51 protein-coding genes and 1 pseudogene (1 of these 52 only partly in view) are annotated in these 57,671 nt (G+C 39.2%); 36 read left to right on the top strand and 16 right to left on the bottom strand.

Features of this window, described 5'->3' with window-relative positions; all coding sequences use genetic code 11:
- Window positions 1-16: 16 nt before the first annotated feature.
- The gene (gene rapA, locus AC1M9I_RS05690; protein ID WP_481610798.1) at window positions 17-2,854 is read left to right on the top strand and encodes an RNA polymerase-associated protein RapA; all 2,838 of its coding nucleotides are present in this window, start codon (window positions 17-19) and stop codon (window positions 2,852-2,854) included.
- A gap of 29 nt (window positions 2,855-2,883) precedes the next feature.
- Here the strand turns inward: rapA and AC1M9I_RS05685 are convergent, their stop codons facing one another.
- The gene (locus AC1M9I_RS05685) at window positions 2,884-3,687 is read right to left on the bottom strand and encodes an enoyl-CoA hydratase-related protein (protein ID WP_481608817.1); all 804 of its coding nucleotides are present in this window, start codon (window positions 3,685-3,687) and stop codon (window positions 2,884-2,886) included.
- Between the two features lie 79 nt (window positions 3,688-3,766).
- Complete coding sequence (locus tag AC1M9I_RS05680; RefSeq protein ID WP_481610797.1) at window positions 3,767-4,969, bottom strand: iron-containing alcohol dehydrogenase; 1,203 nt, start codon at window positions 4,967-4,969, stop codon at window positions 3,767-3,769.
- Window positions 4,970-5,130: 161 nt separating this feature from the next.
- Here AC1M9I_RS05680 and AC1M9I_RS05675 point away from each other — a divergent pair, with 161 nt between their 5' ends.
- A complete protein-coding gene (locus AC1M9I_RS05675; protein ID WP_481610796.1) occupies window positions 5,131-5,319 on the top strand; it encodes a hypothetical protein in 189 nt (62 codons plus the stop codon).
- Window positions 5,288-6,994 carry an AMP-binding protein gene (locus AC1M9I_RS05670; protein ID WP_481594713.1) on the top strand — a complete coding sequence of 569 codons (1,707 nt, stop codon included), beginning with the start codon at window positions 5,288-5,290 and terminating at the stop codon, window positions 6,992-6,994. Before AC1M9I_RS05675 ends, AC1M9I_RS05670 begins: the two co-directional genes overlap by 32 nt.
- 43 nt (window positions 6,995-7,037) lie before the next feature.
- On the opposite strand, the gene fabR is transcribed toward AC1M9I_RS05670, so the two are convergent.
- The gene (gene fabR, locus AC1M9I_RS05665) at window positions 7,038-7,718 is read right to left on the bottom strand and encodes an HTH-type transcriptional repressor FabR (RefSeq protein WP_092767102.1); all 681 of its coding nucleotides are present in this window, start codon (window positions 7,716-7,718) and stop codon (window positions 7,038-7,040) included.
- Window positions 7,719-7,857: 139 nt separating this feature from the next.
- Here fabR and AC1M9I_RS05660 point away from each other — a divergent pair, with 139 nt between their 5' ends.
- Both AC1M9I_RS05660 and AC1M9I_RS05655 read left to right on the top strand, forming a co-directional pair.
- Window positions 7,858-8,928 carry a flavin reductase family protein gene (locus AC1M9I_RS05660; protein WP_481590284.1) on the top strand — a complete coding sequence of 357 codons (1,071 nt, stop codon included), beginning with the start codon at window positions 7,858-7,860 and terminating at the stop codon, window positions 8,926-8,928.
- A gap of 12 nt (window positions 8,929-8,940) precedes the next feature.
- On the top strand, window positions 8,941-10,035 hold the full coding sequence (locus AC1M9I_RS05655; RefSeq protein WP_035267144.1) for a fatty acid desaturase family protein: 1,095 nt from the start codon (window positions 8,941-8,943) through the stop codon (window positions 10,033-10,035).
- 50 nt (window positions 10,036-10,085) lie between these two features.
- Here AC1M9I_RS05655 and AC1M9I_RS05650 read toward each other — a convergent pair whose 3' ends face one another.
- Complete coding sequence (locus tag AC1M9I_RS05650; protein WP_092767100.1) at window positions 10,086-10,787, bottom strand: SIMPL domain-containing protein; 702 nt, start codon at window positions 10,785-10,787, stop codon at window positions 10,086-10,088.
- Between the two features lie 543 nt (window positions 10,788-11,330).
- Here AC1M9I_RS05650 and AC1M9I_RS05645 point away from each other — a divergent pair.
- From AC1M9I_RS05645 to AC1M9I_RS05625, 5 genes are all read left to right on the top strand, one after another.
- Window positions 11,331-12,128 carry a fumarylacetoacetate hydrolase family protein gene (locus AC1M9I_RS05645; protein WP_035267140.1) on the top strand — a complete coding sequence of 266 codons (798 nt, stop codon included), beginning with the start codon at window positions 11,331-11,333 and terminating at the stop codon, window positions 12,126-12,128.
- A gap of 25 nt (window positions 12,129-12,153) precedes the next feature.
- The gene (locus tag AC1M9I_RS05640; RefSeq protein WP_035267137.1) at window positions 12,154-13,050 is read left to right on the top strand and encodes an acetaldehyde dehydrogenase (acetylating); all 897 of its coding nucleotides are present in this window, start codon (window positions 12,154-12,156) and stop codon (window positions 13,048-13,050) included.
- Window positions 13,051-13,061: 11 nt separating this feature from the next.
- Complete coding sequence (dmpG, locus tag AC1M9I_RS05635) at window positions 13,062-14,081, top strand: 4-hydroxy-2-oxovalerate aldolase (protein ID WP_035267135.1); 1,020 nt, start codon at window positions 13,062-13,064, stop codon at window positions 14,079-14,081.
- A gap of 397 nt (window positions 14,082-14,478) precedes the next feature.
- Entirely contained in the window at window positions 14,479-15,771 is a 1,293-nt protein-coding gene (locus tag AC1M9I_RS05630; protein ID WP_481593471.1) for an OprD family outer membrane porin, read from the top strand.
- Window positions 15,772-16,032: 261 nt separating this feature from the next.
- Window positions 16,033-16,893 (top strand): alpha/beta fold hydrolase, encoded by an 861-nt coding sequence (locus AC1M9I_RS05625; protein WP_035267132.1) that lies wholly within the window; start codon window positions 16,033-16,035, stop codon window positions 16,891-16,893.
- A gap of 335 nt (window positions 16,894-17,228) precedes the next feature.
- Here the strand turns inward: AC1M9I_RS05625 and hcaR are convergent, their stop codons facing one another.
- Window positions 17,229-18,128, bottom strand: a complete 900-nt coding sequence (gene hcaR / locus AC1M9I_RS05620; protein WP_481593470.1) for a DNA-binding transcriptional regulator HcaR — start codon at window positions 18,126-18,128, stop codon at window positions 17,229-17,231.
- 281 nt (window positions 18,129-18,409) lie between these two features.
- Between hcaR and hcaE the strand changes: the two genes are divergently transcribed.
- The 18 genes from hcaE (at window position 18,410) to AC1M9I_RS05530 (ending at window position 39,899) form a co-directional block, all read left to right on the top strand.
- On the top strand, window positions 18,410-19,777 hold the full coding sequence (hcaE, locus tag AC1M9I_RS05615; RefSeq protein WP_035267128.1) for a 3-phenylpropionate/cinnamic acid dioxygenase subunit alpha: 1,368 nt from the start codon (window positions 18,410-18,412) through the stop codon (window positions 19,775-19,777).
- A complete protein-coding gene (gene hcaF / locus AC1M9I_RS05610) occupies window positions 19,774-20,292 on the top strand; it encodes a 3-phenylpropionate/cinnamic acid dioxygenase subunit beta (protein WP_035267127.1) in 519 nt (172 codons plus the stop codon). Before hcaE ends, hcaF begins: the two co-directional genes overlap by 4 nt.
- Entirely contained in the window at window positions 20,292-20,618 is a 327-nt protein-coding gene (hcaC, locus tag AC1M9I_RS05605; RefSeq protein WP_005181999.1) for a 3-phenylpropionate/cinnamic acid dioxygenase ferredoxin subunit, read from the top strand. The genes hcaF and hcaC overlap by 1 nt, the downstream gene beginning before the upstream one ends.
- 2 nt (window positions 20,619-20,620) lie before the next feature.
- A complete protein-coding gene (hcaB, locus tag AC1M9I_RS05600) occupies window positions 20,621-21,436 on the top strand; it encodes a 3-phenylpropionate-dihydrodiol/cinnamic acid-dihydrodiol dehydrogenase (protein WP_035267124.1) in 816 nt (271 codons plus the stop codon).
- 68 nt (window positions 21,437-21,504) lie between these two features.
- Entirely contained in the window at window positions 21,505-22,470 is a 966-nt protein-coding gene (locus AC1M9I_RS05595; RefSeq protein WP_481593469.1) for a 3-carboxyethylcatechol 2,3-dioxygenase, read from the top strand.
- Between the two features lie 4 nt (window positions 22,471-22,474).
- Window positions 22,475-23,704 carry a 3-phenylpropionate/cinnamic acid dioxygenase ferredoxin--NAD(+) reductase subunit gene (hcaD, locus tag AC1M9I_RS05590; protein WP_092767094.1) on the top strand — a complete coding sequence of 410 codons (1,230 nt, stop codon included), beginning with the start codon at window positions 22,475-22,477 and terminating at the stop codon, window positions 23,702-23,704.
- Between the two features lie 88 nt (window positions 23,705-23,792).
- On the top strand, window positions 23,793-24,698 hold the full coding sequence (locus AC1M9I_RS05585) for a DMT family transporter (protein ID WP_481610795.1): 906 nt from the start codon (window positions 23,793-23,795) through the stop codon (window positions 24,696-24,698).
- Between the two features lie 433 nt (window positions 24,699-25,131).
- Window positions 25,132-26,505, top strand: a complete 1,374-nt coding sequence (locus AC1M9I_RS05580; protein WP_035267118.1) for a diaminobutyrate--2-oxoglutarate transaminase — start codon at window positions 25,132-25,134, stop codon at window positions 26,503-26,505.
- 3 nt (window positions 26,506-26,508) lie between these two features.
- The gene (locus AC1M9I_RS05575) at window positions 26,509-28,041 is read left to right on the top strand and encodes a pyridoxal phosphate-dependent decarboxylase family protein (RefSeq protein WP_481594706.1); all 1,533 of its coding nucleotides are present in this window, start codon (window positions 26,509-26,511) and stop codon (window positions 28,039-28,041) included.
- 353 nt (window positions 28,042-28,394) lie between these two features.
- Window positions 28,395-29,420: a substrate-binding domain-containing protein gene (locus tag AC1M9I_RS05570; RefSeq protein ID WP_035267165.1), complete on the top strand. Its 1,026-nt coding sequence runs from the start codon at window positions 28,395-28,397 to the stop codon at window positions 29,418-29,420.
- A gap of 99 nt (window positions 29,421-29,519) precedes the next feature.
- Window positions 29,520-30,899 carry a phosphate ABC transporter permease subunit PstC gene (pstC, locus tag AC1M9I_RS05565; RefSeq protein ID WP_481594705.1) on the top strand — a complete coding sequence of 460 codons (1,380 nt, stop codon included), beginning with the start codon at window positions 29,520-29,522 and terminating at the stop codon, window positions 30,897-30,899.
- On the top strand, window positions 30,899-32,287 hold the full coding sequence (pstA, locus tag AC1M9I_RS05560; protein WP_481594704.1) for a phosphate ABC transporter permease PstA: 1,389 nt from the start codon (window positions 30,899-30,901) through the stop codon (window positions 32,285-32,287). Before pstC ends, pstA begins: the two co-directional genes overlap by 1 nt.
- Window positions 32,288-32,299: 12 nt before the next feature.
- On the top strand, window positions 32,300-33,223 hold the full coding sequence (pstB, locus tag AC1M9I_RS05555) for a phosphate ABC transporter ATP-binding protein PstB (RefSeq protein ID WP_481594703.1): 924 nt from the start codon (window positions 32,300-32,302) through the stop codon (window positions 33,221-33,223).
- 115 nt (window positions 33,224-33,338) lie between these two features.
- Window positions 33,339-34,385, top strand: coding sequence for a M20/M25/M40 family metallo-hydrolase (locus tag AC1M9I_RS05550; protein WP_481610794.1), 1,047 nt, complete (start codon window positions 33,339-33,341; stop codon window positions 34,383-34,385).
- A 230-nt stretch (window positions 34,386-34,615) separates the two neighbouring features.
- Window positions 34,616-38,449 (top strand): phosphoribosylformylglycinamidine synthase, encoded by a 3,834-nt coding sequence (gene purL, locus AC1M9I_RS05545; RefSeq protein WP_481610793.1) that lies wholly within the window; start codon window positions 34,616-34,618, stop codon window positions 38,447-38,449.
- Between the two features lie 78 nt (window positions 38,450-38,527).
- A complete protein-coding gene (locus AC1M9I_RS05540; RefSeq protein ID WP_481594700.1) occupies window positions 38,528-38,947 on the top strand; it encodes a hypothetical protein in 420 nt (139 codons plus the stop codon).
- 154 nt (window positions 38,948-39,101) lie between these two features.
- Window positions 39,102-39,227 (top strand): KGW motif small protein, encoded by a 126-nt coding sequence (locus tag AC1M9I_RS05535; protein WP_481594699.1) that lies wholly within the window; start codon window positions 39,102-39,104, stop codon window positions 39,225-39,227.
- Between the two features lie 249 nt (window positions 39,228-39,476).
- On the top strand, window positions 39,477-39,899 hold the full coding sequence (locus tag AC1M9I_RS05530) for a hypothetical protein (RefSeq protein WP_481594698.1): 423 nt from the start codon (window positions 39,477-39,479) through the stop codon (window positions 39,897-39,899).
- An 82-nt stretch (window positions 39,900-39,981) separates the two neighbouring features.
- Here the strand turns inward: AC1M9I_RS05530 and AC1M9I_RS05525 are convergent, their stop codons facing one another.
- Complete coding sequence (locus AC1M9I_RS05525) at window positions 39,982-41,724, bottom strand: FAD-dependent oxidoreductase (protein ID WP_481594697.1); 1,743 nt, start codon at window positions 41,722-41,724, stop codon at window positions 39,982-39,984.
- A gap of 159 nt (window positions 41,725-41,883) precedes the next feature.
- Between AC1M9I_RS05525 and AC1M9I_RS05520 the strand changes: the two genes are divergently transcribed.
- Both AC1M9I_RS05520 and AC1M9I_RS05515 read left to right on the top strand, forming a co-directional pair.
- Entirely contained in the window at window positions 41,884-42,792 is a 909-nt protein-coding gene (locus AC1M9I_RS05520) for a LysR family transcriptional regulator (RefSeq protein WP_481594696.1), read from the top strand.
- A complete protein-coding gene (locus AC1M9I_RS05515; RefSeq protein WP_481594695.1) occupies window positions 42,785-43,102 on the top strand; it encodes an NGG1p interacting factor NIF3 in 318 nt (105 codons plus the stop codon). The genes AC1M9I_RS05520 and AC1M9I_RS05515 overlap by 8 nt, the downstream gene beginning before the upstream one ends.
- Here the strand turns inward: AC1M9I_RS05515 and AC1M9I_RS05510 are convergent.
- From AC1M9I_RS05510 to AC1M9I_RS05495, 4 genes and pseudogenes are all read right to left on the bottom strand, one after another.
- Window positions 43,051-44,133, bottom strand: coding sequence for a helix-turn-helix domain-containing protein (locus AC1M9I_RS05510; RefSeq protein ID WP_481610792.1), 1,083 nt, complete (start codon window positions 44,131-44,133; stop codon window positions 43,051-43,053). The two genes, AC1M9I_RS05515 and AC1M9I_RS05510, sit on opposite strands and share 52 nt — an antisense overlap.
- A gap of 168 nt (window positions 44,134-44,301) precedes the next feature.
- Window positions 44,302-45,147: pseudogene (locus tag AC1M9I_RS05505) on the bottom strand (DUF6670 family protein).
- A 330-nt stretch (window positions 45,148-45,477) separates the two neighbouring features.
- Window positions 45,478-46,227: a nitroreductase family protein gene (locus AC1M9I_RS05500; protein WP_481610791.1), complete on the bottom strand. Its 750-nt coding sequence runs from the start codon at window positions 46,225-46,227 to the stop codon at window positions 45,478-45,480.
- Window positions 46,228-46,283: 56 nt separating this feature from the next.
- Complete coding sequence (locus AC1M9I_RS05495; RefSeq protein ID WP_180028453.1) at window positions 46,284-47,084, bottom strand: enoyl-CoA hydratase-related protein; 801 nt, start codon at window positions 47,082-47,084, stop codon at window positions 46,284-46,286.
- A gap of 103 nt (window positions 47,085-47,187) precedes the next feature.
- Here AC1M9I_RS05495 and AC1M9I_RS05490 point away from each other — a divergent pair, with 103 nt between their 5' ends.
- Window positions 47,188-47,769 carry a nicotinate-nicotinamide nucleotide adenylyltransferase gene (locus AC1M9I_RS05490; protein ID WP_481610790.1) on the top strand — a complete coding sequence of 194 codons (582 nt, stop codon included), beginning with the start codon at window positions 47,188-47,190 and terminating at the stop codon, window positions 47,767-47,769.
- Window positions 47,770-47,801: 32 nt separating this feature from the next.
- Window positions 47,802-48,359 (top strand): YceI family protein, encoded by a 558-nt coding sequence (locus tag AC1M9I_RS05485; protein ID WP_481610789.1) that lies wholly within the window; start codon window positions 47,802-47,804, stop codon window positions 48,357-48,359.
- A 27-nt stretch (window positions 48,360-48,386) separates the two neighbouring features.
- Here the strand turns inward: AC1M9I_RS05485 and AC1M9I_RS05480 are convergent, their stop codons facing one another.
- Complete coding sequence (locus AC1M9I_RS05480) at window positions 48,387-49,268, bottom strand: LysR family transcriptional regulator ArgP (RefSeq protein WP_481594746.1); 882 nt, start codon at window positions 49,266-49,268, stop codon at window positions 48,387-48,389.
- Between the two features lie 101 nt (window positions 49,269-49,369).
- Here AC1M9I_RS05480 and AC1M9I_RS05475 point away from each other — a divergent pair, with 101 nt between their 5' ends.
- Window positions 49,370-49,972: a LysE/ArgO family amino acid transporter gene (locus AC1M9I_RS05475; RefSeq protein ID WP_481593459.1), complete on the top strand. Its 603-nt coding sequence runs from the start codon at window positions 49,370-49,372 to the stop codon at window positions 49,970-49,972.
- A 392-nt stretch (window positions 49,973-50,364) separates the two neighbouring features.
- Window positions 50,365-52,485, top strand: coding sequence for a TonB-dependent receptor (locus AC1M9I_RS05470; RefSeq protein WP_481594691.1), 2,121 nt, complete (start codon window positions 50,365-50,367; stop codon window positions 52,483-52,485).
- Between the two features lie 58 nt (window positions 52,486-52,543).
- Here the strand turns inward: AC1M9I_RS05470 and AC1M9I_RS05465 are convergent, their stop codons facing one another.
- The 3 genes from AC1M9I_RS05465 to queC all read right to left on the bottom strand — a co-directional run bounded on the left by AC1M9I_RS05465 (window position 52,544) and on the right by queC (window position 54,197).
- Window positions 52,544-53,005: a peroxiredoxin gene (locus tag AC1M9I_RS05465; protein WP_481610788.1), complete on the bottom strand. Its 462-nt coding sequence runs from the start codon at window positions 53,003-53,005 to the stop codon at window positions 52,544-52,546.
- A gap of 93 nt (window positions 53,006-53,098) precedes the next feature.
- The gene (locus AC1M9I_RS05460; protein WP_179997886.1) at window positions 53,099-53,512 is read right to left on the bottom strand and encodes a hypothetical protein; all 414 of its coding nucleotides are present in this window, start codon (window positions 53,510-53,512) and stop codon (window positions 53,099-53,101) included.
- Between the two features lie 16 nt (window positions 53,513-53,528).
- Window positions 53,529-54,197, bottom strand: coding sequence for a 7-cyano-7-deazaguanine synthase QueC (queC, locus tag AC1M9I_RS05455; protein WP_481594690.1), 669 nt, complete (start codon window positions 54,195-54,197; stop codon window positions 53,529-53,531).
- 289 nt (window positions 54,198-54,486) lie between these two features.
- On the opposite strand from queC, the gene filA reads away from it, so the two are divergent.
- Window positions 54,487-55,362 carry a putative pilus system protein FilA gene (gene filA / locus AC1M9I_RS05450; protein ID WP_481587782.1) on the top strand — a complete coding sequence of 292 codons (876 nt, stop codon included), beginning with the start codon at window positions 54,487-54,489 and terminating at the stop codon, window positions 55,360-55,362.
- A gap of 73 nt (window positions 55,363-55,435) precedes the next feature.
- Here the strand turns inward: filA and queE are convergent, their stop codons facing one another.
- Together queE and dapD are read right to left on the bottom strand one after the other, a co-directional pair.
- The gene (queE, locus tag AC1M9I_RS05445) at window positions 55,436-56,146 is read right to left on the bottom strand and encodes a 7-carboxy-7-deazaguanine synthase QueE (protein WP_481610787.1); all 711 of its coding nucleotides are present in this window, start codon (window positions 56,144-56,146) and stop codon (window positions 55,436-55,438) included.
- Between the two features lie 109 nt (window positions 56,147-56,255).
- Complete coding sequence (gene dapD / locus AC1M9I_RS05440) at window positions 56,256-57,077, bottom strand: 2,3,4,5-tetrahydropyridine-2,6-dicarboxylate N-succinyltransferase (protein WP_179997889.1); 822 nt, start codon at window positions 57,075-57,077, stop codon at window positions 56,256-56,258.
- Window positions 57,078-57,375: 298 nt separating this feature from the next.
- Between dapD and carO the strand changes: the two genes are divergently transcribed.
- Window positions 57,376-57,671 carry the start of an ornithine uptake porin CarO gene (gene carO, locus AC1M9I_RS05435; protein WP_035267210.1) on the top strand. The gene runs 451 nt beyond the window's last position, so only the first 296 of its 747 coding nucleotides appear in the window; it begins with the start codon at window positions 57,376-57,378; its stop codon lies off the right edge, out of view.

Raw genomic sequence — 57,671 nt, 5'->3', positions numbered from 1 at the left:
CCTAACTTGAGATAAGGTGGAAAAATTGCAGCAGTTTGCTATTGGTCAACGTTGGTTATCAGACACAGAGACAGAGTTAGGTTTAGGGGTTTTGATTGATGTAAATGAACGATCAATTAGTATCCTCTTTCCTAAAAGTGACGAAACCCGTGTCTATGCACGTAGTAACGCACCTTTATCTCGAATTGTGTTCAATGTGAATGATGAGCTTCAAGACCAAGAGGGCATCGTCTGGAAAGTCGAATCATTAGAAGAGCGTGGTGGCGTTATTCGTTACAACGTCATTCGTCAGTTACAAGATGGTACTGATGAACGCAAATCATTAAATGAAACCCGTGTTGGCGCGACGATTCAATTGTCTAAACCACTTGATCGTTTATTGGCAAGCCAAATTGATTATAAAGAATGGTATGACCTGCGTATTGAAGCATTACAAATGCAAGCTAATATGCAAAATAGTCCATTACGTGGCATGGTGGGTGCTCGTGTTGGATTGATTCCTCACCAATTTTATATCGCGCATGAAGTAGGTAAGCGCTTTGCTCCACGTGTCTTATTGGCGGATGAAGTTGGTCTAGGTAAAACCATTGAAGCAGGTTTAATCATACACCAGCAACTTAAAACAGGACGTTCTGAACGCATCCTCGTTTTAGTACCTGATTCGCTGCAATATCAGTGGATGATTGAAATGCGTCGCCGTTTCAATTTGAATTTCTCGTTATTTGATTTAACGCGTACTGCTTCGATCAAAGAACATGATCCAGAATTGAATCCGTTCTTAACTGAACAGTGCATCATTGCATCTGTTGATCTCATGATCGACCATGAAGATTTACGTGAGCAAGCGCTCGAAGCAGGTTTTGATTTGCTTGTGGTGGATGAAGCACATCACTTGATGTGGTCAGAAGAAGAAGGTGGTAATGACCGCTATGACCTTGTTGAAGAATTTGCTGAAAAAACAGCAGGGGTACTTTTGCTGACTGCAACGCCGGAACAGTTAGGTGTTGAGTCCCATTTTGCTCGTTTACGTTTACTCGATCCGCAACGTTTTAGTTCACTTGATCGTTTCTTAGATGAAGAAGAAAAATATCAGCAAACTGCTCAAATTGCGGAAGTGCTGATGTCGGATCAACCCCTTGAAGCTGATCATTTCCAAGCAATTGAGCAGTTACTGGGTCACAAGATTGAAGATGAGCCAGAACAGCGTTTCCGTGCAATTCATGAATTGTTAGATCGTCACGGTACGGGACGTGTACTATTCCGTAATACACGTGAAGCGATTCAAGGCTTCCCTGGTCGTGATTGTCAGCCTGCACCATTACCTGCGCCAGAAGGATGGTCGATGGATGGTAAACTTCGTGAACAAATGTGGCCAGAAGAAGCGCAATTGGACGGGGCTTGGATGGAAACTGATCCGCGTGTAACGTGGATTATGGAAATGCTCCGTACTCAGTTAAAGCATAAAAAAGTCTTACTCATTGCGCGTAGTGGGCCTGTAGTTGAAGCTTTAGAAAATGCATTACGTATCCATGCAGGGATCCGTACAGCAATGTTCCATGAAGGCATGAGTCTATTAGAGCGTGACCAAGCAGCTGCTTATTTTGCGGAAGATTCGTATGGTGCTCAGATTTTATTGTGTTCAGAAATTGGTTCAGAAGGTCGTAACTTCCAGTTTGCTTCAGATTTAATCCTATTTGATTTGCCAGCGAACCCTGATGTGCTTGAACAGCGTATCGGTCGACTTGATCGTATTGGTCAAGAAAACCGTATTCAGATTCATGTGCCATATTTAGTGGGCACTGCACAAGAGCGCATGTTCCGTTGGTACAATGAAGCATTAAATATTTTCAGCAATATTTCTCCAACTGCGCAAACCTTACAAGAGAACTTTATTGTTGATCTTAAAGATTGCTTGTTGGCTGATAAAGGTCAAGCGTTTGAAGATCTTCTTGAAGCTGTAAGTGTGCAACGTGAAGCCTTAGAGCAAGAGCTACAAGCAGGACGTGATCGTTTATTGGAATACAATTCTTGTCGTCCAATGGTTGCGCAAGAAATTGTGCAAGCACTTGAAGAGTATGATGATAATACGACTTTGCCAATGTTTATGAAACGCTTCATGGCATCAACCAATATTGATTTTGATGAGCAAAGTAATGGCACGGTGATTATCAAGCCTACTGATCAAATGCAAGTCCAAGGTCTGACTTTGGATGAGGAAGGCATGACCGTGACGTTCTATCGTGATCAGGCTCAGATCCGTGAAGATGCGCAATACATAACGCTTGAGCATCCTTTCACTGAAAGTGTCATGGAAATGATCAATACGCAATCGTTTGGTAGTACCAATGTGGCGTTATTGAAGTCTGCAGCTTTACCACAAGGTTCAGTTTTAGTTGAGGTGTGGTTCAAAGTGGATGTGATTGCACCGAAAGCATTGAACTTGCCAGCGAGTTTACCAACACAATTGATTCGTGTGTTATTAAGTGAAAAGGGCCAAGATTTATCAGCTAAAATTGCACCAGATATTTTGAAACCCTACTTACATCATCTTGACGGTAATAGTTGTCGCCAAGTGGTGAAAGCACGTCGTGATGTCGTTGAACAACGTTATGCACAAGCTTTAGACATTGCAAAAGGTGCTTTGCCTGAATTAAAACAGCAAGCGAAAGAAATCTATAGCAATAAATGGCAATATGAAATTGATCGTTTAAGTTATTTGAAACAATTTAACCCAAGTATTCGCGAAGATGAAATTACACGTTTGCAGAAGCTTCAAAAAGAAGGCTTAAGCCTTTTAGAAGGTTTAGCTGTAACGCCTGAAGCGATTCGAGTCTTGGTGGTGGTAAAGCCATAAAATAAAAAAAGCACCCTAGGGTGCTTTTTTTAGGACTGCAGAAATTGATTGAAGTCAGGTTTTCTTTTTTGTAAGAAAGCCATCACGGCTTCAATCATTTCAGGTGATGTTAAACGTTCTGCAACAACCTCAGCTTCCTGAACAATACAATTCAGAATTTGATCTTGCTCGGGTCGAATTTGTTTTTTAATAATTTTTAGCGTGGTCATTGGCAGTTGACTCATCTGTTGAGCTCGCTGCAAAGCTAATTGTTCAGGTTGCTCGCAAATCTGATTGATGATTCGACATTTTAGCGCTTCTTCCGCTGAAAATTTTCGACCTGTGAGCAATAATTCGGCAGCCATATGATAACCAGCCAACTCAGTGAAAAGAAGGCTGGTGCCACCCTCTACAGATAATCCCAAACTTACAAATGGAATTTGAAATTCTGTATCGGGGTGGGCGTATACCATGTCACAGTGAAATAGCATAGTGACGCCAACGCCTATAGTGCAGCCACGTACCGCAGCAATAATAGGTTTAGAAAATCTTGCGATCGCTTTTAGGAAGACAAAGGGTGGTGTAGCATCAGCGGCTAAACCAACATATTTTTGAGCGGCAGACATAAAATCTTTCAGATCATTTCCTGCGGTAAAATCCTGTTCGTTACCCTGTAAAATCACAACATTCACTTGTTGAGATTGATCTGCCGCATCCAATATTTTTGCAATGTCATTGTACATTTCCCCATTTAAAGCATTTTTTTGCTCGGGGTGATCAATTTTGATGGTCAGGATTCTATTCTCAATCGTGACATGAATAAAAGGGTTTAGTGAATCTAAATTTTTTAACATGGCGGCATTCCTTGTCGCAAATTAAAAAAGCTCAGTAGACACGATTGTATACTGAGCTTTTATTCGTGCCTTATTGGCATTAAAGTCGATTTAAAATTTGCTCAGCATCTGAATAATTCATGTATTTTGGTACGGCATAAATTCCATGGGCTTCAGTAAAAGCAGATTTAATCATCTCTGGGAAATCTTGCTTTTTTAAATTCGGAATCTCAGTATTGATTTTCAAATCTTTAAGTAATTGCTTTACGCTTTGAATGAAAATATTTGCGGCTTGTTCATCCGAAGTGTGTGACGAGCTTAAACCAATTTTCTTCGCTGCTAGTGCTAAGCGTTTTTCTGATGCTTTATGATTAAATTCTAGAACATGAGGCAAGATAATAGCATTAGCGCGTCCGTGTGGGATTTGATATTGAGTCCCTAATTGATGCGCCAAAGCATGTACATAGCCAATTCCAGCACTATTCATTGCCAAACCAGCATAATGAGAACCGAGCGCCATTGCTTCACGTGCTGCAATATTCTGACCATCTTCAAATGCAGTTTTTAAATTTTCCATGATCAATTTCATGGCTGCACTGGCGTAATAATCTGATTGTTTGTTGGCGAATCCGCTTACCCACGATTCAATTGCATGAGTAAGGGCATCAATACCAGTGTCAGCAGTGATAGCAGGTGGCATGCCTTTCATGATGACGGGATCTAAAGCAGTTGCTAATGGAACGACTTTGGGATCAATAACTAAGCCTTTGATATGAGTTTCACTGTCTGAAATAACTGCGGCAATGGTAACTTCAGAACCTGTACCGGCGGTGGTCGGAATCACGAACAATGGATATGCAGGTTTACGGCTTTTTAAAATTCCAAAAAGTTGTTTAGGTGATTTATGGTTTGCGGCTGCGAGCGCTAATACTTTTGCTGTATCAATCGTCGAACCACCCCCTATACCCAATACGCTATCGCATCCGGTATTTTTAAACAGTGCTAGAGATTTTTCGACAATTTCACAAGTTGGATCAGGTTTTACATCAGAGAAAATAACAACTTCAATCCCATTGTGCTTTAATTGATCTTGAATGGGTTGTATGACACCTAATTTGACTAATACTGCATCAGTCACAATCATCACTTTTTTCATGCCGAGCTGAGCAATATTGCCACACAATTGCATTGATGAATCTTCACCCGCAAATACGAGAGGATGTGATACTGGGATTGCAAGGGTGAGGGCTTTGACAGCCATGAGTTGAGTTTTTGCACGTAAAATAGTGGCAATCTGAGCCATAATGATCAATCTCTATCCATGAGTTTGATTTAGTTATAGGATAATCATTGTCCAAGTACATTGGCGATAATCATCAACACATTGGTCTTAAATTACAATTTTATCAAAAATATAGCGCAATTAAACTGAGCAAAATAATGGTTGGATTTTGATCAGAATTCATGATAGAAAATAGAAAACAATTCGAAAATTTAAATCGTAAAGCTGTAGTTTTTACTCGGCAATCAGGAACTCAGGACGAGTTTAAAACGATTAAATCAGCTTTCGGTTATGAGTCATTACATAACAACAATGATGCGTTATTGGGAGTCATTACACATGGAAGTAAATCAGAACAACAACCAATTTGAGTTTTTACCGACTCATATTCACTATTTAATGTATTGGGAAAAGAAATCGCCAAACCAAGATTTCTTGGTTCAGCCTTTACCAAATGGTCAGGTGATTAAATACACTTGGGGAGAAGTGGCCAGTCAAGTCAAAAAAATGGCTGCTTATTTACAATCTTTGAATTTGCCTGGTCGTTCTCAGATTGCAATTTTTGGTAAAAATAGTGCGCATTGGATTATGGCAGATCTTGCAATTTGGATGGCAGGTCATGTGTCGGTTCCTTTATATACGACTCTCAATGGTGAAGGAACCAAATATGTTCTAGATCATAGTGAAACTAAGGCTTTGTTTATCGGTAAATTGGATGGTATTGGAGACAGTTGGAACGATGTGAAACAAATCATCCCTCAAGATATGCATTGTATTAAATTGCCATTGGCACCTGACTATAATGCGCCAACATGGGATGAAATCACTGCGAAAACAGCACCAACCAGTGAGCCTTATTTTCCAAACGAGGATGAGCTTGCGACAATTATTTATACCTCGGGCAGTACAGGTCTACCTAAGGGCGTTATGCAAAGTTATAAGACCTTGCTCTCACCTGCGAGTGAGCTGAAATCTACGTTTGGTGTTTCAGAAAAAGATCGTGCTTTATCTTACTTGCCGCTAGCTCATGTTGCAGAGCGTGTATTTATTCAATCATCCGTGATGATTTGTGGTTTTACCGTTTATTTTGCCAATTCATTAGATACATTTATTGAAGATCTTAATCGTGCAAAACCAACGATCTTCTTTTCTGTGCCACGTTTATGGACTAAATTTTATTTGGGGATTAATGAAAAAATTCCACTTAATGTACAAAACGTGTTGTTTAAAATCCCATTCTTGGGCAATAAGATTAAGCAAAAACTCTTGGCAAAATTGGGTTTGAATCATGTTCGTTATGCTTTAACGGGTTCTGCACCTTTACCCGTAGATATTATTAAATGGTATCGTAATTTGGGCTTAGAGTTGCTTGAAGTTTATGGAATGACAGAAAACTGTGGATACTCGCATATCACACGTATGGGTGAATATATGAGTGGATATGTCGGACATGTTCAAGCACGAGTAGACTGCAAGATTGATGAGAATGGTGAGATTTTAGTCAGAAGCCCAGGAACAATGTTGGGTTATTACAAGAACCCAGAAAAAACAGCTGAAGATTTGACTGAGGATGGTTATTTAAGAACAGGAGACATGGGTGAAATTGATGCGACTGGCCGTCTAAAAATTACTGGACGTGTAAAGGACATCTTTAAAACTCAGAAAGGTAAGTATGTGATGCCTGTACCAATTGAACAAAAGATTGGTAATAACCAAATGATTGAATCTGTCTGTGTTGGTGGTGCAAGCCATAAACAGCCGATCGGCTTTGTGATGTTGGCAGAAGAAATTCGCAATAAATTGCAACAAGATAATAAACGTGATGATATCGAAGCAAAATTAATTGAGTTGAAGAATGAAATTAATGAAAAGCTTGAGCCACATGAAAAAATTGCATTCTTTGTGGTCATTATGGATTTGTGGACGATGGATAACGATATGTTGACGCCGACTATGAAGATTAAGCGTAATAAAATTGAGGCGAAGTACGAAGCCCTTATTCCAACTTGGGTTGCTCAAAATAAAGAAGTTATTTGGGAAAAGTAATAAAAAAGCCCTTCAACTGAAGGGCTTTTTTTACACTCAGTATTTATTCTTTCAGATGACGTGCGCCTTCTAAAATCATTCGGATCATCGTCATCGTTTGTTCAGCTACAACTTTTCTTTCATCGTGTGGCATGTTGATTAATTTAGCACCCATAGTGAATACCAATTGAGTAATCGCTTTTGCAGCCAATTCTGGATGCTTGATTTTATGAGAGTTATTTTGCTCGAGACGAACAAGATCATCCATGAGTTCTTGCTGAAAGTAATTGAGCTGTTTTTCAACCGCCTCTTTATAAGAGGCAGAACCAGTATAACCTTCACGTAACAACAGGCTCAGATTACCTTCGTCAGCATCTAACTGTTCAATAAATACTTCAACTGAACTACGCACAATACTTGAATTGCGAACTGCTTTTAAGCGAGCTTGATGCAAGATTTGACGTAAAACAATACCTGAGCGATCAATCAATTCAATGGCAAGTTCGTCGATATCTTTAAAATGTCTATAAAAACTGTTTGGCGCAATTCCTGCTTCACGGGCAACTTCGCGCAAGCTTAAAGATGCGATGCTTTTTTGAGGTCCGATAAGGTTGAGAGCAGCTTGGAATAATTCTTCTTTCGTGATTGTGGCTTTTCTTCCGACTGTACGTGCAGTTGGATGCTCCAAAATGGATGCGGATTCACTGGCATGTAGAGGAGAAAGAGTAATCGTAGAGCTGCTCATAAATATCAGAAGTTTACAGTTAGAGTTGCATTATATCGCTCTGTGTCAGGATATGGAAATCAATAGATGATATACAAGTGTCTATACAAATATATATACATGTGTATAATAATTCTAAACCCACTGTGATGAGCCCATAATGCAAGCAGTTAAGCAACCTAAAAATTTGATTAGATCCGCAGTAAATGCTGTATTTGATCCGAATGCTGCCAATTTTTGGTTGCAAAAGATCGATCCAATTTGGTCGGTGAATCAATCATTAGGCAAAATTGTTGAACGTACACAAGTTGCAAATGATACGGTCAGCTTAAAAATTGCGGTTAATCGAAAATTTCAGTTTGGTGAAGCAGGGCAACATCATCCAGTTATTGTCACGACACGAGGTCGTTGTTTTGAACGTACCTATAGTTTGACCAAAATCGACACTCAACATGTATTGTTGACTGCTAAGAAAGTCGATCAGGGTGTAGTCAGTTCTTGGATTAACGATATTGCTGAGGTAGGCGATATTGTTGAGTTTGGTGCACCCTATGGAGATATGACACTTGGAAGTGTAAATACACCTCTATTAATGCTGGCCGCAGGGAGTGGTATTACTCCAATGTACAGCTTGATCAAGGCATTATTGCAGCAACAAAAAAAATTAGTTCAGCCAGTTAAATTGATGTACTGGGCAAAAAAAACAGAAGATTTAGCATTTCAAACAGAGTTGATTGCTTTGGCGAATCAACACTCAAATTTTAATGTTGAATTTTTTACCACTCAAGATGAAGTGGCTGATTCCCGTTTAGAAGATTCTCATTTAACTGCTATCGAATCCTTAGATCAATATACGGTTTATGCATGCGGTCCAGCAGGATTTGTGCAAGTTGCTGAACAACTAACTGATACTCGTGTTCATAAATTTAAAGGTGAAGCATTCAGTGTTGAACCATTCATTAGTGATGAAACTGGTTTTGTTCAGGTCACACTTACGAAATCAAATAAGGTCGTCACGATTCCAAAGGGACAATCAATACTTGCAAGTTTAGAGCAACAAAATATTCGCCCACAGCACGGTTGCCGCATGGGGGTATGTAATAAATGTGCATGCCATAAAGCGCAAGGTGCAACTAAAAACCTCGTCAATGGTGCAGAAAATACTGAGCCTGGAAATCTGCTCAAAATCTGTATCAATTCAGCTCAGTCTGATCTCACTATCGACCTATAAACGAGAATAATCATGAATATGCCAGTTCAAGCACAATATTTCAAAAACCCAAAAAATCGTGAACTCACTGATGCACAACTTGATGAACTCGCACGTGAACTTGATGCAATTAAGCAGGAAGTTCTTGATGATTTAGGTGAAAAAGACGAAAAGTATATTAAGCGAGTGTATGCAGCGATTCGCTACAGTTCAATCCTTGGACGTGCATGCTTATTTGCTGGCTGGTTTCCTCCAGCATGGCTTTTAGGCACAGGCTTGCTTGGTTTTGCCAAAATCATGGAAAACATGGAGTTGGGCCATAATGTGATGCATGGTCAATATGATTGGATGAACGACCCTAAATTTAAAGGGACAACTTACGAATGGGATATCGTCGGCACATCTGATGATTGGCGCCAAACCCACAACTACAAACACCATACCTATACCAATATTAAAGGTATGGATGATGATATTGGTTATGGAATTCTTCGTTTGTTCCCAGAGCAACGCTGGAAAAAAGGATATTTATTACAACCACTTTACAGTATTCCATTCTGTTTGTTATTCCAGTGGGGTGTAGCGATTCAGAACTTAGAAATTGGTAAGCGCTTAAAAGGGCGCATGACCAAAGAAGAATTTCAACAACGTTTGAACCCGATGAAAAAGAAAATGGGGAAACAGTTATTTAAAGATTATGTTTTCTTCCCACTCATTGCAGGTCCTGCAGCATTACCCGTTTTCACAGGTAATTTAGTCGCTAATGGTATTCGTAATATTTGGACATTCAGTATCATTTTCTGCGGTCACTTCACCAAAGATGTGGAAGTTTTTCCGAAGTCAGTTTTAGAAAATGAAAGCCGTGGCCATTGGTATATGCGTCAAATTCGTGGGTCTTCTAACCTGACAGGTTCTGAAGGATTCCATATTTTGACGGGGCATTTGAGTCATCAGATTGAGCATCATCTTTATCCAGATATTCCTGCTCGACGTTACCGTCAAATGGGGCCTAAAGTGAAAGCGGTGTGTGAAAAATACGGCTTGAATTACAATAATGCGAGTTTATTTAAACAATATGGTCAGGTTTTGGGACGTATTGTGAAATATGCCTTCCCATTTAAAAAGTAAGAAACAAAAAAAGCCACTTATTGAGTGGCTTTTTGAACTTTAATAGCGAACTATTTTAATTGAATTGATCCATTTGCATTGACTGTGATTGTTGATTCTCCAGCAGCCATATTTTGTGAGTCTGCAGCGGGTGCACTCTCTACAACCATTGCGGCACGTGCCATGGCTAATGGTCTTGGTGAATAATTATTGGTGTTCATATTCAAGTTAACCAAGTTATAGCTAGAACGATTCCAAGCTTTAGTGAGAACCTGAGCGCGCTGTTGGAAATTTTGCGTGGCTTCTGTCAATAACTCATTTTCAACCTGCTTTCGTTTTTCAGTGGAAACAGTGAAATTAATCGATTGTGTTTGAAAATCTTGTTGTAACTCGCTAATTAACTGGCTCGCTGCTTTAAAATCTTTGCTTTCAATATTCACTTCAGCGCGGCCGCGCCATTCCTTCAGTTTTGTTGAATTGTTGTTGTCATAGACAGGGTAAGTGGTCTGAGAACCCGTTTCGACCTTTACTTGGGGGTATTTTTTACTGATGCTGATGGCCTGATTCATCAATTGGGTCATTTGTGTTGAAAGTTGTGCAGGCTGCTTATTACTTTTTTCAATAAATAAAATGGCGTGCATTTCATCATTAGAGACTTGTTTAGAGGCATCTGCTTGAAGATTAATAATATTAGTTTTAGGTTCTGTGTCAGCAAGTACCGAAAAGCTAATGCCAGTAGCTAAGATCAATAGTGGCAGTTTTAATAATTTCATTGTTATCTCTGTATCTTCACCTGATGAATATTCTACAGAATATTCTAATCTTTTTTGATGGAGAGAAAATGTGATTATTTGGTGATGAGATAGTAGCAATTGTAATATTCAACACCGATTTTACGACTTAAGTCGCCTTAACAAAGTTTTTAAAATGAATTTTAATTGAATTGTAGTTGAACAATAAAAGAATATAACTTGTCTTTGGATTAGTGATTAATAATTTGTAATCCATAGATAATTCTATTATCAATGGTCTAATAAGTAGTATTAGAAATAGATTAAACATTCTGTATATTTAAATAATAAAATTTTAAAAACATGTAAAACAATAAGATAGAGTCTTCATTTGATAAATTATTTATAGTCTGAAACTATTGTCATAAAGAAAATAAGTATTGGCATATAGGTCAAGATTTTTCCATTCTAGCTATCATCAGAGATGCAGGTATCTCTCTAAAAGAATTTGTCCCTCAGAAGGTTGTTTTCAAGCAATTTTCCTAAGGTCAAATAGATCATCGAATGAAGTTGAAGGAAGTCTTGATGTCTAATTCTGCTGTAGTTGAATCAGTAGCACAAGCGTTACGAACTGCTGAATTATCACAAAGTGCAATCGCACCAATTCGCCCAACGTTGGGTGGTGAAGCTGCTGATGTAGATATCGCTTACGCTGTACAAGAAGTGAATACAGCGCGTGCCTTATCAGAAGGTCGTCGTTTAGTTGGACGTAAAATCGGTTTGACATCAAAAGTGGTTCAAGCACAACTCGGTGTAGATCAACCTGACTTCGGTATGCTGTTTGCAGACATGGCTTATGGTGATGGAGAGGCGATTCCTGCAGGTCTATTGATCCAACCTAAAGTAGAAGCGGAAATCGCTTTGGTGATCAATCAAGATTTAACGAAAGAAAAACACACTTATGCTGACATTATCAGCGCGACTGATTATGCACTTCCTGCTGTAGAGGTGGTGGATAGTCGAATTGAAAACTGGAAGATCAGTTTGATTGACACTGTCGCAGATAATGCATCTTCAGCTGCATTTGTATTGGGGTCACGTCCTGTAAAACTCGATAACCTTGATCTAGTGAATTGTAAAATGATCATGACACGTGGTGAAGAAGTCGTGTCTCAAGGTGTTGGTAAGGCTTGCTTAGCAAACCCTTTAAATGCAGCTGTCTGGCTTGCTGATGAAATGGTACGTCGTGGTCGTCCATTGTTAGCTGGTGACATTATTTTAACAGGTGCATTAGGCCCTATGGTTGTAGCAAACCCAGGTGATGAATTCAAAGTTGAGATTGAAGGCTTTGGTTCAGTGACTGCTGCTTTCGCTGCTGAATAAGTCGGAATTTTGAGAGAGTACGTTAATGAAAAAGATTAAATGTGCAATGATCGGACCAGGTAACATTGGTACTGATTTGCTTTACAAACTTCAACGTAGCGAATGGTTAGAGCCAGTTTGGATGGTGGGTATCGATCCTACTTCTGAAGGTCTTGCTCGTGCTGCGAAAATGGGTTTAAAAACCACTGCAGAAGGGGTTGATGGTCTTCTTCCTCACGTCATTGAAGATGATATTAAAATTGCTTTTGATGCAACGTCTGCATATGTACATGCTGAAAACAGCCGCAAGTTAAATGAACTTGGTGTACTGATGATTGACTTAACACCTGCTGCAATTGGTCCTTTCTGTGTTCCACCTGTGAACTTAGAAGCTTTACTTGCAGAAGGTGAAGTGCCTAACGTGAATATGGTAACGTGTGGTGGTCAGGCGACAATTCCTATGGTTGCAGCAGTTTCACGTGTTCAACCTGTTGAATATGGTGAGATCATCGCGACTGTGTCTACAAAATCTGTAGGTCCTGGTACACGTAAAAACATCGACGAATTCACACGTACAACTGCGGGTGCTATTGAGAAAGTTGGTGGTGCGAAAAAAGGTAAAGCGATCATCATCATTAACCCTGCTGAGCCACCACTTATGATGCGTGACACAGTACACTGTCTTGTTGAAGGTGAGCCAGATCAAGCTGCGATCACTGAATCAGTTCACGCGATGATTAAAGAAGTGCAAAAATATGTACCAGGTTACAAACTTGTAAATGGTCCAATTTTTGATGGTAACCGTGTTTCTATCTTCTTGGAAGTAGAAGGTTTGGGTGATTTCTTGCCGAAATATGCAGGTAACCTCGACATTATGACAGCTGCAGCTGCTCGTACAGCAGAAATGTTTGCTGAACACGTATTCAACAAAGAAGAAGCTTAAGGAGCAACCGCATGTCTAAGATTATTGTTCATGATATGACTTTACGTGATGGTATGCATCCGCAGCGCCATCAAACGACTGTTGAGCAAATGATTGCAATTTCAACAGCACTTGATGATGCAGGCGTACCTTTAATTGAAGTAACACACGGTGACGGTCTTGGTGGTTCATCAGTAAACTACGGTTTTGCTGCTGCGACTGACGAAGAATACTTATCTGCTGTTGTACCTCGTATGAAGAATGCAAAAGTTTCTGCATTACTTCTTCCTGGTATCGGTACAGTTGACCATCTAAAAATGGCGCATGAAATCGGTGTATCAACGATTCGTGTTGCAACTCACTGTACTGAAGCTGACTGTTCTGAACAGCACATCACCGCTGCGCGTAAATTAGAAATGGACACAGTGGGCTTCTTAATGTTGGCTCACATGGCAACTCCTGAGCGTCTTTTAGAAGAAGCGAAGAAGATGGTGTCTTACGGTGCAAACTGTATTTATGTGACTGACTCAGCAGGTTATATGCTTCCTCAAGATGTAATCGATCGCGTTGGTCACTTACGTCAACACTTGGACCCAAGCATTGAGTTAGGTTTCCACGGTCACCACAACTTAGGTATGGGTGTATCAAATACTGTTGCTGCGGTTGAAGCAGGTGCAGTACGTGTAGACTTGGCGTCTGCAGGTCTTGGTGCTGGTGCAGGTAACACGCCACTTGAATTGTTTATTGCTGTTGCTAACCGTATGGGTATGGACACTGGCGTTGACTTGTTCAAAGTACAAGACGTTGCTGAAGATCTCGTGATTCCAATGATGCACAACCCAATTCGTGCAGACCGTGATGCGGCAACTTTGGGTTATGCGGGTGTTTACTCTTCATTCCTATTGTTTGCTAAACGTGCTGAAGCGAAATATGGCGTATCTGCGCGTGAAATCTTAATGGAGCTTGGTCGCCGTGGTACTGTTGGTGGTCAGGAAGACATGATTGAAGATCTAGCTTTGACTATGGCTAAAGCAAAAGAACTTAACGCATAATTTAAAAGTGATTTGAAAAAGCACTCTTAGGAGTGCTTTTTTTATGAATTTAGAAAAGATACATATAAAAAAACAATTGCGTGAGATGTTTGGGTGCTTATATTGGGTGATTTGGTGTAGAGCGTATCGTAATTGTTAAACTTAAAAACGATTAAATAAAATGGCAAAATGTTTCTGGGTTAATTTGTAAGATATTAAAATATAATAAATTATCCATCGTAAAAGTTAATTTGCTTAGTTACTGAGCTATTATTAATTGTTTATAACAATGAGAGTTTTTAAAGTATTGTTTTTCATCGGAAAAGTCTAAATTTTTTTTAGACTCTAGTCTGATTTCTTCAGAGTGCACAATTTAGCAATATGCTCATCAACGCTGATTTGAGTATAGGATGAAGCCATGCGTCATCAAAAATTATGGCTAGCAATGATTGCTGCAACAACTCTAGGGACAACTGCTGCTCACGCGAATTTTGTGGCTGATTCAAATGTTCAGCTTAAATTTAAAAATTTCTATTTAGAACGTAATTACGATACAGCACCAAATCTAGATTATGGTAACTGGACGCAAGCAATCACTTTAGATGCTAAATCGGGTTATCACGATATTGGTGCAGGCATTCAAGTTGGTGCAGATCTCTTGGCTCAATATGCAATTGGATTGAAATCGCGTGATTCTGTAAATGACATTCATATGCCATATGATAACAGTCAAGGTCGTACAGAACGCGATAATGCTAAATTCGGTGCGACTTTAAAAGTTAAAGTTTCTGAAACTGAACTTAAAGTAGGTGATTTATTGCCGATGTCACCAGTTATTTTCTTCGATCCATCACGCCAATTATTAACTACTTATAGTGGTGCATGGTTAGAGTCGAAAGATATTCAGGATACTAAATTAACCTTAGCTTATATTGATGGTATTAATGCGCGTTACGATAATCAGTATCAAGATTTGACCTTATTCCCAAACAATGATTTTGCGAAGGCAGAAGCTCAAGGTCTCACAACTGATGATGGAATGTATATTGTTGGTGTTGATCACCAGTTTACATCAAAGATTGGTGGTAGTTATTGGTTCGCTGATTTAACTGACATCTTCAAGCAACATTATGTTGCTGCAAGCTATAAAACTAAACTTGATGAAAAAACGAATTTAGATGCACATATTCGTTACTTCGATAACAGTGAAACTGGCGATAAACTTTTTGGTGAAATTGATAGCCAAGCAATTTCTATGGGGGCGAAAGTCAACCATGGTATGCATACTGTTCAATTGGGTTATCAAGAGATGTTTGGCGAGCATGGAGATAAAGCGACACTATTCCCAACATTGGGTGGTTGGGTGCCACAACCTTATTTAGATAACTGGTCGGTCGCGAGTTTTATCCGTAAGGATGAGAAATCTTGGAGCGTAGGTTATACCTATAATTTTAAAGAAATGGGTGTACCAGGATTATCTGCAACTGTACGTCATTTCCAAGGTTGGAATATTGATACGGCAACACCAGGTCGAGGTCGCGAGAATGAAAATAACATCATCGTGAACTATGTTGTGCCAGAAGGTAAGTATAAAGGTCTTGGTTTCAACTATATGTTCATTGATACTAATTATAACAACATCAATGTTCCAGGTACCTTGAGTGATTTAGAAGAGCATCGTGTGGCGTTAAGTTATAGTTATAAATTCTAAAATGAAATTGATCTCGATATGATGAGCAAGGATCATATCGAGATCTTATCAAGTCATATTCAGAGGGTGAATATTGATTTTAAAAAAATAAGAAAAAACAGTAATTTATTTAATTGGTAAAAAGATGGATGCAATCGTAAATTTGTATCAGTTGAAAGGTACAGAGCAGTTAATATAAGCCTGTAAAACTATCATTTGTAAACATCAACTGATGATTGTTTCACAAATATATGATCAGTTATAGACAGTTAGAGGACTATGATGAGCACTGTTCAAATTCCAGAATATAAAACGGATTCATTCTTTGGTTTAGAAGATAAATGGATCGAAACTGCTGAAGGTGAGTTAACCCATTATCATGAAATTGGTGAAGGCACGCCTATTTTATTCCTTCATGGTTCTGGTACTGGTGTATCAGCAGCTGCTAACTGGTGGTTGAATTTACCTGCAATTGGTGAGCAAGCGCGTTGTATCGCAATTGATACCATTGGTTATGGTCAAACTGTCGTTGCACCAGGAACTCAATACGGTATCCGTGCATGGGTTGATCATGCAATTCGTACTCTTGATGCACTTGGTATTGAAAAAACATGGTTAGTAGGTAATTCGCTAGGTGGTTGGTTAGCATTCCAATTGGCACTTGATTATCCAGAGCGTGTACTCGGTATTGTTTCAATGGGTACAGGTGGTGCAAAACAAACTGCAGCCCTAAAAGCGCATGCAAACCCAGTTTTAACAGAAGAAGGTATTCGTAAGACACTTTCAATGTTCGTTGTAAATAAAGACTTAATTACAGATGAGCTGGTAAAAGTACGTTTTGATTCTGCAGCGAATGACTACGCATCTGATCGTTTAATGGATGTTGTGGGTGCGCGTGACCGTGATCGTTTCGAGTTCCCATTAGACTTTGAAAAAATGAAAGATATTACAGTTCCTGTATTATTGATTCATGGTACTCAAGATGTGGTGATTCCTGTGTCTCGTACTTGGGACATTTTAAATATCGTTCCTAATGCTGATGCACATATTTTCAGTCAGTGCGGTCACTGGTCACAAGTTGAAAAAGCAGAAGAATTTAATACGGTGATCAAAAATTATCTAGCAGTTCATGGTGTTAAATAATTTAAGAACCTAAAAAACTAAAAAAGAGGATGATTTAATCATCCTCTTTTTTAAAACTGAAAATACAGAACATGTGTTTAATACGTTTAAATCTGCATATTGATAATCAATATTGAGCATTGATCTGTTTTAATTCATTAGACTTAAGTGGTAGAGCAAGTCTAGTTAGTTAATGAGTTGTTTAAAAATCAGTCTAATCTAAAGCCTGAATTCATACAATTTATGATGATATTCGTAAAACTTTATTAGACTAAAGTCTAAGACTGATGGTTGAAATAAAAAATAAAAATCACCGCTATGTTTAACGGTGATCATTAATTTGAAAAAAAAATTAATTAATTACGATTAATATCAAGGTAAAAAACAGAGCTCAGTAAGTCCATAAATTTTTTGACGCCTTCTGAGTTAGTACTTTTTCTATAGCTTGCAAATAAATCGATTGAAGGTAATTCCACGTCTAGCGGGCGAATCACGGTGTTGTTCATCGTCAGTGGTGCGATATATCCAGGTAGAAAAGTACAGCCCAGGTTCATGCCAATAGAATTAATGTTAAAGAGGATATTGTCTGCAGTTTGAACAATATTTAAATTGATTTGATGGTATTTTGCAAAATCTAGAATGATCTTATTTAGGGTTTGAGATTGTTGTTCAGAAGGAATAATGAAATCGATTCCATCGAGCTCTTTTACTGGAATGCGATCGTATTTAGCGAGTGGATGATCTTTGGGGAGTAAGAAAATCAAAGGTTCTCGTAAAACAAATTGACTTTCGATTTCATCACTAAATAGATTTTGACGAGTAAAAGTGATATCAATTTCGCCTTTTTTTAACATTTTTGACTGATCGGAATTGTTTAAGCTTAACAATTCAATCTTTAAATCCCGGTTTTGAACACGAAGATTAGGGAGAACGTAAGGAAAAATTTTCATTTCAACGACAGGAACAAAGCCAATACGTAACAATTGCTGTTTAGATTTGGCAATCTGACGAGTCATTGCGACTGCTTTGTCTGCTTGGGCTATCGTGAGGCGAGCTTGTTCAAGGAAGACTTGACCCTCCTCAGTGAGTTCTACCTTACGTTTTGTACGATAAAGCAAAGGGACGCCAATTTCATCTTCAAGATCTTTAATCTGCTGGCTCAATGATGGCTGAGCAGTATAAAGGCGCAAGGCTGCTTTGGTGAAGTTGAGTTCTTCTGCCACAGCAATGAAATATCGTAGGTGTCGTAGTTCCATAAAAAATCATCCAAAGATTGATTCATATAATGTCTAAATATGATCAAGTGCGAGTATAGTTCACAAATGGATATTCGGTGAAGTGGGGCTGAGCATATTGAAATATCAACGTTATTATTAAAATATGGTAAAATTCACGTATTCAGCGATTGATTAATTTATCGATAAAACATCTTGATTCAAACAAAAAAAATATTTCCCCAAAACTCGTTCAAAACTCATTATCTCTGCAAAGTTGAGTCTATTAGTTTGTGTCTAATTTAGTCACAGGAGAGCTTTTCATGAGTGGGAAAATTGATGTGCGCGAAATCGATGCTTTAGTCGATGCACAAAATGGACGTATCACGCCATCTATTTATACAGATCCAGATATCTATGAACTAGAACTTGAACGTGTGTTCGGTCGTACATGGTTATTCCTTTGCCATGAAAGCCAAATTCCAAAGGCTGGTGATTTCTTCAATACCTATATGGGTGAAGATCCGATCATCGTGGTACGTCAAAAAGACGGTTCAATCAAAGCATTGTTAAACCAATGTCGTCACCGTTCAATGCGCGTGAGCTTTGCTGACTGCGGTAACACTCGTGCATTTACATGTCCATACCACGGTTGGTCTTATGGCGTAGACGGCTCTCTTAAAGATATTCCTCTTGAAGATCGTGCATTCCCTCAAGGCGCATGTAAAGAGAAGTGGAGTTTGATCGAAGTAAACCGTGTGAAGTCTTATAAAGGCTTAATCTTCGGTTGTTGGGATGAAACAACTCCAGACCTTGAAGAATACATGGGTGATATCGCTTGGTACTTAGATGGCGTATTAGATCGTCGTCCAGGTGGTACTGAGATCATCGGTGGTGTTCATAAGTGGGAAATCGAATGTAACTGGAAATTTGCGGCTGAACAGTTTGCATCTGACCAATATCATGCATTGTTCTCTCACGCATCTGCGATTCAAGTATTAGGTGCTAAACCAGATGACGAATCTTCGAAGAAACTAGGTGCTGCGCAAACTGCACGTCCGGTATGGGAAACTGCGAAAGACGCAATCCAATATGGTTCACGTGGTCACGGTTCAGGCTTCTTCTTTACAGAGAAACCAGATGCAAACGTATGGGTTGATGGTGAAGTAGCAAACTATTTCCGCGAAACTTACGAAGAAGTTAAAGAGCGTCTTGGTGAAATCCGTGCGTTACGTCTTGCGGGTCACAACACGATGTTCCCAACATTGTCTTGGTTAAACGGTACAGCAACACTTCGCGTATGGCATCCACGTGGTCCAAACAAAACTGAAGTATGGGCGTTCTGTATTGCGGATGCTGAAGCGTCACAAGAAGTGAAAGAAGCGTTTGAACGTTCTGCGACACGTGCATTTGGTCCAGCTGGTTTCTTAGAGCAAGATGACTCTGAAAACTGGATCGAAATTCAAAAAGTCTTACGTGGTTACAAAGCGCGTCAAAACAAACTCATTATGGAAATGGGTCTTGGCAACGAGAAAATTCGTGAAGATGGTATCCCTGGTATCACCAACTACATTTTCTCAGAAACTGCGGCACGCGGCATGTACCGTCGTTGGGCAGACTTGCTAATCCATGAAAAATGGGAAGATGTTGAGAAAGCAGCTGACGAATATGAGAAGGAGCTTATGAAATGAGTCAAGTGAGTTTAGAACTTCACCATCAAATTAGCCAATTCCTCTATCGTGAAGCGAAATTGCTTGACGATTGGAAATTCCGCGACTGGTTAGATACGTTAGCTGAAGATATTTCTTACACGCTACGTACAACACCAAATGCTCAAACACGTGACCGTCGTCGTTCAATTGAACCACCTACAACTTGGGTGTTCAATGATACGAAAGATCTTTTAGAGCGTCGTGTTGCTCGTCTTGAAACAGGTATGGCTTGGGCTGAAGAGCCTCCATCACGTACAACTCATATGGTGAGTAACGTGATCGTAGAAGCTACTGAAGTGGAAGGCGAATACGATGTATACGTTACATATCTTTTGTACCGTACACAAAAAGAGAAAGATGTCACGATTTACTGTGGTAAACGTCATGACAAGATCCGTAAAGTTGAAGGTGGCTTAGGCTTCCAAATTTTCAACCGTAAGATCACGCTTGATCAAGTTACCTATAACTCTCACAACCTGAGTGTGTTCTTCTAATGAATAAGATTTTTGTTTGCCAAGTTGACGAATTAGACGAAGGCGAAGCGTTGAAAGTAGATTGCGGCGTTAACGGTATCGATGCGCTTGCAGTGTTTAACAATGGTGGTGAGTTCTTCGCAATGAATGACCGTTGTTCTCATGGTAATGCTTCAATGTCAGAAGGTTATCTTGAAGATGATGGCACTGTCGAATGTCCATTGCATTCAGCTCGCTTCTGTTTAAAAACCGGTCAAGCATTATGTTTACCAGCGACAGATCCAATTCAAACTTTCCCAGTGATTGTTGAAGATGGTGCGTTATACGTTGAGATGGCAGGAGAGTAATCATGGGTTGGCTTAAAGGCGAAGTTGCACTGATCACAGGTGGTGGTTCTGGTTTAGGTTGGGCTTTAGTTGAACGCTTCCTTGAAGAAGGTGCGCACGTTGGTGTGTTACAACGTTCACAATCTAAAGTCGATGCTTTAAAAGAACGCTTTGGTGATCAAATTGTTGCAATCGCTGGTGATGTTGCCAACTATGAAGACAATGTCCGTGCTGTAAAAGCAACTGTTGAGCGTTTTGGTAAGCTTGATTGCTTTATTGGTAATGCAGGAATCTGGGATCACTACGCAGATATCGTCAATACTTCAGGTGAGCAACTTGATAAAGCGTTTGACGAAATCATGGGAATTAATACGAAAGCATTAATTCTAGGTGCTAAGGCTGCACTTGATGAGTTAGTAAAATCTGAAGGTTCGATAATCTTCACACTATCTAACTCAGCATTATATTCTGCGGGTGGTGGTCCAGTTTACACAGCATCTAAGCATGCTGGCGTAGGCATCATGAAGGAATTGGCGTACGAGCTTGCACCCAAAGTTCGTGTGAATGCTGTTGCGCCGTCAGGTATGAATGTAAACATTAAAGGTGCTGCATCATTAGGCCAAGAAAATCTAGGTCTTTTAGATGCGCGTGATCCTGAGAAAATCGCGCGTGGTATGCCGTTGAACTTCTTACCTGAGCCTGAAGAAATGACAGGTTCTTATGTGCTCTTGGCATCTCGTCAAAATAACCGACCTTTAACTGGTGTTCTGATCAATGCAGAATGTGGTTTGGGTATTCGTGGTCTACGTCAACCACGTGCTGGTTTCTTTGACGAATAAAATCTAGTCTAAAAAATGGACTTATCGGCAGCCTGTTCTAAGGCTGCCTTCCTTTTAAGGAGTCTCTCATGGCCGTTAAACTTATTTGTGCTTCGCACAGTCCTTTAATGGAATTTGCTTCACCTCAAGATCCGTCAAAAGAGCAAAAAGTACGTGCTGCTTTTGAACAATTATCTGCTGAAGTAAAAGCTTACGATCCAACACTGATCATTACTTTTGGTCCAGACCATTTTAACGGTTTTTTCTACGACCTTATGCCAAGTTTCTGTGTCGGTATCCGTGCTACGGCTGCTGGTGACTGGGATTACGGTAAAATTGACAATAAAATCGATGTTCCTGAAGACAAGGCTTTGGCACTTGTGCGTCAAGTTCTAGATGAAGGTGTTGATGTTGCATACTCATATCGTATGCAGGCTGACCATGGTGTGACTCAACCATTACACTTCCTTTGTGATGGAAAACTTGATCGTTATAAAACGATTCCAATATTTATTAATGGCGCTGCCGCACCAATGCCAACCACAAAGCGTACCATTGCTTTAGGCCGTGCGGTTGGACAATATATTAAGTCACTTAATCTTGAAAATGAGCGTGTACTTGTATTGGGTACAGGCGGTTTGTCTCATGATCCACCAACACCTCAAATGGGTTCAGTGCCACCAGAAGTTGAAGAGTTTTTAATTGCTGGCCGTAATCCAACTGAAGAAGCACGTAATGCGCGTCAAGCGAAAATTATTGCAGTTGGTCAGAAACTTGCTGCTGGAGATACATCAGTTGCAGTACCGCTGAGCCCTGAGTGGGATATCGCATTGCTTGAGAAATTTAAACAAGCAGATTTTGCTGCAATGGAAGCGATGACTGAGGCAGAAATTCGTGTCGAAGGTGGTCGTGGTGGTCAAGAAGTGCGTTGCTGGATGGCAGCATTTGCTGCACTGAGCGAAGTTGGTGAGTATGAAATGACAACTCACTGCTATGAAGATATTAGTGAGTGGATTGCGGGCTTCGGTATCGTATCTGCGGAATTAAAAGGTTAATCCCATGAGCAATGTAAACAACATCGTCATCGTTGGTGCGGGTCAAGCAGGCGCAAGTGCGATCCTTGAGCTTCGTGCAAACAAATATGAAGGTAAAATCACATTAATTGGTGATGAAACGCATCTTCCTTATGAGCGTCCACCACTGTCTAAAGACGTGATTTTAAAACCTGAAGAAACCAAGATTGAAATTTTATCTGAAGAAAAATTAGCAGATCTTGGTGTGACAGCAATTCGCGGTAATGGTGTCGTGAAAATCAACGCTGAAGCCAAAACTGTCGAACTTCAAAATGGTGATGTTGTTGCTTATGACAAATTGCTGATTGCAACTGGCGGTGCAGCACGTCGTCTTCCAAACTTCGATGCACTTGGCAAACATGTTTACACGCTGCGTAATCTTGAAGATTCACAAGCCCTTGTACCAGTGTTACAAAAAGGTCAACGTATCATCCTGATTGGTGGTGGTGTAATCGGTCTTGAGCTTGCATCATCTGCACGTTTCAAAGAATGTGAAGTCACTGTCATTGAAATGGGACCAATGGTGATGGGTCGTTCATCGCCACGCATCTTGAGTGAATTCTTGCTTGAACAGCAAAAATTGGCAGGTGTGGATGTTCGTCTTTCAACTTCAATTGCAGATTGCAAGCTTGATGGCGAAGAAATTGTGGTGACTTTAGCTGATGGCGAAGAACTTCGTGCGGATGCTGTGGTTTACGGTATCGGTATTGTGCCAAATGCACAGTTGGCAGTTGATGCTGGTCTTGACGTTGATCTCGCGATCAAAGTAAACGAAAATTGCCAAACCTCGAATGCTGATATTTATGCGGCAGGTGATGTGGCAACTCAACTTCGTGACTGTGGTAACCACCGTCGTGTTGAGACTTGGGAAAATGCCAATCTTCAAGCAGGTATCTTTGCACGCCATGTGATGGGGGTAGAACATCCTACTCCTAATCCAGCATGGTTCTGGACAGATCAGTTGGACATTAACTACCAATTCGTAGGTGATATGGCAGCGGCTGAATGGCTCGTTCGTGGTGAAATCAATCCTGAGCTACGTGCAGAATCTTCATTTGTATTGTTCGGTGTGACTGACGGTATTATTGTTGGTGGTATTACGGTGAATGCGGCTAAAGAAATGCGTCATCTTAAAAAATTGATTAGCAAACAAGCTGCATTTGAAGCAGATAAATATTTAGATCTTAGCCAAGACCTTCGTAAACTTGTGAAGTAAAATTGGTAAGATTGTGCAACAGACCTAGGGTAACTTAGGTCTTTTTTTTATGTGCCTAAGAAAATATTGATTTAATTTTGAGCAAATTATGAATTCTAGTTCCTCGAATATAATGGTTGTTGCGAGTATATATGCCTTATTGGTATTGATATGGGCTGCAACACCACTTGCCATTGTATGGAGTGTTGCAGAAATTCATCCAATGTGGGTGCTCATCATTCGATACTTTGGTGCATCTATAATTGCTTTGGCGTTGCTCAAAATGATGCGTGATCCACTCCCGTTTGATCATGTATCGCTGAAAAGTTATGTGGCTGGTAGCCTAAATTTAATTGGTGCGCAGTTATTTATCTACTTAGCAGCAAATTATTTAACGTCAGGCTTAATGGCACTGATCTTCGGATTTTCGCCATTAATTGCAGGTCTCATTGGACATCTCATCCTAAAAACACATAAGTTGTCTATTTTTCAATGGAGTGGAATGGTCATTGCCGTATTGGGTCTCACATTTGTTTTTGCAGAATCTGCAGATGAGCGAGTCAATCCTTGGGGTGTGGTTCTGATGCTGATCAGTATGGTGTCGTATATCAGTTCGATTTTTTGGGTCAAACAAATTAATGCACCTTTAAGCCCCATGAGTCAGGCGGCAGGTTCATTAATCTTTTCAGCTTTAGGATCACTCTTAATCATTCCATTCATTTGGCAACAAATCCCAACCGTGCTACCAAGTACGCAAGCGATGGTGGGTTTTTTGTTTACAATGATCATGTCATCAATTGTTGCGATGCTGTGCTATTTTTGGTTAATCCGCCGCTTAGCAGCGTCGACAGTGTCTTTGAGTAATGTCATGACGCCAGTCATCGCCCTAGTTTTGGGGGCATCCTTAAATAATGAAATTATTCATAATGAAGCCTTGTGGGGGATTGTCGTTGTGATGATGGGGTTGCTGATGTATTTTAATCGAGAACTCTTGAAACTATTCTTAAAAAAATGAGTGAAAAAAAGTGGTTTTAATCACACACGTACAACTACATGAATATATAAGATTCATAATGTTACAAAACTATGCTTTAGCCCAAGCTCGAATTTAGGAATACTGAAAAAGTCAGTTCAAATCAGCAAAAAAAATTGAACATTTTTTGCATAATTTGGACTGTTTTACTTTAGCTCAAGTTTAAACTTATCTAAAATAGAAGTGGTACAGTTTGAAATCTATACAAGTTATCAATTTGTCACATTAATATTTTAGAATCTGCTGGTGAAAACGATAGAAATCTATTTATTTTATTTCAAAATTCGTTATCATCGCGCCCTCTAGTTATAACTCTACACAATAGGCTAACTAGAACTCTATAAAGCACCGAGTCAAAGGACCGCAAGTCACCCGACTTATTTCTATTAACCCATATCAGAGATGGTAATTCGATATGAGCGTTTCTTCTGTAAATCCTGCACCTAATTCTACTAACGAATACTATTTGACTCGCCAAAGTCAGATGGAATCTAATGTTCGTAGCTATCCACGTAAATTGCCGTTAGCGATAGCAAAAGCTCAAGGTTGCTGGGTTACTGATGTTGAAGGTACAGAGTACCTCGATTGTTTAGCTGGGGCAGGAACATTGGCTTTGGGCCATAATCATCCTGCGGTCATTCAAAGTATTCAAGACACTTTAGCGAGTGGTCTTCCATTACATACTTTGGATTTAACGACACCTTTAAAAGATGCTTTTACTGAAGCTTTACTTGCTGAATTACCGGGTGGTAAAGAAGAGTACTGCCTACAGTTCTGTGGTCCATCTGGTGCAGATGGTACAGAAGCAGCAATTAAACTTGCAAAAACATATACTGGCCGTGGCACTGTGATCAGCTTCTCTGGTGGCTACCATGGTATGACTCACGGCTCATTAGCAATGACAGGTAATTTGTCTGCTAAAAACGCTGTTAATGGTTTAATGCCAGGCGTTCAATTCATGCCGTATCCACATGAATACCGTTGCCCACTAGGTTTAGGTGGTGAAGCGGGTGTTGACGCGCTTACTTATTTTTTTGAAAATTTCATCGAAGATGTTGAAAGCGGTGTGACTAAGCCTGCTGCAGTTATCCTTGAAGCGATTCAAGGTGAGGGCGGTGTGGTTACAGCACCTGTGAAATGGTTGAAAAAAATTCGTGAAGTGACTGAAAAGCACAACATCGTTTTAATTCTTGATGAAGTACAAGCTGGTTTCGCACGTTCAGGAAAAATGTTTGCCTTTGAACATGCGGGTATCGAACCTGATGTTGTAGTGATGTCGAAAGCAGTAGGTGGAAGCTTACCACTTGCAGTACTTGGTATTAAGCGTAAGTTTGATGCTTGGCAGCCTGCAGGTCACACGGGTACTTTCCGTGGTAACCAATTGGCTATGGGTACTGGTCTTGCTACGATCAAAACGATCAAAGAACAAAATCTTGCGCAAAACGCACAAGAGCGTGGTGATTTCCTTCAAGCTGAATTGAAGAAATTAGCTGCAGAATTCCCATGTATCGGTAATGTACGTGGCCGCGGTTTAATGATCGGTATCGAAATTGTTGATGAGCGTAAACCTGCTGACCATATGGGTTCACTTCCTGCAGATGGTCAATTGGCTGCTGCAATCCAAGCAGCGTGTTTCAACAACAAATTGTTGTTAGAAAAGGGTGGACGTAACGGTACAGTGATTCGTCTACTTTGCCCATTAATTATTAACCAAGCTGAATGTGAAGAAGTAATTGTGCGCTTTAAGAAAGCAATTTCTGAAGCATTAGTTGCGGTACGAGGCGCTTAATTCATGGTAGATTTTGCAGAACACCGTAAAGCTTTGCTCTGTAATGATGCTGCATCCATTGCTGACTATACGTCAGCAATGGATCAGGCAACTCAAGCAGTAGCAGCTTGGTTACAAAATGACAAAATGTACACAGGCGGTAGCATTAAAGAGCTTCGCAGTGCAATTGCATTTAATCCTTCTAAAGAAGGATTGGGTGTGGAAAAGTCATTAGAGCGTATGGTTGAGCTATTCCTTAATAAGAGCTTAAAAGTACATCATCCTCATTCTTTGGCGCATTTGCATTGTCCTACTATGGTGACTAGCCAAATCGCAGAAGTACTCATTAACGCAACTAACCAATCGATGGACTCATGGGATCAAAGCCCTGCAGGTTCATTGATGGAAGTTCAGTTGATCGATTGGCTTCGTCAAAAAGTTGGTTATGGTGCAGGTCAAGCAGGTGTGTTCACCTCTGGCGGTACGCAGTCAAACTTGATGGGTGTATTGCTTGCACGTGATGCATGTATCGCGAAAAAATGGAAAGACGAAAACGGCAATCCGTGGTCTGTTCAGCGTGATGGCGTACCTGCGGAAGCGATGCGTAACGTTAAAGTCATTTGTTCTGAAAATGCTCACTTCTCTGTGCAAAAGAACATGGCGATGATGGGAATGGGCTTCCAATCTGTAGTGACTGTGCCTGTCGACGAAAATGCGCGTATGGACATGGATGCACTAGAGAAAACCATGGCACACCTTCAAAATGAAGGCAAAATTGTGGCATGTGTGGTTGCAACTGCAGGTACTACCGATGCGGGTGCAATTGATCCTTTAAAGAAAGTCCGTGAAATCACCAATAAGTACGGCGCGTGGATGCATATCGATGCAGCATGGGGCGGTGCTTTAATCCTATCTAATAATCACCGTGATTTGTTAGATGGTATCGAGCTTTCTGATTCAATCACACTTGATTTCCATAAGCATTACTTCCAAACGATTTCTTGTGGTGCATTCTTACTTAAAGATGAAGCGAACTATCGCTTTATGCATTATGAAGCGGAATACTTAAACTCTGCTTATGATGAAGAGCATGGCGTACCAAACCTTGTTTCTAAATCTCTACAAACTACACGTCGTTTTGATGCGTTGAAATTGTGGATGACGATTGAAGCACTCGGTGAAGAGCTTTACGGCTCTATGATTGACCACGGTGTGACTTTAACGCGTGATGTTGCAGATTATATTAAAGCAACAGACGGTTTAGAGTTATTGGTTGAGCCACAATTTGCATCAGTCTTGTTCCGTGTAATTCCTGAAGGTTACCCAACAGAATTACTCGATACATTGAACCAAAACGTTGCGGATGAATTGTTTGCACGTGGTGAAGCGAATATTGGTGTGACTAAAGTCGGTCAGGTTCAATCATTGAAAATGACAACTTTAAGTCCAGTAGCAACTTTAGACAATGTGAAGAACTTGCTTGCGCTTGTACTGGCTGAGTCTGATCGCATCAAAGCTTCAATTGCTGATGGTACATATACGCCACCAATCGATTAATAGATTGTTTTTGAAAAAAAGCGCTCAATTGAGCGCTTTTTTGATATTAAAAATTCATAACTTTGACATATTTTTAGATCATGATTGAAATAATCTTTATGCAGAATTAGGGGGATAATTATTAAAGAATAAGTAGGTAATAAAAATATCAGTATTTAACCGTAATTATTATAAATCGTTGAAATATAATTAAAAAACAAATAAGCAAGTTGGTGTAATAAAAATAATAAAATCGTAATAAAGCTGTAACCTTATTGTCATATTATCAAATCAAAATGCATGTATCGAAATAAGTACAATACTTCAATAAAAAGTAGCGTACTCCAAATTTGCATAAATTGAGAGATAACATGATGCGCTTTACAAATATTGCAATTGCATTAGCACTTTCTGGGGCAGCTGTAGCAACAACCGCAAATGCAGCACGTGACACAATTCAAATTGCGGGTTCTTCTACAGTATTGCCATATGCAAGTATTGTGGCTGAAGAATTCGGTAATAACTTCCCTCAATTTAAAACACCAGTAGTTGGTTCAGGCGGTTCGTCGGGTGGTTTAAAACAATTTTGTAATGGTGTTGGCGACAATACGATCGATATTGCTAACTCATCTCGTGCAATCAAATCGAGCGAATTGGCTGAATGTAAGAAAAATGGCGTTAACCAAGTATTAGAAATTAAAATCGGTTACGACGGTATCGTATTTGCTTCAAATGCTAACAAAGCAGCTTATAAATTACGTCCACAACATGTATTTGCAGCTTTGGCAGCTGAATTGCCTTCAAACGGTAAGATGGTAAAAAACCCATATACACGTTGGAATCAAATTGATAAATCATTACCAAATGAGCCAATCACGCTTGTAATCCCAGCTTCGAATCATGGTACACGTGAAGTCTTCCAGGAGAAAATGGTGGACGCTGGTTGTGAATCGTATGCTGCTATTAAAGCTTTAGATAAAGATGCCAAAAAGAAAGCTTGCACAACGTTCCGTAAAGATGGTCGTGTTGTGGAAATTGCGGGTGACTATACAGAAACACTTGCACGCTTAAAGACTTCTCCAAGTGCTGTTGGTGTGTTTGGTTTAGGTTTCTATGATCAAAACCGTGACCGTTTACGCGTTGCAACTGTGAACAATGTGGCACCGTCTGAAAACACGATTTTAAATGGTTCTTACCCTGTATCACGCCCATTATTCTTCTATGTAAAAGGTGAGCATTTGAAATCAATCAAAGGTTTACCACAGTTTACTGAATATTTCTTAAATAAGCGTGTTTCAGGTAAAGGTTCTAAGTTAGAAAAAGCGGGCTTAATTTCACTCTCTGACAAAGAGCGTGCAGCAATTTTGGCAAACTTTAAAGCAGGTAAAGCTGTTAAGTAATCAAACGACAAACTAATGGCAGGAATTATCCTGCCATTGGTTTTTTCATTGAAAAAAGTTTTTTCAAACCATGAAAATTGAAAAGACAGTGGAGAATACATGAATCTGCTACTTATAGGTGTGTTATTGGCGATCATCGCCATTGCCTATCAAATCGGATTACGCAAAAGCCGTAACTTAGCAGGTCAGGGAAATAACTCTGCCGCTTTGCATTCACGTCCTGGTTACTATGGGGCATTAGTTGCGTTGTGGTGTGGTATCCCTGCATTTTTAATTTTGATTGTTTGGAATTTGGTTGAGCCAACGATCTTGGAGCAGGTGGTGCTTAATCATTTGCCACAGGATATTAAAGCGAGTCTAGATCCAGCAAGCCTAAACGTAGTTGTTGACCGTGTTCAATCAATTGCGTCCGGATTTGGTGTCAGTGACACGGCAACGGCATATGAAGTTGCTGCTGCAGAGCAACTGAGTAAATTTTCAACTATTGGCTCTGTTGCAAAATTAGCAGTTGTTATTTGCACTGCATTGGCAGGTTTGGTATGGGCTAAAAAAAGAATTAGCCAAGATTTTAGAGCGCGTAATCAAGTCGAGAAAGTCATCAATGTTGGCTTAGCTTTATGTTCTGGTGTCGCGATTCTTACAACACTAGGGATTGTAATGTCGATGTTTGGAGAAGCGATGCGCTTCTTCAGCTTTGTTAATCCTTTTGATTTCTTCTTTGGAACAGAGTGGAACCCGGGTTTCAGTACTTCGGGAAGTGCAGAAGGAAGCTATGGTTTACTTCCATTGTTGTGGGGTACGCTTATGGTCAGTGGGATCGCACTATTGGTTGCTGTACCAGTAGGTTTAATGATCGCGATTTATTTGGCTGAATATGCTTCTCCTCGCTTCCGTTCTTGGGCAAAACCGACCATTGAAGTTTTAGCTGGTATTCCAACGATCGTTTATGGTGTATTTGCACTCATGATTATTGGCCCATTTATTAAAACTGTAGGGGCAATGGTTGGTATTGATATCAACGCAACGAGTGCGCTCACTGCAGGTTTTGTCATGGGAATCATGATCATCCCTTTTGTGTCTTCTTTATCTGATGACATTATTACTCAAGTGCCTCGAGCATTACGTGATGGATCTTTAGGATTAGGGGCGACCAAATCTGAAACGATTCGTAAAGTGGTCATTCCAGCAGCGTTGCCTGGCATTATTGGTGCATTTTTATTGGCTGCTTCCCGTGCAATTGGCGAAACGATGATCGTAGTTCTAGCAGCTGGTAACAGTCCTCTTTTACACGCAAATCCATTAGAAGCTGTTTCGACCGTAACGATTACGATTGTTAATCAATTAACAGGTGATACTGACTTTGCAAGTCCGCAAGCATTAGTCGCTTTCGCACTAGGACTTACATTGTTTGTGATTACTTTAGGTTTGAACATTGTTGCACTTTACATCGTGCGTAAATACCGTGAGCAATACGACTAATGAGTACTTCTAATCCTAATACTCTCGAGACAGTTGATTCAGCAACAGCTGAGCAGCTTAGAGAAAAGCGTAAGAAGACTATTCAGAATTCTTTAGCTAAACGTCATCGTAAAGAAAAGACGTTCCGTTTCTTCGGTTTTTCAGCAGTGATTGCTGGCTTATTCTTCGTAGTATTGCTATTCGGTAGTATTTTAGCGAAAGGCTTGCCTGCTTTTTGGCAAAGTAGCATGAATTTGCCAATCTATTTCGATCCAAAGATTGTTGAGGTTGGTCCAAAGCCTGTACTGGCTGAAGGTGAGAATCCAGCTCAGTATGAAGAACGGTTTATTGAGTGGCAGACTGAAGTTGGCATGGTGGATTGGGATGCATTGATCATCAATGCCATGATCAAACAAGATCCTCAACTTGAAGCCCAACGTGATGATTTAAGCTATATCTATACGAGCTCTGAAGCATATCGTATCCGTGATATGGTGATGAATGATCCAAGCTTGGTTGGTAAAACAGTGGACGTAAAAGTCCTTGCTGATGCAAATATTGATGTGTGGCTTGCAGGTAATATTGATCGTTCTTTGCCAGATGAACAGCAACAACTTAGTCCCGAGATTCGTCAAATTGCTGATGAACTCAAGGCTAAAGGTGTCATCGAAAATTCATTTAACACGAATATTTTCACGAGTCCTGACTCTCGTAGTTCACCAGCGACATCTGGTTTAGCTGGTGCATTCATGGGCTCATTGTTCATGATGTTGATTGTGATCTTTATTTCGATTCCAATCGGCGTTGCATCTGCGATCTATCTTGAAGAGTTCGCGCCAAAGAACTGGATTACAGATATTGTAGAAGTCAACATCAATAATTTGGCTGCTGTTCCATCGATTGTATTCGGTTTGCTTGGTGCTGCAATTTTTATTGGTTGGATGCATTTACCATTGTCTGCCCCTTTGGTAGGTGGTCTTGTGTTAAGTTTAATGACATTGCCAACGGTGATTATTACGACACGAGCTTCTTTAAAAGCCGTTCCTCCTTCGATTCGCCAAGCTGCATTAGGATTGGGTGCATCAAGACTGCAAACTGTTTTTCATCACGTCCTGCCTTTGGCATTACCAGGTATTTTAACAGGTGCGATTATTGGTGTGGCTCAAGCATTGGGTGAGACTGCGCCGTTGTTGTTGATTGGTATGAGTGCTTTTGTAGCCAGTATTCCAGCAAGCCCATTCGATCAATCTACAGCGCTGCCTGTACAGATTTTCTTGTGGCAGGGTAATGAACTTCGTAACTTCTTTGAAGGTCGTACTGCTGCAGCCATTATTGTTCTCCTTGCGATGATGATTAGCTTAAATAGTTTAGCGATCTGGTTACGTAAGAAATTTGAAGTCCGTTGGTAGTCGGAGCAAAATATGAATACAGTAACTTCGCAAGTAACTCAAAATTCCTTAAAAAAGGATCAATCAGTGAATTCAGATCAAACACAATTTACATCTCAAGATGAAAATCAAAAAACGTCAACTTCGTTTGTTTCACAATTTGACACGCAGAGCGAAAATAAAAAAGAAGCAAAATCGGATGTTGTAAAATTGAGCACAACTGATGTTCACGTTTATTACGGTGAATCTGAAGCGATTAAAGGCATTGATCTTAATATTTACCAAAATGAAGTGATTGCTTTTATTGGTCCATCTGGATGTGGTAAGTCAACATTCCTACGTACTTTAAATCGTATGAACGACACGATAGATAGTTGTCGGGTAACGGGTAAAGTCATGTTGGATAATCAAGATATTTATGATCCTAATCTCGACGTAGTATTACTGCGTGCGCAAGTGGGTATGGTGTTCCAAAAGCCAAACCCATTCCCAAAATCAATTTTTGAAAACGTTGCATACGGACCTAAACTCCATGGTTTAGCACGTGACAAATATGATTTAGAAGAGATTGTTGAAAATAGTTTACGTAAAGCGGGGTTGTGGGATGAAGTTAAGGATCGTTTGAATCAGCCAGGAACTGGTTTATCAGGCGGTCAACAGCAACGTCTATGTATTGCTCGAACTATTGCAGTTTCGCCAGAAGTGATTTTAATGGACGAACCTTGTTCAGCACTTGACCCAATTGCGACGGCTAAAGTTGAAGAGTTAATCGCTGAGCTTTCAACACAATATACTATTGCAATCGTTACGCACTCAATGCAACAAGCTGCACGTGTATCAGACCGTACTGCCTATTTCCATTTAGGTGATTTGATTGAAGTGAATTCGACAGAAAAAGTATTTACTCAACCTGATCACCAATTGACTGAGGCATATATTACGGGTCGATTTGGTTGATTAAAAATTTAGAAACATAAATAAAAAGAGTCTTCGGGCTCTTTTTTATTACAAAAATCTGTGGATGTAATAAGGTTATTCTCTAAAATGGAATCCTTAATAAACTGATATCCACATGACAATGAAAAAAATACTTTGTTTAACAGCATTAATGACCAGTATTTTTATGTTGAGTGCTTGCTCACATACACCAAATCAAAATCAACAAGTAACCACGCAAATCAATACTTCGAATTTGATCGAACAACGTCTCATGAGTCATCTTAGTGCCTTAGAAGATATTGCAGCAGCTCATGGCGGTAATCGCGCAGTTGGAACGGATGGTGGTAAGGCAACTGCAACCTATATTATTGAAGAGGCAAAAAAAGCTGGTTTGCACGCTCAGATGTTGCCGTTTGAAAATCGCAATAAGATTGTAGGTCAGAATATTATTATCGAAATCAAAGGTAAAAATCCTGATTTAGCTACGATAATCGGTGCACATTATGATTCTGTGACCACAGGGCCTGGGATCAATGATAATGGTACAGGTGTAGCCGTTCTATTAGAGCTATTACAACATTATTCAAAATCTGAAAATCATCCTCAAAATACAATTTACCTTGCATTTTGGGATTCTGAAGAAGATGGTATCGGAGGTTCGCAAGATTTTGTTGCTAAAATGACACCTGAACAGCTGAAGGGAATAAAGGCTTATATCAATGTTGATATGGTCGGTACAAAAAATCCGAATATTTTGGTTGCTGATGTAGATAAATCTTCATTAAAAGATTTAGAAGCCCAGTTTAAGTCTGCTGGATTATCTGAATCTGACTATAAACCAATGATTGATGGCTTAAAGTCTTTACCTAGTCATCCAGAGGATACTGCGCTTGAAGAACAATTAAAATCATTCTTTAAAGCAAAGAACTTAACAATAAAAGAAGACATCACCACTTTAACAGCAAGCGACACAGCACCATTTCTAGGAAAAGTGCCGGTCACATCGATCATTTTATTTAATGAACAAGAACGTCCAGGTGCAAACGAGGGCGAAATAATTTTAGATTTTGCACCATGTTATCACCAAGCTTGTGATAGCAAGGATTTAGTTGATCCAAAATCTATGATTATGGCTCTAGAGGCGATTCAACATCTGTTAAAAATCACCAACACTCAATAGTTGAGATGACTGAAGAATTATTTAGGTGTATCTCATTTGAATTGCATCATAGGGTGCAATTCAATTTTTTTTACTGAATAAAAAAGATTTATTCGTAAACTCGATCGAAAATATGTCTTAAAGCAGTTTTGCTATCTAGCTGAATTTTGCAATACACAGTAGAATATGCGCTCTCTTCAAGTCACATTGTGGCATGGTTCAAAAGACCATCCCGTGGAGCCAAAATCAGCATGTTTATCGTGGCCGGTGCACCAGCACACTCTTCTTTTAAGCAAACGCAACTATTAACTCGTTTACAGTCAATTAGTTCGGTTCAATCAATAGAAAGTCAATGGGTTTATTTATTCGACCAAGCGCTCAACGAGCAACAACAGCAATCCGCTTTACAGCTTCTAAATGATGGTGCGTCATTTGAATTACGCCAAGCAGCCACAGATGAGATTCAAATCTTAGTCACTCCACGCGTAGGTACAATTTCGCCGTGGTCTTCAAAAGCGACCGATATTTTCGCGAACTGCAACACACCGGTTCATCGTCTTGAACGCGGTGTTTTGTTTACTTTGAAGGGTGTAAAAGACGTTTCAAATGAAATTAAGCAAATTCTGCATGACCGAATGACAGAAAGTGTTTTCAATCAAATTGACGATGCTGCTGCTTTATTTACTGAAACTGAGCCAAAACCACTAAACTCGATTGATATTCTAGGTCAAGGTAAAGAAGCGCTCGTAAAAGCAAACTCTGAATTTGGTTTTGCTTTATCGGATGAAGAAATTGATTACTTAACTGATGCATTTATCAAGTTAGGTCGCAATCCGCATGACATTGAACTCATGATGTTTGCACAAGCGAACTCTGAGCATTGTCGTCATAAAATCTTTGGTTCAGAATGGACAATCGATGGTGAAGTTCAACCATTGTCATTGTTCCAAATGATTAAAAATACCTATAAAGAATCACCTACAGATGTATTGTCAGCATATAAAGACAATGCATCAGTGATTGTAGGATTTGATACGCAACGTTTTTATCCGAAAAAAGATGAAAACGGTCATTATGTTTATAAATATAAGAGCCAAGCTGCTCACATCTTAATGAAAGTGGAAACCCACAACCATCCTACAGCGATTGCACCATTTGCAGGTGCGGCAACAGGTTCAGGTGGTGAAATCCGTGATGAAGGCGCAACAGGTCGTGGTGGTAAACCTAAAGCAGGTTTAACCGGTTTCACAGTTTCAAACTTGAATATTCCTGGCTTTGAACAACCGTGGGAAGAGAACTACGGCAAACCATCTCGTATGGCATCTCCACTTCAAATCATGATTGAAGGTCCATTGGGTGGTGCAGCGTTTAACAACGAATTTGGTCGTCCTGCATTAAATGGTTACTTCCGTACTTTCGAACAAAAGGTCAATGGCGATGTAAAAGGCTTCCATAAGCCAATTATGATTGCGGGTGGATACGGTAACATTCGTCCAGACCACGTTGAAAAAGATGCCATTCAGCCGGGCGATTTGCTTATCGTGCTTGGTGGTCCTGCAATGCTCATTGGTTTAGGTGGTGGCGCAGCTTCTTCTGTAGACAGCGGTACAATGGGTGAAAGCCTAGACTTCGCTTCTGTACAACGTGAAAACCCAGAAATGGAACGTCGTTGCCAAGAAGTGATCGATACCTGCTGGCGCATGGAAGATGAAAACCCAATCGTATCTGTACATGATGTCGGTGCGGGTGGTATTTCAAATGCAATGCCTGAACTTGTGAACGATCACGAGTTAGGTGCAAAACTTGATCTTCGTAAGATTCCGTCGCTTGAGCCGGGCATGTCGCCAATGGAAATCTGGTCAAACGAAGCGCAAGAGCGTTATGTGTTAGCTATCCGTCCAAGTTCATTAGAATTGTTTGAATCAATCTGTGCACGTGAGCGTTGTCCGTTTGCGGTACTGGGTGAAGCGACTGAAGCGCGTCACTTAACCGTTGAAGATCCATTGTTCGGTAACAATCCTGTCGATGTACCAATGCAAGTGATCTTGGGTGGTACGCCACGTATGAGCCGCGCGTATGACTGTATCGAACGTCACGGTGATGACTTTGATGCTGCACAAGTGACTGATCTTAAAGATGCGATTTACCGTGTGATTAAGAACCCAACAGTTGCGTCTAAATCATTCTTAATTACCATTGGTGACCGTTCAATTACAGGTATGGTTGCACGTGACCAAATGGTTGGTCCATGGCAAGTGCCTGTAGCAGATGCTGCGGTAACAACAACAAGTTTAGTGGGCTACACAGGCGAAGCAATGGCAATGGGTGAACGTCCACCTGTAGCATTGTTAAATCCTGCGGCATCTGCACGTTTAGCAGTGGCTGAGTCAATCACCAACATCATGTCTGCAAAAATCGAGAAAATCAGCGACATTAAATTGTCTGCGAATTGGATGGCTGCAGCAGGTCAAGTAGGCGAAGACCAAGCATTATTTGAAGGTGTAAAAGCCATCGGTATGGAAATGTGTCCTGCGCTTGGCATCGCAATTCCTGTAGGTAAAGATTCTTTATCGATGCGTACGACTTGGAATGACGAAGGTGAAGATAAGTCTGTAACTTCTCCAATGTCAGGTGTGATCACAGCATTTGCACCGGTGACTGATGTGCGTAAGACATTAACACCAGAATTGAAAAACTTAGATTCAGTACTTGTACGTATTGATTTGTCTAAAGGTCAATTCCGTCTAGGTGGTTCGATCCTTGCGCAAGTGTATAAAGCAATTGGTTCGGTTACACCAGATGTAGATAGCTTCGATGACTTCAAAGCATTCTTTGAATTGGTACAAGATTGGAATAACCGTGGTTTAATTAAAGCTTACCATGACATCGGTGATGGTGGTTTAATCGCAACTGTTGCAGAGATGATGTTCGCTTCACGCTTAGGTGTGGCATTAGAAGATCAATCTGTAGCAAGCTTATTTGCTGAAGAAATTGGTGCAGTATTACAAATTGCTAAAGCTGATTGGGATGCACTACAGACTGAAGTTTCAGCATCAAGCTTAAAAGATGCGATCAGTGTCGTTGGTACAGTGAATACTACTGATACGCTAACGATTAATGGTTTAACGCTAGATCGTGTTGAACTGCAACAAGCGTGGACTGAAGTGTCACATCAGATTCAACGTTTACGTGACAACGTGGAAACTGCAGATCAAGAATATAGTCTAATTGCGAATAAAGATCATAAAGGTCTTATTGCAAAAGCGACATTCGATTTGAATGAAGAAATTGAAGCACCGTATATCAATACACGTCGTCCGAATATGGCAATCTTGCGTGAGCAGGGTGTAAATGGTCATGTGGAGATGGCAGCTGCATTCGACAAAGTTGGTTTCAATACGATTGATGTCCATATGAGTGACCTACTCGCTGGTCGTGTAAGCCTTGATGAATTTGAAGGTTTAGTGGCATGTGGTGGTTTCTCTTACGGTGACGTTTTAGGCGCTGGTGGTGGTTGGGCGAAATCAGTATTGTTCAATCCTAAACTTCGTGATCAATTTGAGAAATTCTTTAACCGTCAAGAAACATTCTCACTCGGTATCTGTAACGGTTGCCAAATGTTGTCTCAATTGGCTCCACTCATTCCAGGTGCTGAAAACTGGCCACGTTTCCATCGTAACGTATCAGAAATGTTTGAAGCGCGAGCTGTAAACGTTCGTGTTGAAAAATCTAAATCTGTACTGTTAGAAGGTATGGAAGGTTCGATTTTACCAATTGCTGTGGCGCATGGTGAAGGTCGCGTTGTTGCAGCGGACAGCTCTATTGCTGCATTGAATGCGAGTAATCAAGTGACTTTACGTTATGTTGATAGCCAAGGTAATCCAACTCAACATTACCCATTGAACCCGAACGGCTCACCTGAAGCAATTACAGGTGTGACTTCAACTGATGGTCGTGCAACGATTATGATGCCGCATCCTGAACGTAACTTCCGTGCGGTTCAACATTCTTGGAAACCTGAAGATTGGGATCAAGATGGTGCATGGTTACGTATGTTCCGTAATGCTCGTAAATTTATTGGTTAAGCTGTAAAAAGATTTTAAAAGTCACCTTAGGGTGGCTTTTTTTATATACTGAAATTTAGGTGTGGATAACATATTAAAATGAAGTATTGCATATTTTTAGGTTTGATCAGTGTAGTCCTATCAGGCTGCTATCCTGTTTATAAAACCATTCGTTTACCTTTTGATGCTCATATTGTGGATGAAAATGGGAAAAGAGTAGAAGGTGCAGATGTTCTACTCATTACGGAACAGCATCCTGCTAAAGTACCCCTCAAGTTTGTTCTTATTCAAACTGATGCCGAGGGTATAGCTATTTTTAAAAGTGTAAAAGAATGGAAAATGGAGAATTTAATCATTCATGGTATACAAAATTACAGTTGGTCGATGTGCGTTTCTAAAGCGGGTTATGGAACTGTTGATAATATTGCACTGAGTGATTTTCCTAGTCAAAAGATCAATGTTGTTTTAAAGAAGACGGAATATGTAAGTGAGGATTGCTCGAGTTGGCTGAAAGAGTAGATTTGTTTTTTATTACAATTAAAAATTGGTTTGTTTTTTGCTTTTATATTAGTGTGAAAGAAAAGTTTATTTATTGCACAATTTAGATGCATCTATGCATAGATGCCAAGAATGACAATGCTGCTGTTGTAACACTAATCAATGAGGTGGTGATATGAATAAAGCGTTAGTAATGACCAATAAAGTAGAGTCACGTCAAAAAGGTTGGAAGCTATTTTTCTTCATTGCAGGTCTACAAATTTTGTTTTTAATCGCAGGATATCTAATTTCTATCCAGTAATATAAAAATGCTTGAAAATTCTTTTATTCTTTATGTAAAAGTTTAATGATATATAGAATAAGCTTTAAAGGTTGAATAGGAGCTTTTAAAAAAAGTTAACCAAAATCATGGGTTTCACATTTACAAATTAATAGGCTATTGAACTTGGCCAATTAATACATGAAGCTTATTGTAAATTTTTACAAAACAGTAAAAGTAATTTAATTAAAAAATAATAAACTTAAATTTGTTTTTATTTATGAGAATACAATGAAAAATATTATTTTTATAACAATGATTGCTGTATTGGGCTTAACAGCATGTGATCAAAAGTCAAAAAATGTTGAAATAAAAAATGACATACAGAAGACACAAGATATCGTGGTTGGTGATGAAATTATCGCTAGCAATATGATGCAAAATAAAAATTTACGAATACTTGCAGAAAATACAAACTTATCGAAAGACAATACATATTATTATCAGCTTACTCTTGAAAATCAGGGCAATCAGCCGATTACTATCCGTTCTGATCAAATTAAGCTAGTGGACTCTAAAGGTACTGAACACAAAGTTGGATTGATTGATCGTGAGTTAACTGAGCCACTTGATCCTAAGAAAAAAATTGTAGGGATTGTCGCATTTGAGAATGTAAAAATTGGTACTCCGAAATTTATTAAGTTAGTCGATTAGAAATACATATAAAAGCCGAGAAGAACTCGGCTTTTATAAAAATTGATGTGCATAATGTTTAACAAAATCGTCTTTGAAAATTTTAAACGATTAATTGCACATGTCTAAGAACTGCTTTCAATGTACTTTCATAATCAAAAGCATCGTTGGTACTGTCTTGATAACGCCAAGCAACATAGCCATCTGGACGTACTAAAACAGCACCAGACTCATGAATTTCAGACTTCGCATTCCATGTACCATAGACATCACGATAATCTCTTGAACCGATTTGAATAACATCTAAATACCCAAGATTAAGTTTTTCAGCAGCTTGTTTCCAGCCTTTGCCTGAGAGGCCTGTGAGTAAGGTAAAATGACCTTTGCCCGTAATATCTAGAGTTGAAACTTTTTGACCTTTAGCATTGATGAGCCAAGTATGCGGTACTTTTGCTCCAGGGCGTGTAGTGGCTTGTAGGTAAAGTTGATCATCTTGTTTAAATACTTCAGGTTCTGATTCAGAGATGACAGCATTTGAGCTATAACGCTGATTCAGTTCAACACCTTGAGCATTAAATTCAAAATTTTTAATTGCTAATGCATTGTAGAGTTTTGTACGTATTTCAGCGCCTTGTTCATTTTCAGCAAAAATACGCTCCAGCATTTGCTTTTGGGTTGTTACACCTTGATCAAAACCAAAAACTTCTTTGAGGTGTTTATAATCAAATCGTGATTGGTTGGCACGTGCAACAATTTGCTTACCTACAGGCGCACGTTCAACGGTATAAGAATCGAGAAGCGTAGGTTGAGACCAACCTTTAACTGCATATGCAAGTTTCCAACCGAGGTTAAAGGCATCCTGCATGCAGGTATTTGAGCCTAAACCACTTGATGGTGGATGACGATGTACGGCATCGCCACCACAGAACACGCGACCTTTCGAATATTCAGTTGCCCATGTTTGGTTCACGTACCAATAAGACAATTTTTGAATTTCGACATCTTCTACATGCTCACCAACGAAGGCATCAAGGCGTGCGCGAACTTGTTCTTCAGTCACTTGAGGCTCACCTTTAGAAATATCGAAGCCCCAACCCATAATCCACTCATTCCATGGGGTGATAGCACGCAATAGCCCCATACCTAAATCACCAAAACTGGCTTCAGGATTGACAATCCATTGCAAAATCGCAGGACGGTGCTGAACGTATTTAGACAAATCTGCCTTGAAGGTTACATAGACTGTACCAGCCCGTGCCATCACGCCTTCAAGGGGTAATCCAAGCTGTTCAACGACTTTTGAACGTGCACCATCCATTCCCACCAAGTATTTGGCGCGTAAATTGAATTCGGTATTGGTTATCCGATTGAGGAAAGTCGCAGTCACACCGTGTTCATCTTGTACGTGAGATAAATATTCAGTATTGAAGTTAAAAATAGCGCCTCGCTCAGCCGCATTTTTAACGAGTAGCGCTTCCATTTTAGGTTGGATAAGATCTACTAAAGGGCATGGACTTCCTTTGATATAATCGCCATGACGTTCATCGCCTGTGCCCCAAGCACTGATACGGGCAATTTCTTCGCCGACTAAACTGGTTGTGATCAGGCTTTCACCCATGTGTTCCCAAGGTGTTGCGATTTCCTTCACCTGTTCTTCGATACCTAAATCACGGAGGACTTCCATGGCACGTTGATTAGTAATATGTGCACGAGGACTGTTGGCTAACCAATTAAACTGGGTAAACAATTGAACTTTGACGCCATAATTGGCAAGGGCAAGCCCCAGAGTTGAACCAGCAGGACCAGTACCAATGACAAGAACATCAGTGTCAAAATGTTGAGACATGCTTTTTCCTAAATGAATTGAATACATGGGGAGAGTTTTTGAATTGAGTCAGTCTAGAAAAAAAGTGCAGTGATCTATAGTCGTATTCATATAAACTATCGATCTATATAAAATTCAAAGTAATGAACGTGCACTTATGCACGATGGGCTGATTGAGATATGGAATTACGACATTTACGGTATTTTATGACTGTTGCGCAAGAGCAAAGCTTTACTAAAGCTGCCGAAAAGCTCTATACCGCACAACCATCACTCAGTCAGCAAATTAAAGATCTTGAACACGAAGTCGGTGTTACTTTATTTGATCGGACCACTCGTAAAGTCAAACTGACTGATGAGGGGGAAGCATTTTTAAAATACGCAGCTTTGACGCTGGACAATGCCAAGCAAGCTGTAGCTGCAGCTAGACAGGTCGCTCAGCAAAAGAATAATCAGATTCACATTGGATTTTTGAATGTGGCTGAACTGAAACTGATGCCTAGCATTCTGGCGCAGTTAAGAAAGAATATTCCTAATCTTAAAATTCATTTACACAGTTTGACTTGTACTGAGCAAATACAAAAACTTAGAAATGCTGAACTTGATATATGTTTTACTCGATACAAAATGGATCATTCAGATTATGAAGATATCCATATTTTGACAGAACAAATTTATTTGGTGGCTGCAGACAATCTTCATCCTTCAGAACGGACATTGAAACTACAAGAATTAAAAAATTCATCAGTCATTATGTGTGAACAAAATGCTTCACCAATATTCTATGACAAATTAAATGTTTTAGTTCCCTTCGAAAAGATGGATGATCAAATGCTGTGGGTGACTAATGTATTACAGCATATCAATCTGATTAATTTGGGAATGGGCTTTAGTTTTGCTCCCGAATACCTCCTGAAGTTTTTAAATCATAATATCAAAATTGTTAAAACAGATGAGCAATTACCACAGCTTGGTCTATATGCGAATTATCATCGTCATTCAAACAATATTGCATTGAAAATGATTACTGAAGCCCTTATGCAAATGACAACAGAGCGGAAAAGCGCGGAAGAGGTCATTAATGCTTAAACTGATCTATTTTGTACCAGAATCACATCTAGAGTTGACGAAACAGGCAGTATTTGAAGCAGGTGCAGGCGGAATTGGTGATTATGAGCAATGCGCTTGGCAGGTCAAGGGCTTAGGTCAATTTAAACCTGTCAATGCGGCTCAACCTTTTATAGGTCAAGTTGGAGAGCTTGAACAAGTTGAAGAATGGCGTGTAGAAACTATTGTGCCTGAAGATAAAGCCATAGAAGTGGCACGTGCATTAAAAGCCAGTCATCCTTATGAAGAACCAGCTTTTGAATTCTTACACATTATTTCTATTGACCCATGATCGGTTGAATTTTGTATGCGCTGACGATACGAGGATGGAGATTCTCCTGTCCAATATTTGAAGGCTCGAGAAAAGGCTGATGGCTCTGAAAACCCTGTTAAATAGACAATTTCATCATGTTTGAGTGCGGTTTTCGCTAGTAACTGACGAGCAAGTTTTTGTCTGAATGACGTTAGAACATTCTCGTAATTCGTTCCAATATCTTTGAGTGAAATTTGGATTTTACGCGGGGAGAGTTTAAGAATTCTTGCGATATCTTCTAGAGCGAATTGTCTTAATTTTAGTTGTTCGCCTAAAGCCTCTTCAATTTGAATGACTAGTTCATGTTTATCTACAAGTTCAATGTGCTTCTCAATGATAGCTTGATGTAACAGAAATAAATCAGGCTGAGCAGACGGAGAGGCATATTCTAGAATTTCTGCTTTGAATTTTATACAACCATAAGGCTGATTAAAATAAACTGGGCAATGCCATAGCTCATGATATAAGTCCTGAAATTCTGTATTGTCGTAGCTGAGCCAAATTTCTTGTGCTTGAAATTTTCCCTGACTGATATAATCAAAAAAAGATAAAACAATGGTAATCGTACATTCTAAATAATGACGGACAGGGTGATGAAAACCTTTTAGGGTAACGGTGTCATCTTCTATGTGAAGTTCAATATCCAATCCTGTAGTGAAATATTGATAGTATTTCATTGCTATTTTTAATGCATCGCCAAAATTTGCACTACTTAAAAAAATGTATTCAAAAAGTTGACCACGAAAAGTGGGGAGATGGTGACCGACAGTTAAACCAATATTGGAATTTTGTGTAATAACTTCTGTGAGTTCCCAGAATTTTTTTTGAACACGATTGTCATATCTTAAATCGCGTTGAGGATAGTCGATTGGATGTTGTAACGCATTTAATTGCGAAAATATTAAATCCACATCAACGCCCATATTTTGCAGTGTCTCGTATACCATGCTTGGAAAAATACCAGCATCAGTTCTGATTTTACTTTTTCTTGCGCTCATACCGATATTCAAGACTCAAGTCATGCATTGGAAAAACTAAGGATGCTCTATCCTCAGTTTAAAATGCTGAAATTATAATGTTGAAATGAGTTTAGAAATAATTTGAATGAATGAACATGTCTTTAAATGTCAAAGCCCCATCTCATGAGGCTTAATTATTGAAAGTTTATTTTGAAGCGCTTAATTGCTTATAGGATCAATATACTCAATATAACCTCGACCCTGAATATGCTGACCTTTGAATTGACCTGAATATTGGTAACTACCTGCATAACCGCCAGCCATACCATATTTAAAGTCGCCATTAGCCTTGCCATAAATAGAAATCAGAAGATTGCCTTGATCATCATTGACTTGCCATTCAAAGACTCGAGGTAAACGCATTTTAATGCCATTTGGTGTAGTTACAGGTTCAGGCTCATATTCATGCACCACAGATTCAAGCCCTCGTTCGTATATTCCTCCATGATGATCTACAGAACGAACATAAACACGACTTTGCAAAACTAAGCCCATTGGACCATGAGTGTCCACAAATAAGACTTGAGTGTGGTTATTAATATTTAAGATTTGATAAGTAAAAAATCGAATGGGAATGTTGATATTGACACCACGTGCATATTCGAAGGTGCATAGACCTTGAACTTGAGTTTTCTGTCCATCGATTTCTAAATATCCTTGGTACTCACAAAGCAGTGACTAATGTTCATACATGCTTCCGGCGAGTTTAACGAAATGTGCGATTTTATCAGTCGCTTTTAATTTAATTTCATAATTGAAAGCATGACCTTGGCGAGTTGCTTTAATGTCTGGGTAGTTAACCTCTATAACTAAGTCATTACCGAATTTGAGATATTGACCATTAGTCGCCAGTAAACATTCATGCTGTATACTATATCCAGAAAATAAATTAGGCTGCGTTGCAGCAGTACCAATTAATAGATTTGCGGTATCTAAATCTGAAGTTTTTATTAAATGAGAATTTCTGAATATTTTAACGAGAGGTTGTCCTGCAACCACAATCATATTTAAGAAGTTGAATGGGGCAGGTAGATTGGGAATCATGATCCCGTAGTGTACACAGGTATATTTTCCGAGAGGTGTGTGGATCGCAGTGTTTGCATCAAAAGCTTGACCATTTACTAGAGCTGAATGATCTATATGTTTAACAATGCTTGAGGGAAGTTTAATTTTCATCTTATTCTCAATTAATATTTTGGCTTAAAATCATTTTTGGAAAAATACAATCAAAAATATAAATCGAGATAAAAGAAAAAAATTGACACTACAAACAGTAAGCAATTGTTTGAAGTGTCAACACGAAAAATAAGTCATCAAAAATGTGTGATATTACATTTAAACTTTTTGAATAAATAAGTCTCGATCGAAACGATATTGTGGGAAGAACACACCATCTTCAGCACGCTCTCCCGCACCAATGACCATAATTGGAAACTCTTTAGTATTGAGCCCCAATGTTTTACATACTAAAGGTTCGTCAAAACCTTCCATCATACAACTGTCGAATCCATAAGCTCTGAGCGCAAGTACAAGATTTTCACAGGCTAAAGCAGTTGTCTTCGCTGCCCAAAGTTTGGCATCCGCAGGTGTAAAAGCGGTAACAGGCATTTGTTTGTCAAAAGTACGTGCTACCTTGAAAGTTACTTTCTTAAAGTTACCAATTGCATTTAAGTAACCCGTTTTATAATTCAGTGGAATATAGGTGTAATATTTTTTGACGAGTGGAGGAATCTCAGGAAATGGAAATTCTTGAATATTCAGCTTTGCCATTTCATTAATTCGATCTGTACGTGCGACACAGACAATCAATTCAGCCGCAGTGCGCGCAGCCCATTGATTTAGACACGCTTTTACAATCTTATGTTTCTTTTCAGGATTTTGTACAACATAAAAAGTCCAAGGTTGTAAGTTAGATGAATTAGGGGCCAAGAGTGCTAAATCTAAACATTGATCGAGGATATCAGACGGTATAGGTTTTTCTGTAAACTTCCGAACAGATCGACGACTGGTCACGACCTTTTTGAAATTTTCAACATCAATGCCTTGTGGTGCAGGTTCGTAGTAGCGTTTTTTTTCAGTCGTCATGATCCATTCCTTAGATAGAGAGTATTCACCGAGTCGTGAGACTCGGATCTTTTAGATTAATTAAATTGTGTGAAATCAGGTTTACGTTTTTGCATAAAAGCTTGTACAGCTTCCATCATTTCTGGAGAACCGACGCGCCCCATAAAGATTACTGCTTCATGATCAATCCAGGACACGATCTCATCAACATCATGTTTCATTAAGGCTTTAGATTGCACGAGAGAAGCAAGTGGTAGTGAAGCCAGTTGAGTGGCTTTTTGAGCGGCAATTGCATAAACGTCAGATTCAATACTGTTGATCAAGTTTGCAGCCAATGCTTTTTCACTGTCGAATTTATCAGCAGTTAATAAAAGTTCTGCTGCTTTCACATGACCTGCTTGACGTGCTAGTAATTTACTAGATGCGCCTTCAGGTGAAAGACCTAAGCTTACAAATGGAATTTGGAACAAAGCAGTGTTATCTGCATAAACTAAGTCGCAATGCAATAAGATCGTTACGCCAATACCAATTGCGACACCACGTACCGCAGCAATCAAGGGTTTGGAAAATTTAGCAGCAGATTTTAACAGTACGAAAGGAGGACCATCTTCTGGACGAATTTGATCTTTCATCGCCGCAGATTTCATGAAGTCTTGCATATCATTACCAGCACTGAAATCCGCATCTTCGCCACGTAAAATGACCACACGAACAGCTTGATCTTTGTCTGCTTCATCAAGGGCTTTGGCGATCCATAGGTATAATTCGCCGTATAATGCATTTTTGGCTTTAGGACGATTAATCGCCAAGGTCAGCACACCATCTTCTAATTTTGCATTTAAATGCTCATGAGGTTGTTGAATACAACTTAATGACATCGTACTATCCTTGCTTTCAATTAATATAGATTTTATGAAATCTATTATGTCGTATTCTGGCGAAGAGTGACATAACTGATCAGTTCATAAACGTGACTTGGCGATGAATTATAAATTTGATTATTTGGTTTATATCGGACGTTTTCAGCCTTTTCATTTGGCACATATGGAAACCATTAAAATTGCGCTGACGCATAGCCAGAACGTTATTTTAGCGCTTGGTTCTGCTCAATTAGAGCGGAATATAAAAAATCCATTTTTAGCCATTGAACGTGAACAGATGATTTTGTCTAACTTTTCTCCTGATCAACAGGCAAGAATCAAATTTGTACACGTCATTGATGTTTATAATGATGAAAAATGGCAAAAATTGGTCAAATCTTTAGTGGCGAGTGTAGTACAGCCAAATGATCAAGTTGGCTTAATCGGCCACTTTAAAGATGACTCATCCTATTATCTAAAATTTTTCCCAGAGTGGGAGATGTTGGAACTCGATAGTTTAAAAGGTGCAATTTCTGCAACACCACTTCGCGAAGCATACTATCGGGGGGAAATTATGGAAAAAGAACTTCCCCACGGAACCATGCAATTTTTACAAGCGTTTCAAAATTCAGAAATTTACCAACAACTTAAAACTAAATTCCAACGTCAAGACAGTACAAGTTTGAGTGCATCAATTGAATGATTGTGTTTAACACAAGAAAACCGAGGGAAATCGTGCGTACTATTACACAAATGAGTTTGGCCACAGTGCTATTGTCTGCTTCTATTTTTGCTCAAGCGCAAACATGGACACTATCACCTAGAAGTAAGATCAGCTTTGATATCCGATCTGCAGGAATGTCGATTGTAAATGGGCAATTTCAAAAGTATCAATCACAGATGAATTTTGATCCGGCACAGCCTAATCAAGGTTCAGCTAAATTTGTGATGGATGTGAATAGCCTTAAACTGAGCAAAAACTCTTTAAAGGATATGGTCTTTGGTGACAGTTTCTTTCATGCAAGCAAATATAAAACTGTGACCTTTCAAAGTAATCAAATTCGTGCTTTAGGAAATAATAAATACAAATTTGATGGACAACTCACTATGCGTGGTGTGACACGCCCAGTTTCATTTGATACAACTTTAACTCCAAATGCATCGAATCCAAATGTGTTGAATGTACAATCTTCAACAGTCATCAACCGTAGTGATTTCGGTATGCGCAAAGCGATTGGTGGAATTGGCGAAAAAGTGAATATCAAGCTTGAAGGGCAATGGAAAGCCAACTAAATTGAGAAAAAGAAAGCAGTGATTCAATCACTGCTTTTTTAATGTCATAAGTATGTCAGTAATATGTTTGAGTTGTGGGGACTGCTGTTTCCAATGATGCCAATATAGATCAACGTCTTGTGTTGCCTCAGGCAACAAACAAATCAATTGTCCTTGATCGAGTAAGTCTTGAATTTGCAGTTCAGGCACCATGCCATAGCCTAAGCCGAGTTGGATTGCATCGACAAATGACTTAGAAGAGGGGACATAATGATATGGATAACTAGATTGCGGTAATCCAAATTGATTCAGTAGAACCGTTTCATGTAAATGATCTTTATCATTAAAGATGACCGCAGGCGCACGGCGAAAGGAATCTCGATTTAGTCCGTTTTTAAACCATGCTAATTTGAATTCTGGCGTACACACCATTTGATAACGCATCGTGAACAAAAATTCTGAGTGGCAACCTGTCATGGGTTGGGATTCAGCGCTTATACATGCATTTACATAGCCTGATTCCATTAATTGATGCGTATGATCCTGATCATCTATTCGAAGTTGTATTGTGATTTTATGCTCTATTAACTGTTCAGCAATCGCAGGCAAAAGCCAAGTTTCTAATGAATCTGCATTCGTTCCAATGATAATTTTATAAAACTCAGAATTTTGATTTTTTCCCTGAATAAGCTGCAGAACATTTTCTTCTTGACGCTTTTGCCGTAATAAATGTTCAAGCAATATTTCACCTGAATGTGTCACACGACAAGGTCGTTCTCTAAGAATTAATGTTTGACCAATCTGCCGTTCCAATTGTTGGACACGAAGAGTAATTGCAGCCGCAGAGAGACAAAGCTTTTTAGCTGCCAGATCAAAACTTCCAGTTTCCGCCACGGTGATAAACGCGACACAGTCTTTATAATTGAAAATCATGATTTAATAAAACTTAATGAACTTAATATTAATTTAATAATACTCAATTTGAGATTGAATTGTTCATAATCCGCCTAATGATAAATATTAGGTGTTTTATGTCTTTATCCGTACTGTTTAATGGCTTTGTAACGAGTTTAAGTTTGATTATGGCGATAGGCGCTCAGAATGCTTTTGTCCTTAAACAGGGCTTAAAAAAAGAATATGTTCTGTCTATTTGCCTCATTTGCGCCTTTTCAGACTCACTTTTAATTTTGGCTGGTGTATTTGGATTTGGGAAGTTTATCTCAGACCATCCACAAGTGATGACATATGCACAATGGGGTGGGGCTATATTTCTAGTGGTATATGGTTTACATCATTTTTATCAAGCATTTTCGACCAAAAAATCGATGTGTCTTGATCATCATACGGCTGTTTCATGGTTTAAAATTATTCTCATTTGCTTGGCATTTACATGGCTGAATCCTCATGTGTATTTAGATACTGTCGTGCTTGTAGGCGCAATATCGACGCAATTTGAAGATCACTTATTATCGTTTGCCATAGGTGCGATCACGGCATCATGGTTATTTTTCTTTAGTTTGGGTTTTGGTGCGCAATATCTATCAGCTTACTTTCACAATCCCCGCGCATGGCAAGTCTTGGATATTTTGATTGCTTTAATCATGTGGTACATCGCCTATAACTTAATTAGTTAACTAGAAATTAAAGCATGGAGTTGTGCAAAAAACCTTTTAAAAGACAACTTTTATTTTCCAAATGTTTGATCACAGTATCTGTAACTCTAAGAACCACCTCATAATTTTTGGTCATATTTAAAATTTTAATTAATACTGTCTTAGATTATTCATGGCTAGATTCACTGTGCTTCGATCGATAACTTGATATTTATGCTTACTTAAATTTTCAAACTAAGTCGCTCTGAATAAGTTGGACGAGATACTTTTCTAAGGTTGTAATATGATCGAATATAACTGTGAATTAGTTAAAAACAAAAGTAAATATTAATGATAAATTAATTATAAATAAAAATCATTATCATTTAAATTGTGTATGATGTGCCCAAAACCGTATATAAGAGGGCATCCACGTGAAAAGAAATCTATTATTTCTGTCTTTAGTTTCTATACCGTGTTTTGCAGTTGCGCAAGAACCAACACAATTGGCAACCATTGTAGTAAAAGCAGACTCACAAGAAACCGATGTCACAGGTAAACTGAAAAAAAAAGCTACACTGAATATTTTAGGTGAAAAGGATGTGTTAGACACGCCGTTTACCATCCGTAACTACAGCGATCAAGCCATTCAAGATGCACACGCGCATACCATTATGGATGTCTTAAAGATCGACCCAAGTATTCGTACCACGACCAATAGTGGGCATCTCAATGAAAACTTTAGTATTCGTGGTTTTGGTGTGAATTGGGAAGATTACAATTTAAATGGTACTTATGGCATGGCACCTACGGGGCGTGTGACCACAGATATTCTCAATTCAGTGACGGTGCTCAAAGGACCGAATGCACTTGTTGCAGGGATGGCACCGGGTGGAAGCGTTGGCGGTGTAATCGTTGCAAATACGAAACGTGCAGACAAAGAACTTACCCGTGTCACCGCGAATTTCGAAGAAGAAGGTTTTTATAAATCTGGCTTTGATGTTGCACGCCGCTTTGGTCAAGATCAACAGTTTGGTGCTCGCTTAAGTGCCAATTATGGACAAGGTGAACATGTTGTTGATGGCCTAGAAGATGAAAGTACCTCAGCCGTATTAGCATTAGATTGGACCACTGATAAAGCAAAAGTGAATTTTGATGCTTATGTGACGGATGATAAACGTGAAGGTGGTTCGCCTGCGATGGTTTCATTTGCACAGCTTGGCAAAGTCTTAGATGCACCTGACGGTCGTAGTAACTTTTTCCCGAATATCCATGGTAAACAATCAGCACAATATGTTGGATTGTCAGGTGAATATAAATTACTAGATAATTTAAAAGTCATTGCTGGCGTTGGTACTGCAGAACAAAAATATCAAGGGCATCTTTTTGGTACACGCATGATCGTAATCAATGATGCAGGTGACGCGAACTCTCAATATTATCATGTAAAATTAAAGCAAAATAATACCTCAGCAAACTTAGGTTTAGAGGGTGCATTTAATACTGGATCAATTGAACATAAAATTGGTTTACGTGCAGACTACTTAAATATTGAAACAGTGAAACATAAAGGACAAGGATCTACAGCTGTCCCATTTGTCACCAATCTCTACGATCCAAGCCACGAAGGTCATATGCCAGAGCAGGCGCCTGAAATATTTAAACAGGCCGATAATGATTTCATCAGTTATTCATTCACTGATCAAATTTCAGTGCTTGATAATAAATTACAATTCATTTTAGGTGCACGTTACCAAGATATGGACATCAAAAATCCATTGACTGGCGTTGAATATAGCGAAGATAAAGTCTCACCAAGTTTAGGGATCGTGGTGAAACCTTGGGGTGAAGATATCTCGCTTTATGCAAGTTATGTAGAAGGGTTGTCTCAAGGCAATACTGTAACGACGGAAACAGATGTGAATTTTGGAAAAACATTCGCACCATTCCAAACTAAACAGTATGAGATGGGCGCAAAATATCAACATGGTTCTTGGTTACATACCCTTGCTGCATATCAAATTGAAAAACCAAGTACAATTACAGAGTTTTATGCCACCCCGATCAATGGATCGACTCAGATTACGACAGATGGTGGTGAAACTACCTCAAAAGGACTTGAGTATGGATTCTCAGGCAATGTCACAGATGATGTGATTATTTGGGGTAACTTGGCTTATATTGATGCTGAATATACCAAAGGTATGAGTGGAAAAGTTGAGCTTTCGGGAAATACAGTAGAAGGTCAACCTGAGTTCACAGCAGGGCTTGGCATTGAGTATAAACTCCCGGTGGATGGTTTAAGTGTGAATGCACGTGCTAACTATGTAGATAGCCAATATCTCAACAATACCAATACGCTCGAACTTCCTGACTATACGTTACTCGATATCGGTGCGAAATACACAACCAATCTTGGCGGTGTAGATACGACTTTCCGTGCCAATATTGACAACGTCACAGATGAAAAATATTGGGCGGGTGTATTTAACAGTGGCTTTACCACATTGGGTGCAGGACGTACCTATAAACTTGGCGTAAGCTTTGATTTCTAATTGTAGTTAAAAAAAATTATAAGTAGATGAAACCCACGTCAATCGTGGGTTTTTTTTATTAGTTTTGCAAAGCTTTTAAATCTTCAAGCACTTGTTCAGCATGCCCTGCAGCTTTGACTTTACGATATTCTTTAACGAGTTTACCTTGATGAAAAATAAAAGTTGAGCGCTCAATCCCCATCACTTTTTTTCCATACATATTTTTCTCTTTAATCACATCAAAGTGTTGGCAAAGCACTTCTTCTTTATCGCTAATCAAGTCAATTGTTAAAGCTTGCTTTTCGGTGAAGTTTTGATGGGCTTTTACTGAGTCTCTAGAAACACCGAAAATAGTGGTATGAAGCGCATCAAACTGATCTTTCAAACATGAAAAACCAATAGCTTGCGTTGTACACCCAGGTGTTGAATCTTTTGGATAAAAATAAATGATGAGCCAATCTGTATTCAACTCAGTTAAATTCACAGAACCTGTAGTCGTTGGGAATGTTTGATTGGGTAAACTAATCGTTTCCGTTGACATTATAATTTCCTCAAAAGTTGTCACTACATTTATAGGGGAATTCAAAAAAATAGCCACACGAGGTGGCTATCTTATACCTTATACAAGCTGCAATTATTTTTTAGCTTGTGCTGCTTTCATTGCTTCCTCTGTTAACGACTGTAGCTTAGACGTTAACTGTGGGCCGAAGCATGCTTGAAGATCAGTATTCTGTTTCTTCACGATAGCTAAAGTAGAAGGGCTTTTCTTTTGGTTAATCGCACTTTGGATTTCCCATTTTTGAGCATTAGTTAGCTTGCCGTCTGCTTCAATTGCACATGTACAATATTTGCTGACTTCAGCAGCAGAAAGCTTGTTCCCTTTAGCAGTTTCTTCCTTACAAACATTAATCAGTGCAGATTTTACGTTAGTACTTTTGTAGGCTTGCTGCATTTTATTATTCGGCTCATTTGCTTGAGCAGCAGAACCGAAAAGTGCTGCAGCAGAAACAATGGCTGAAAGAATAATGTTTGATTTTAAATTTTTCATATATGGCACCCTGTTATTACGGTATATAACGAGTTGGGTCTTCAACGCCAGCATCTGCAAAACCTTGTTTACGCAAACGACAGCTGTCGCATTTTCCACAAGCTCGTCCTTGGTCATCTGCTTGATAGCATGACACCGTTTGACTGTAGTCTACGCCATGTTCGATGCCTAAGCGAATAATATTTGCTTTGGATAATTGTAGTAAAGGTGTTTCAAATTTAAGAGGTTTTCCTTCCACACCTACTTTTGTCGCTAATCTTGCCAAATTAGCAAATGCTTCAATAAATTCTGGTCGACAATCTGGATAACCTGAATAATCCACCGCATTAATTCCAATTACGATGGCTTCTGCGTCAAACACTTCTGCTGCTGCAAGTGCATAAGACAGGAAAATCGTATTACGTGCTGGAACATAAGTGACAGGGATTCCTTCTTGTTCTTGATCAGGAACATCAATGGAATGATCAGTTAATGCAGAACCACCTAAATTACCCAAATCTATATTAATCACGCGATGTTCAACGCCTGCTTGTTGTGTCAGTTTACGTGCAGCATCCAATTCAGTTGTTGAGCGTTGACCATACATAAAACTTAAAGCGATACATTCATAGCGTGCTTGCGCCCAAGCCAAGCAAGTCGTTGAGTCTAAACCACCTGATAACAATACAATGGCACGAGGGCGCATAGGAGAACTCCAAAAAATTAAAGTAAATAAAAAATGAATTATAACTGATTATATAAAGAATAATGGGGTATAAATTTTTTGAATAGATAGATCTGCAGAAGTCACAAAACTAAATGAGATCATTATAAAGAAAGTGAAATGTTCGTTTTAGAATTCATTTTACAAGATGTAATAAAACTCTCTTTTGAGTCGAATAAAGTTTAAACAGTTGTTGTTTTTGTTTAAATATTAAATATAATTTAACAAATACTTGATTAAAACTTACAAAAATAATTTTTACGGAATGAAAATGAATCAAATTAATACTTTAATTTTAACCACTGCTGCGTTGATCAGTACAAATTCTTTTGCATTTGAGGAGCTTTCAGATCAAGAATTGTCAACATATGCAGCACAAGATGGTATTACGATTAGCCTTTTACCAGGCGGACCTATTCAAGCTGATTTGATTTGGCACGATAACAGTGGATTCGGGCCAGATTACAACGAAGGAAATACAAAAGCAGGTGCCTTAATTTTCGGTACAGCGAATGGGCGTAGTAAGAATCCATTATCACTTTCTTCTGGTTCGGCAGATATTAGTATTACCTTAAAAATCGATGCTCAAGGAGGTAGTAGTACTACAGGACCTTTTCTGAATTTAGGTGTATTTGTTCCTGAAGATATTATTATTAATACCGGTGATATTTGGGTGGGTAAATCGGGTCAAGTTAGTCCAACAGGAAGAGGCTATAGTGATCCGGTTAAAATTATGGATAATATGAAATTTTATGTATCCAATCTCTCTACCAATATTCAGCTCGGTTCAGCACCTCAAGGCAGTCTTTTAAAACTGAATGGAATATTTAAAGATGGCTTACGTTTAGAAGGCTTTAAAGTCCACGATCATGATGGTGGTGGCGCATTTGGAATAGAATTTATTAATTTAAAAAATACTCAACCAGGGCGTTTTGGCATCAATAATCTTGATTTTGATGTTGCAGGTTCGATACGTACAGATGGGCTGGAACTCAAAATAAACCGTCTTGGAGATCAAAATGGTTTTAATGCCATGTTATGGGGGGTAGGCGTTGGGGATGCATCAACAATAAATAATAAGATTGGGGATATTTCAATGAAAGGGATTAATTTGAATGGCACGACCATTAAAGTGTCAGCACACTAAAAGATCATTTTAGTCTCAAACAACAGTACAGAAAAGTGCTGTACTGTTTTAATTTGAGCTATTTTTTTACATTTTAACGACCTGTTTCGTCATTCCAGAGCAACTTATGTAATTGAAGCTGGAAACGAACTGGTAAGTGATCCTCTAAGATCCATTGTGCTAAATCACGCGCAAGTTGCGGTAACTTCGCAGCGCCTTTTTCAACAGCAAAAGCAGGTGAGAACCAAACTGTACTTACACGCTTGTGCAACTGATATTGATTCACTTGTTGTTTAGACCATTCATAATCTTCACGATTGCATATGACAAATTTAATTTGATCATGTTGAGTTAAATGGTCCAAATTACTCATTAAATTACGTGAGGCTTCACCTGAAGTTGGTGTCTTTAAATCTAGGACTTTGGAAACTCTAGGATCCACTTTTGAAACATCTAGCGCTCCACTCGTTTCAAGGGAAACTTCACAACCTAAATCTGCTAGACGCTCCATGAGCGGTAATGCATTGGGTTGAGCTAATGGTTCACCACCAGTAACACAAATATAAGGTGTCTTAAAATCGAGCGTGGTCTGGACAATATCCTCTAAAGACTGACGTTCACCGCCTTCAAAAGAATAGGTGGTATCACAATAAGTACAACGCAGTGGACAACCTGTTAAGCGTATAAACACTGTAGGTAAGCCTGAAGTGTTGGCTTCACCTTGTAATGAATAGAAGATCTCCGTAATACGTAACCCCGCAGACGGATCAGAAACAGGAATAGCGGAAGATCGCAAATTACTCATATCGACAAAACCAAACTAAAATAGAGATTATATAAAAGAAAAATCTCTACGATTATTACTAACCGTAGAGATGTGGAGTGTAACTCCAAATATTATAAAGTATAAAAAATTAGTCAGCGCGTAATAAGTCGTTCAAACTTGTTTTAGCACGAGTCTGAGCATCGACTTTTTTCACGATAATTGCAGCATACAAGCTGTATTTACCGCATTTAGAAGGAAGGCTACCAGAAACTACCACTGAACCTGCTGGAACACGACCGTAGTGAATTTCACCTGTTTCACGGTCATAAATCTTAGTTGATTGACCAATGTAAACACCCATTGAAATCACTGAGCCTTCTTCAACGATTACACCTTCAACGATTTCAGAACGTGCACCGATAAAACAATTGTCTTCAATGATCGTAGGGTTCGCTTGAAGAGGCTCAAGTACACCGCCAATCCCAACACCACCAGAAAGGTGAACATTTTTACCAATTTGCGCACATGAACCTACAGTCGCCCATGTATCAACCATCGTACCTTCATCAACATAAGCGCCAATATTGACATAAGATGGCATAAGCACAACATTCTTAGCTTGGTAAGAACCTTTGCGTGCAACTGCAGGCGGTACAACACGTACACCAGCTGCTTTAAATTGCTCTTCAGTCCAACCCGTAAATTTAGTGTCTACTTTGTCATAGAATTGGAGATCGCATGATTCGATTGGTTTATTATCATTGAGTTTGAATGACAATAGAACAGCTTTTTTTAACCATTGATGAACAACCCATTCACCATCAATCTTTTCAGCAACACGTAATGAACCATTATCTAAGCCAGCAATTGCTTCCTCGACTGCTTGGCGAATTTCAGCAGGGCAATCTGTAGCTGTGAAGTTTGCACGATCTTCAAACGCTTGTTCGATGATTGACGAAAGCTGAGACATAATCTTCTCTTCCAAAAAAAATTTCCAAGATTTTACACTAAATTGATTATAAAAATTACAATTAATCCTGAAAAAATGTCCGACAATAATGACTATTCTTTATAAGTATGTTAATAAAAGTTAATAAAAGACTTAAGTGCAAATTATTTATAAAACAACAACTAAATCAAAATTGTATCAAAAAATAACAAAAAAGCATCAATTTGAATATTAACCAGCTTTGAAATCTCAATTAATATGCTTCCGAGTCGAACACATTAATGATTAAAGAACAACTCATTTCTTTGAGGAGAAAAAAATGAAAGTGTTAAAATTACTCGCTGTTACAACAGCATTATCTGTTTCAGGCTTCGCTATGGCGGACACTCAAGTTGTACGTACAGGTAATGTATTTGAAGCTAATCAATTAATCCCTACTGGTGTTCGTGCTGAAGTTGGTACAACTGGTTACGGTGGTGCATTACTTTGGACTGCTAATCCATACGTTGGTCTTGCTCTAGGTTACAACGGTGGTGATATTTCTTGGTCTGATGATTTATCAATTAATGGATCAAAATATGATTTAGATATGGATAACAATTTAGCGTATTTAAA

It is taken from the genome of Acinetobacter sp. ANC_7553 (assembly GCF_056779895.1).
This window is presented reverse-complemented; position numbering and strand designations above follow the sequence as displayed.

Excerpts from the sequence above, each read along its gene's own strand:
- hcaR (WP_481593470.1), bottom strand. The coding sequence starts at position 18,128 with ATGGAACTACGACACCTACGATATTTCATTGCTGTGGCAGAAGAACTC.
- queC (WP_481594690.1), bottom strand. The coding sequence starts at position 54,197 with ATGCGCCCTCGTGCCATTGTATTGTTATCAGGTGGTTTAGACTCAACG.
- AC1M9I_RS05465 (WP_481610788.1), bottom strand. The coding sequence starts at position 53,005 with ATGTCAACGGAAACGATTAGTTTACCCAATCAAACATTCCCAACGACT.
- pstB (WP_481594703.1), top strand. The coding sequence starts at position 32,300 with ATGAATACAGTAACTTCGCAAGTAACTCAAAATTCCTTAAAAAAGGAT.
- dapD (WP_179997889.1), bottom strand. The coding sequence starts at position 57,077 with ATGTCTCAGCTTTCGTCAATCATCGAACAAGCGTTTGAAGATCGTGCA.
- AC1M9I_RS05495 (WP_180028453.1), bottom strand. The coding sequence starts at position 47,084 with ATGTCATTAAGTTGTATTCAACAACCTCATGAGCATTTAAATGCAAAA.
- AC1M9I_RS05640 (WP_035267137.1), top strand. The coding sequence starts at position 12,154 with ATGAAAAAGATTAAATGTGCAATGATCGGACCAGGTAACATTGGTACT.
- AC1M9I_RS05525 (WP_481594697.1), bottom strand. The coding sequence starts at position 41,724 with ATGTCTCAACATTTTGACACTGATGTTCTTGTCATTGGTACTGGTCCT.
- AC1M9I_RS05540 (WP_481594700.1), top strand. The coding sequence starts at position 38,528 with ATGAAGTATTGCATATTTTTAGGTTTGATCAGTGTAGTCCTATCAGGC.
- AC1M9I_RS05530 (WP_481594698.1), top strand. The coding sequence starts at position 39,477 with ATGAAAAATATTATTTTTATAACAATGATTGCTGTATTGGGCTTAACA.
- AC1M9I_RS05575 (WP_481594706.1), top strand. The coding sequence starts at position 26,509 with ATGGTAGATTTTGCAGAACACCGTAAAGCTTTGCTCTGTAATGATGCT.
- AC1M9I_RS05650 (WP_092767100.1), bottom strand. The coding sequence starts at position 10,787 with ATGAAATTATTAAAACTGCCACTATTGATCTTAGCTACTGGCATTAGC.
- AC1M9I_RS05515 (WP_481594695.1), top strand. The coding sequence starts at position 42,785 with ATGCTTAAACTGATCTATTTTGTACCAGAATCACATCTAGAGTTGACG.
- filA (WP_481587782.1), top strand. The coding sequence starts at position 54,487 with ATGAATCAAATTAATACTTTAATTTTAACCACTGCTGCGTTGATCAGT.
- AC1M9I_RS05585 (WP_481610795.1), top strand. The coding sequence starts at position 23,793 with ATGAATTCTAGTTCCTCGAATATAATGGTTGTTGCGAGTATATATGCC.
- AC1M9I_RS05655 (WP_035267144.1), top strand. The coding sequence starts at position 8,941 with ATGAATATGCCAGTTCAAGCACAATATTTCAAAAACCCAAAAAATCGT.
- AC1M9I_RS05670 (WP_481594713.1), top strand. The coding sequence starts at position 5,288 with ATGGAAGTAAATCAGAACAACAACCAATTTGAGTTTTTACCGACTCAT.
- purL (WP_481610793.1), top strand. The coding sequence starts at position 34,616 with ATGTTTATCGTGGCCGGTGCACCAGCACACTCTTCTTTTAAGCAAACG.
- AC1M9I_RS05595 (WP_481593469.1), top strand. The coding sequence starts at position 21,505 with ATGGCCGTTAAACTTATTTGTGCTTCGCACAGTCCTTTAATGGAATTT.
- AC1M9I_RS05520 (WP_481594696.1), top strand. The coding sequence starts at position 41,884 with ATGGAATTACGACATTTACGGTATTTTATGACTGTTGCGCAAGAGCAA.
- hcaC (WP_005181999.1), top strand. The coding sequence starts at position 20,292 with ATGAATAAGATTTTTGTTTGCCAAGTTGACGAATTAGACGAAGGCGAA.
- AC1M9I_RS05685 (WP_481608817.1), bottom strand. The coding sequence starts at position 3,687 with ATGTTAAAAAATTTAGATTCACTAAACCCTTTTATTCATGTCACGATT.
- AC1M9I_RS05535 (WP_481594699.1), top strand. The coding sequence starts at position 39,102 with ATGAATAAAGCGTTAGTAATGACCAATAAAGTAGAGTCACGTCAAAAA.
- AC1M9I_RS05680 (WP_481610797.1), bottom strand. The coding sequence starts at position 4,969 with ATGGCTCAGATTGCCACTATTTTACGTGCAAAAACTCAACTCATGGCT.
- AC1M9I_RS05550 (WP_481610794.1), top strand. The coding sequence starts at position 33,339 with ATGACAATGAAAAAAATACTTTGTTTAACAGCATTAATGACCAGTATT.
- AC1M9I_RS05475 (WP_481593459.1), top strand. The coding sequence starts at position 49,370 with ATGTCTTTATCCGTACTGTTTAATGGCTTTGTAACGAGTTTAAGTTTG.
- AC1M9I_RS05490 (WP_481610790.1), top strand. The coding sequence starts at position 47,188 with ATGAATTATAAATTTGATTATTTGGTTTATATCGGACGTTTTCAGCCT.
- AC1M9I_RS05645 (WP_035267140.1), top strand. The coding sequence starts at position 11,331 with ATGTCTAATTCTGCTGTAGTTGAATCAGTAGCACAAGCGTTACGAACT.
- queE (WP_481610787.1), bottom strand. The coding sequence starts at position 56,146 with ATGAGTAATTTGCGATCTTCCGCTATTCCTGTTTCTGATCCGTCTGCG.
- AC1M9I_RS05625 (WP_035267132.1), top strand. The coding sequence starts at position 16,033 with ATGAGCACTGTTCAAATTCCAGAATATAAAACGGATTCATTCTTTGGT.
- AC1M9I_RS05675 (WP_481610796.1), top strand. The coding sequence starts at position 5,131 with ATGATAGAAAATAGAAAACAATTCGAAAATTTAAATCGTAAAGCTGTA.
- AC1M9I_RS05500 (WP_481610791.1), bottom strand. The coding sequence starts at position 46,227 with ATGACGACTGAAAAAAAACGCTACTACGAACCTGCACCACAAGGCATT.
- AC1M9I_RS05570 (WP_035267165.1), top strand. The coding sequence starts at position 28,395 with ATGCGCTTTACAAATATTGCAATTGCATTAGCACTTTCTGGGGCAGCT.
- AC1M9I_RS05660 (WP_481590284.1), top strand. The coding sequence starts at position 7,858 with ATGCAAGCAGTTAAGCAACCTAAAAATTTGATTAGATCCGCAGTAAAT.
- dmpG (WP_035267135.1), top strand. The coding sequence starts at position 13,062 with ATGTCTAAGATTATTGTTCATGATATGACTTTACGTGATGGTATGCAT.
- hcaE (WP_035267128.1), top strand. The coding sequence starts at position 18,410 with ATGAGTGGGAAAATTGATGTGCGCGAAATCGATGCTTTAGTCGATGCA.
- pstA (WP_481594704.1), top strand. The coding sequence starts at position 30,899 with ATGAGTACTTCTAATCCTAATACTCTCGAGACAGTTGATTCAGCAACA.
- AC1M9I_RS05460 (WP_179997886.1), bottom strand. The coding sequence starts at position 53,512 with ATGAAAAATTTAAAATCAAACATTATTCTTTCAGCCATTGTTTCTGCT.
- hcaB (WP_035267124.1), top strand. The coding sequence starts at position 20,621 with ATGGGTTGGCTTAAAGGCGAAGTTGCACTGATCACAGGTGGTGGTTCT.
- hcaD (WP_092767094.1), top strand. The coding sequence starts at position 22,475 with ATGAGCAATGTAAACAACATCGTCATCGTTGGTGCGGGTCAAGCAGGC.
- pstC (WP_481594705.1), top strand. The coding sequence starts at position 29,520 with ATGAATCTGCTACTTATAGGTGTGTTATTGGCGATCATCGCCATTGCC.
- fabR (WP_092767102.1), bottom strand. The coding sequence starts at position 7,718 with ATGAGCAGCTCTACGATTACTCTTTCTCCTCTACATGCCAGTGAATCC.
- AC1M9I_RS05580 (WP_035267118.1), top strand. The coding sequence starts at position 25,132 with ATGAGCGTTTCTTCTGTAAATCCTGCACCTAATTCTACTAACGAATAC.
- hcaF (WP_035267127.1), top strand. The coding sequence starts at position 19,774 with ATGAGTCAAGTGAGTTTAGAACTTCACCATCAAATTAGCCAATTCCTC.
- AC1M9I_RS05630 (WP_481593471.1), top strand. The coding sequence starts at position 14,479 with ATGCGTCATCAAAAATTATGGCTAGCAATGATTGCTGCAACAACTCTA.